45 protein-coding genes and 1 pseudogene (1 of these 46 cut by a window edge) are annotated in these 49729 nt (G+C 49.7%); 39 read left to right on the top strand and 7 right to left on the bottom strand.

Going from position 1 to position 49729, the window contains the following annotated elements; translation table 11 throughout:
* The 4 genes and pseudogenes from DWZ40_RS19825 to DWZ40_RS20070 form a co-directional block, all read left to right on the top strand.
* Positions 1 to 232: pseudogene (locus DWZ40_RS19825) on the top strand (citrate lyase subunit beta); the annotation flags it as partial.
* 1 nt (position 233) lies between these two features.
* Positions 234 to 1796: a citrate lyase subunit alpha gene (gene citF, locus DWZ40_RS10715; protein ID WP_118543038.1), complete on the top strand. Its 1563-nt coding sequence runs from the start codon at positions 234 to 236 to the stop codon at positions 1794 to 1796.
* On the top strand, positions 1793 to 2299 hold the full coding sequence (locus DWZ40_RS20075; RefSeq protein ID WP_243035311.1) for an SLC13 family permease: 507 nt from the start codon (positions 1793 to 1795) through the stop codon (positions 2297 to 2299). The genes citF and DWZ40_RS20075 overlap by 4 nt, the downstream gene beginning before the upstream one ends.
* Positions 2300 to 2358: 59 nt before the next feature.
* Positions 2359 to 2886 (top strand): SLC13 family permease, encoded by a 528-nt coding sequence (locus DWZ40_RS20070; RefSeq protein WP_243035310.1) that lies wholly within the window; start codon positions 2359 to 2361, stop codon positions 2884 to 2886.
* Between the two features lie 98 nt (positions 2887 to 2984).
* On the opposite strand, the gene DWZ40_RS10705 is transcribed toward DWZ40_RS20070, so the two are convergent.
* Positions 2985 to 3857 carry a LysR family transcriptional regulator gene (locus tag DWZ40_RS10705; RefSeq protein ID WP_118543037.1) on the bottom strand — a complete coding sequence of 291 codons (873 nt, stop codon included), beginning with the start codon at positions 3855 to 3857 and terminating at the stop codon, positions 2985 to 2987.
* Between the two features lie 104 nt (positions 3858 to 3961).
* On the opposite strand from DWZ40_RS10705, the gene DWZ40_RS10700 reads away from it, so the two are divergent.
* From DWZ40_RS10700 to DWZ40_RS10655, 10 genes are all read left to right on the top strand, one after another.
* Complete coding sequence (locus tag DWZ40_RS10700; protein WP_118543036.1) at positions 3962 to 4816, top strand: isocitrate/isopropylmalate family dehydrogenase; 855 nt, start codon at positions 3962 to 3964, stop codon at positions 4814 to 4816.
* A gap of 13 nt (positions 4817 to 4829) precedes the next feature.
* Positions 4830 to 6068, top strand: a complete 1239-nt coding sequence (gene otnK / locus DWZ40_RS10695) for a 3-oxo-tetronate kinase (RefSeq protein ID WP_118543035.1) — start codon at positions 4830 to 4832, stop codon at positions 6066 to 6068.
* Positions 6053 to 6631, top strand: a complete 579-nt coding sequence (locus DWZ40_RS10690) for a class II aldolase/adducin family protein (RefSeq protein ID WP_118543034.1) — start codon at positions 6053 to 6055, stop codon at positions 6629 to 6631. The genes otnK and DWZ40_RS10690 overlap by 16 nt, the downstream gene beginning before the upstream one ends.
* A 190-nt stretch (positions 6632 to 6821) precedes the next feature.
* Positions 6822 to 7466, top strand: a complete 645-nt coding sequence (locus DWZ40_RS10685) for an RraA family protein (RefSeq protein ID WP_118543033.1) — start codon at positions 6822 to 6824, stop codon at positions 7464 to 7466.
* A gap of 30 nt (positions 7467 to 7496) precedes the next feature.
* Complete coding sequence (locus DWZ40_RS10680) at positions 7497 to 9515, top strand: aconitate hydratase (RefSeq protein WP_118543032.1); 2019 nt, start codon at positions 7497 to 7499, stop codon at positions 9513 to 9515.
* A complete protein-coding gene (locus DWZ40_RS10675; RefSeq protein ID WP_118543031.1) occupies positions 9502 to 10641 on the top strand; it encodes a PrpF domain-containing protein in 1140 nt (379 codons plus the stop codon). Before DWZ40_RS10680 ends, DWZ40_RS10675 begins: the two co-directional genes overlap by 14 nt.
* 129 nt (positions 10642 to 10770) lie before the next feature.
* Positions 10771 to 13092: a hydratase gene (locus tag DWZ40_RS10670; RefSeq protein WP_118543030.1), complete on the top strand. Its 2322-nt coding sequence runs from the start codon at positions 10771 to 10773 to the stop codon at positions 13090 to 13092.
* Between the two features lie 79 nt (positions 13093 to 13171).
* Positions 13172 to 13681 carry a LysR family transcriptional regulator gene (locus DWZ40_RS10665; RefSeq protein ID WP_118543029.1) on the top strand — a complete coding sequence of 170 codons (510 nt, stop codon included), beginning with the start codon at positions 13172 to 13174 and terminating at the stop codon, positions 13679 to 13681.
* A complete protein-coding gene (locus tag DWZ40_RS10660; protein ID WP_118543028.1) occupies positions 13633 to 14568 on the top strand; it encodes a 2-hydroxycarboxylate transporter family protein in 936 nt (311 codons plus the stop codon). Before DWZ40_RS10665 ends, DWZ40_RS10660 begins: the two co-directional genes overlap by 49 nt.
* A 150-nt stretch (positions 14569 to 14718) precedes the next feature.
* A complete protein-coding gene (locus DWZ40_RS10655; protein ID WP_182430570.1) occupies positions 14719 to 15717 on the top strand; it encodes a LysR family transcriptional regulator in 999 nt (332 codons plus the stop codon).
* A gap of 3 nt (positions 15718 to 15720) precedes the next feature.
* On the opposite strand, the gene DWZ40_RS10650 is transcribed toward DWZ40_RS10655, so the two are convergent.
* Positions 15721 to 16221 carry a hypothetical protein gene (locus DWZ40_RS10650; RefSeq protein ID WP_118543026.1) on the bottom strand — a complete coding sequence of 167 codons (501 nt, stop codon included), beginning with the start codon at positions 16219 to 16221 and terminating at the stop codon, positions 15721 to 15723.
* A 165-nt stretch (positions 16222 to 16386) separates the two neighbouring features.
* Between DWZ40_RS10650 and DWZ40_RS10645 the strand changes: the two genes are divergently transcribed.
* Together DWZ40_RS10645 and DWZ40_RS10640 are read left to right on the top strand one after the other, a co-directional pair.
* Positions 16387 to 17220, top strand: coding sequence for an aminotransferase class IV (locus DWZ40_RS10645; protein WP_118543093.1), 834 nt, complete (start codon positions 16387 to 16389; stop codon positions 17218 to 17220).
* A gap of 25 nt (positions 17221 to 17245) precedes the next feature.
* Positions 17246 to 18313: a P1 family peptidase gene (locus tag DWZ40_RS10640; RefSeq protein WP_118543025.1), complete on the top strand. Its 1068-nt coding sequence runs from the start codon at positions 17246 to 17248 to the stop codon at positions 18311 to 18313.
* 58 nt (positions 18314 to 18371) lie between these two features.
* On the opposite strand, the gene DWZ40_RS10635 is transcribed toward DWZ40_RS10640, so the two are convergent.
* Together DWZ40_RS10635 and DWZ40_RS10630 are read right to left on the bottom strand one after the other, a co-directional pair.
* Positions 18372 to 19100 carry a gamma-glutamyl-gamma-aminobutyrate hydrolase family protein gene (locus DWZ40_RS10635; RefSeq protein WP_118543024.1) on the bottom strand — a complete coding sequence of 243 codons (729 nt, stop codon included), beginning with the start codon at positions 19098 to 19100 and terminating at the stop codon, positions 18372 to 18374.
* A gap of 44 nt (positions 19101 to 19144) precedes the next feature.
* Positions 19145 to 21103: a sigma 54-interacting transcriptional regulator gene (locus DWZ40_RS10630; RefSeq protein WP_243035309.1), complete on the bottom strand. Its 1959-nt coding sequence runs from the start codon at positions 21101 to 21103 to the stop codon at positions 19145 to 19147.
* 273 nt (positions 21104 to 21376) lie between these two features.
* On the opposite strand from DWZ40_RS10630, the gene DWZ40_RS10625 reads away from it, so the two are divergent.
* From DWZ40_RS10625 to DWZ40_RS10595, 7 genes are all read left to right on the top strand, one after another.
* Positions 21377 to 23056 carry a glutathione ABC transporter substrate-binding protein gene (locus DWZ40_RS10625; protein WP_118543023.1) on the top strand — a complete coding sequence of 560 codons (1680 nt, stop codon included), beginning with the start codon at positions 21377 to 21379 and terminating at the stop codon, positions 23054 to 23056.
* 150 nt (positions 23057 to 23206) lie between these two features.
* Positions 23207 to 24127, top strand: a complete 921-nt coding sequence (locus DWZ40_RS10620; RefSeq protein ID WP_118543091.1) for an ABC transporter permease subunit — start codon at positions 23207 to 23209, stop codon at positions 24125 to 24127.
* Between the two features lie 17 nt (positions 24128 to 24144).
* Positions 24145 to 25044, top strand: a complete 900-nt coding sequence (locus DWZ40_RS10615) for an ABC transporter permease subunit (RefSeq protein ID WP_118543022.1) — start codon at positions 24145 to 24147, stop codon at positions 25042 to 25044.
* 14 nt (positions 25045 to 25058) lie between these two features.
* A complete protein-coding gene (locus DWZ40_RS10610; protein WP_118543021.1) occupies positions 25059 to 26084 on the top strand; it encodes an ABC transporter ATP-binding protein in 1026 nt (341 codons plus the stop codon).
* On the top strand, positions 26084 to 27106 hold the full coding sequence (locus tag DWZ40_RS10605) for a dipeptide ABC transporter ATP-binding protein (RefSeq protein WP_118543020.1): 1023 nt from the start codon (positions 26084 to 26086) through the stop codon (positions 27104 to 27106). Before DWZ40_RS10610 ends, DWZ40_RS10605 begins: the two co-directional genes overlap by 1 nt.
* 127 nt (positions 27107 to 27233) lie before the next feature.
* A complete protein-coding gene (locus tag DWZ40_RS10600) occupies positions 27234 to 28046 on the top strand; it encodes a M55 family metallopeptidase (protein ID WP_118543019.1) in 813 nt (270 codons plus the stop codon).
* 23 nt (positions 28047 to 28069) lie between these two features.
* Positions 28070 to 29161: a M20/M25/M40 family metallo-hydrolase gene (locus DWZ40_RS10595; protein ID WP_118543018.1), complete on the top strand. Its 1092-nt coding sequence runs from the start codon at positions 28070 to 28072 to the stop codon at positions 29159 to 29161.
* Between the two features lie 24 nt (positions 29162 to 29185).
* On the opposite strand, the gene DWZ40_RS10590 is transcribed toward DWZ40_RS10595, so the two are convergent.
* Positions 29186 to 30112, bottom strand: a complete 927-nt coding sequence (locus DWZ40_RS10590) for a LysR family transcriptional regulator (protein ID WP_118543017.1) — start codon at positions 30110 to 30112, stop codon at positions 29186 to 29188.
* 156 nt (positions 30113 to 30268) lie between these two features.
* On the opposite strand from DWZ40_RS10590, the gene DWZ40_RS10585 reads away from it, so the two are divergent.
* The 4 genes from DWZ40_RS10585 (at position 30269) to DWZ40_RS10570 (ending at position 33389) form a co-directional block, all read left to right on the top strand.
* A complete protein-coding gene (locus tag DWZ40_RS10585; RefSeq protein ID WP_118543016.1) occupies positions 30269 to 30991 on the top strand; it encodes an AzlC family ABC transporter permease in 723 nt (240 codons plus the stop codon).
* Entirely contained in the window at positions 30981 to 31298 is a 318-nt protein-coding gene (locus tag DWZ40_RS10580) for an AzlD domain-containing protein (RefSeq protein WP_118543015.1), read from the top strand. The genes DWZ40_RS10585 and DWZ40_RS10580 overlap by 11 nt, the downstream gene beginning before the upstream one ends.
* A gap of 148 nt (positions 31299 to 31446) precedes the next feature.
* Complete coding sequence (locus tag DWZ40_RS10575) at positions 31447 to 31848, top strand: DUF6465 family protein (RefSeq protein WP_243035308.1); 402 nt, start codon at positions 31447 to 31449, stop codon at positions 31846 to 31848.
* Positions 31849 to 31955: 107 nt separating this feature from the next.
* Positions 31956 to 33389: an RsmB/NOP family class I SAM-dependent RNA methyltransferase gene (locus DWZ40_RS10570; protein ID WP_118543013.1), complete on the top strand. Its 1434-nt coding sequence runs from the start codon at positions 31956 to 31958 to the stop codon at positions 33387 to 33389.
* Positions 33390 to 33424: 35 nt separating this feature from the next.
* On the opposite strand, the gene DWZ40_RS10565 is transcribed toward DWZ40_RS10570, so the two are convergent.
* The gene (locus DWZ40_RS10565; RefSeq protein WP_118543012.1) at positions 33425 to 34861 is read right to left on the bottom strand and encodes a DUF1576 domain-containing protein; all 1437 of its coding nucleotides are present in this window, start codon (positions 34859 to 34861) and stop codon (positions 33425 to 33427) included.
* A gap of 133 nt (positions 34862 to 34994) precedes the next feature.
* Positions 34995 to 35918: an RluA family pseudouridine synthase gene (locus DWZ40_RS10560; RefSeq protein ID WP_118543011.1), complete on the bottom strand. Its 924-nt coding sequence runs from the start codon at positions 35916 to 35918 to the stop codon at positions 34995 to 34997.
* Positions 35919 to 36254: 336 nt separating this feature from the next.
* Between DWZ40_RS10560 and DWZ40_RS10555 the strand changes: the two genes are divergently transcribed.
* From DWZ40_RS10555 to DWZ40_RS10500, 12 genes are all read left to right on the top strand, one after another.
* Positions 36255 to 37574: a D-alanyl-D-alanine carboxypeptidase family protein gene (locus DWZ40_RS10555; RefSeq protein WP_118543010.1), complete on the top strand. Its 1320-nt coding sequence runs from the start codon at positions 36255 to 36257 to the stop codon at positions 37572 to 37574.
* A 155-nt stretch (positions 37575 to 37729) separates the two neighbouring features.
* Complete coding sequence (locus DWZ40_RS10550; RefSeq protein ID WP_118543009.1) at positions 37730 to 39178, top strand: carboxyl transferase domain-containing protein; 1449 nt, start codon at positions 37730 to 37732, stop codon at positions 39176 to 39178.
* Between the two features lie 17 nt (positions 39179 to 39195).
* A complete protein-coding gene (locus DWZ40_RS10545; protein ID WP_118543008.1) occupies positions 39196 to 39972 on the top strand; it encodes an OadG family protein in 777 nt (258 codons plus the stop codon).
* Positions 39973 to 39993: 21 nt separating this feature from the next.
* Positions 39994 to 40359: a biotin/lipoyl-containing protein gene (locus DWZ40_RS10540; RefSeq protein WP_118543007.1), complete on the top strand. Its 366-nt coding sequence runs from the start codon at positions 39994 to 39996 to the stop codon at positions 40357 to 40359.
* Positions 40360 to 40398: 39 nt separating this feature from the next.
* Positions 40399 to 41547 (top strand): sodium ion-translocating decarboxylase subunit beta, encoded by a 1149-nt coding sequence (locus tag DWZ40_RS10535; RefSeq protein ID WP_118543006.1) that lies wholly within the window; start codon positions 40399 to 40401, stop codon positions 41545 to 41547.
* Between the two features lie 67 nt (positions 41548 to 41614).
* Positions 41615 to 43027, top strand: coding sequence for an oxaloacetate decarboxylase subunit alpha (locus tag DWZ40_RS10530; RefSeq protein ID WP_118543005.1), 1413 nt, complete (start codon positions 41615 to 41617; stop codon positions 43025 to 43027).
* Positions 43028 to 43281: 254 nt separating this feature from the next.
* Positions 43282 to 45573, top strand: coding sequence for an SH3 domain-containing protein (locus DWZ40_RS10525; protein ID WP_118543004.1), 2292 nt, complete (start codon positions 43282 to 43284; stop codon positions 45571 to 45573).
* Positions 45574 to 45723: 150 nt separating this feature from the next.
* Complete coding sequence (locus DWZ40_RS10520; RefSeq protein ID WP_118543003.1) at positions 45724 to 47319, top strand: cadherin-like beta sandwich domain-containing protein; 1596 nt, start codon at positions 45724 to 45726, stop codon at positions 47317 to 47319.
* Between the two features lie 111 nt (positions 47320 to 47430).
* Positions 47431 to 47814 (top strand): GntR family transcriptional regulator, encoded by a 384-nt coding sequence (locus tag DWZ40_RS10515; protein ID WP_118543002.1) that lies wholly within the window; start codon positions 47431 to 47433, stop codon positions 47812 to 47814.
* Between the two features lie 36 nt (positions 47815 to 47850).
* Positions 47851 to 48480 carry a UvrB/UvrC motif-containing protein gene (locus DWZ40_RS10510; RefSeq protein WP_118543001.1) on the top strand — a complete coding sequence of 210 codons (630 nt, stop codon included), beginning with the start codon at positions 47851 to 47853 and terminating at the stop codon, positions 48478 to 48480.
* Entirely contained in the window at positions 48477 to 49514 is a 1038-nt protein-coding gene (locus tag DWZ40_RS10505; protein ID WP_118543000.1) for an ATP--guanido phosphotransferase, read from the top strand. The genes DWZ40_RS10510 and DWZ40_RS10505 overlap by 4 nt, the downstream gene beginning before the upstream one ends.
* Before the next feature lie 108 nt (positions 49515 to 49622).
* Positions 49623 to 49729, top strand: partial view of an ATP-dependent Clp protease ATP-binding subunit gene (locus DWZ40_RS10500; protein ID WP_118542999.1) — the beginning only. The gene runs 2362 nt beyond the window's last position; only the first 107 of its 2469 coding nucleotides appear in the window; it begins with the start codon at positions 49623 to 49625; the stop codon falls past the right edge of the window.

The following is a 49729-nucleotide window of genomic DNA, read 5'->3' as shown; positions in this document are numbered from 1 at the left end:
CAAATCCCTCGTAAACCCGCGTCAGATCGATGTTGTCCATAAGATCTTCACCCCGACCCAGAAGGAGATCATCTTCGCAGAGAAGGTCGTAAAAGAGATCGATGAGAAGAAGACACTGGGTATCGGCGTATTTACCGTAGACGGCAAGATGATCGATATCGCATTCTACGACGGCGCAAAGAGAACCATTGCATTAGCAAAAGCATCAGGCGTATATGAGGGGGATTTATAAGATGATCAATGCAGTAGGAAGAGAAATCCCGGAAGAGGTATTAAAGGCAACCGGTAAGGAAGCATTCAAGGGCGCTTACGCTTACGATAATCACGAGTATAAGAAAGCAGCTCCGAAGGCTCATGCCATGATGGACCCGAACAGAAGCAAGATCGTGGAGAACATTCATGAGGCACTGGTGAAGTGTGAGATCAAAGATGGCATGACCATTTCCTTCCACCATCATTTCCGCGAGGGCGACTACATCGTGAATATGGTCATGGAAGAGATTCATAAGATGGGAGTTAAGAATATTACGATCTGTGCAAGTTCTCTGGGAAAAGCACACGATCCGATTGTTCCGATGATTGAGGATGGTACGGTGACCGGAATTCGTTCCTCAGGAGTGCGTGGCAAGATTGGAGAGGCCATCTCCGCGGGCAAACTGAAAAATCTGGCAGTGATGTGCTCACACGGCGGACGTGTCAGAGCCATCGAGTCTGGCGAAGTCCACATCGATATCGCATTTATCGGCGCTCCGACTTGTGATGAATACGGCAACATGCGGGCAAACGGCGGGAAGAGCGACTGTGGCGTATTGTCCTATACCATGGCCGATGCCGAGTACGCAGACCGTGTGGTAGCAATCACCGATTGTCTGGTGCCGTTCCCAAACATCCCGGCAAGCATTTCCATGACTCAGGTAGACTTTGTCTGCGTGGTGAATGAGATCGGTAATCCGGCCAAGATTGCAACCGGCGCAGCAAAGCCGACCTCCGACATGAGAAAGCTGAGAATGGCAGATTACTGTACGCAGTTTGTCATCCGCACCCCGTATTTCAAAAATGGATTTTCTTATCAGACCGGAGTAGGAGGTGCCTCTATTGCATCGACGATCTCCCTTGCAGATGAGATGGAAAAGCGTGGTATCCGGATGAGCTTTGGTGTTGGTGGACTGACCAAACCTATGGCTGATCTGCTGGACCGTGACCTGACAGATCTTCTGGTAGACACGCAGGACTTTGATCTTGGGGCAGTAGAGTCTATTAAGAAGCACCCAGACCGTCACATTGAGATCAGTGCTTCCGAGTATGCAAACCCGTTTAACAAGGGCGCGTATGTGAATAAGCTTGATTTTGTTATTCTGGCCGCACTGGAAGTAGATGTAAATTTCAACTGCAATGTTGTAGTAGGGTCAGACGGAATCATTACCGGCGCCCAGGGTGGACATCCAGATACCGCCGCAGGCGCAAAGTGTACCATCGTTATTGCGCCGCTTCTGCAGGGAAGAATCCCGGCAATCTGCACGAATGTAACTACCGTGACGACTCCGGGTGAGACCGTAGATGTTGTCATCACCGATTATGGTATCGCAATCAACCCGCGCAGACAGGATCTCATCGACTGCATGAAAGACAGCGGTCTGCCCATCTGCACCATCGAGGAATTGCGAGATCAGGCTTATGCCATTACAGGTGCACCGGATCAGGTACAGTTTGGCGATAAGGTAGTTGGTATCATTGAAGCACGTGACGGCAGCATCATGGATGTAGTCCGCGAGGTAAAGGAGTATTCATTTTCTTGATTTCTTATTTCACCATGATGTCAGATGCGGGATTATTTGATCCGATCATCAATTTTCTGATTAAACGGGCAGGAAAGAATGTGGCAACCATTTTCATCGCAATTGTGCTTACCACTTTTGTGGCACATCTGGATGGCTCCGGGGCAACCACATTTCTGATCGTGGTTCCGGCATTTCTGCCAATCTGCAAGCGTATGGGAGTACGTCCGCAGGCACTTTTAGGAGCTATGTGCGGTGCATACGGCGTGATGAACCTGGTTCCGTGGGGCGGTCCGACCATGCGTGCGGCAAGTGTGGCAGGCGTAGAGGCCGGAGACCTGTATGGCTTTATGATTCCAGGTGTTGTATGCCTGGCAATCGCAGCGTTTGGCATTGCAATCGTAGTTTCCATGATTGAGAAAAAAACGGAGCGGAAGCTGGAATTCATGTACAGGAACTGGCGAATGCGAATGGGGAGAAGAAAGAAACAAAGAAGAGCATTTATTATTTCAACCTCGTGCTGACTCTGGTGATGTAAGTATTGCTGTTTAGAGACCTTCCGGTTCCGCTGTATTCCATTTTTATGGTAGCATTTGCAATCGGTCTGATCGTAAACTTCCCGAATGCAAAACAGCAGAACAAGAAGATCAAAGAGTATGGCACCAATGCCATGGTTATGACCATGACCCTGTTTTCCGTTGGTATCTTCATGGGTGTCATCAAAGATTCCGGCATGGTAGAAGCGATGGCAAACGCAATTGTTGCTGTGCTTCCGTCAGCAATCGCTCCGCACATGCACTGGTTCATGTGTCTGTTCTCCGTACCGCTTCTGATGATCCTTGGTACCGATGCATTTTACTATGCACTGCTTCCGATCATCATCGGTGTGGTTGAGCCGTTTGGCGTAGCACAGGAGACTGTGGCAGCAGCATTTCTGCTGACTGCAACCATGGGAACTCCGGTCAGCCCGTCTGTAGCAGCAACTTATGTAGGCCTTGGTCTTGCAGATGTATCAATTGGTGAGCACATCCAATATTCCTTGAGACTGGTGTGGCCGGCAAGCATTGCGGTGCTGATTATGGCTACCGTGATCGGTGTGATCAAATTCTAAAATTTTATCAAATCAAATCAATCATTTCTGCCAAAGCAGAGACTTGTGTGAAAGGATGCAGGTCTCTGCTTTTTTGTTGCCATGTATCCGGAGGAAGATTAAAACTTATTTTCGGAAACGGAACTGCCGAGCAGTGCATCCAGAAACAGTTTTACCTGCGGGAGTTCGGCATACTGATGCTTGTAAAGCACAAAGGTATTTCGGAGGAATGGAGAACCATCTTCCATATAAAGTTCTTCGATATAGCCATCAAAATCATCCAGACAGATGCGTGGCAAAATGCACCAGCCAAGGCCGTAGCGCGCCATTTCCTTGCAGGTATCAATGCTGTCAATCCACATATGCGGACGGATCTGGGCAAGATCGTGTGCAGTCAGCCATCGGTCAATCCGGGCGGATAAGTCTGAGTCTGTGTGGCGGCCAATGTAGGAATATTCGCTTAAAGACCGTCCCTGGTTTTCTTTGCTGCAGACGAAGCACATCGGTTCGGAAGAGATAAGCTGTATGGCTTCATCCCAGACATACCGTCCCCGCATGATCGCAATGGCAATTTCATCCCGGTTTAATAACTGGAAGAGATGCTTGCTCTGTCCGGTCGTGATCTGTACGTCCACGAGCGGATACTGGTCGGTGTAAGCCTTGATAATTCTGGGGAGCCGGTAGTGGGAGAAGTTTAAAGAAGAACCGAGGCGGAGTGTGCCGCAGACCTGATTCTGACAGGCAGAAACCTGTTCCTTTAACTTCCGGCTGTTTGCCAGGATTTCAGAAGCATAGGGAAGAATCTGTTCTCCGGCAGGTGTAAATAAAATCCCCTTTTTGGAGCGCAGAAACAGGGTACACTGAAGTTCTTCCTCCATTTTCTGAATCCGTTTGGTGATGGCAGGCTGTGTCATATACAGTTTTTGCGCTGCTTTTGTGATATTTTTTGACTCATTTAATTCTAATAACAGTTCATAATCTTTTTCATCCATGGTGAGCATGCCTTTCTGAAAACATTCCAATAGGTTATTGATATTGATAAAATTATACCATTGTACTTTATGATAAGCAACTGAAGGTAGCCATCAAGGGACCGATGAGTGTAGAAAAAATGAAAGGACGGTTTGTATATCAGCGAAAAGACGGAAGCAGCCATATTTATCCATCCAACAACAATGTGATACGGCAGGAACTGGATTGCTTTGCATGCCCGAGACCGGCAAAAGGAATTCCGGGAATTTCCGGTAAAAATGCAGACATGGATGTTGTAGTGATCCGGGAAATTTCGGAAGGAATTTATTCTGCGATCGAACATCGGATTGGCGGAGATACTGCCTCGGAAGCTGTAAAACTGATCACGAAAAAAGGGGCAGAACGGATTGCAAATTATGCGTTTGAATACGCATTAAAGTATGGAAGGAAAAAGGTAACCTGTGTCCACAAGGCAAATGCAATCATTCTGACAGATGGCCTCTTTTTGGAAACATTCCGCAGAGTAGCAAAGAATTATCCACAGATCGAATCGGATGATCTGATGGTTGATGCAACAGCCTTTTATCTTGCTACGGATCCGACGCGTTTTGACGTGATCGTTACCATGAATCAGTATGGAGACATTTTATCGGATCTGTGTGCAGGTCTTGTTGGCAGTCTGGGACTGGGGGCTGGCGCAAATATTGGTGATCAGTGTTCTGTTTTTGAAGCCTGTCATGGTTCTGCCCCGGATATTGCCGGGAAAAATATTGCAAATCCAACATCTCTGCTTCTGTCCGGCGCTATGATGCTTCGCTATATGGACCTTAAAAAGTGGGGAGATTTGGTAGAGGAAAGTGTAAGAGCCGTTCTGACAGAAGAAACATGCATTACCAGGGATGTAGGCGGAACTGCGTCAACGGATGAGTTTACGGATACAGTGATCACGAAGCTTCTGGAAAAGAAAAAGGAAATCTGAGTGGAGAAATTTTATGGCCATTTTGGGATGTGTCGCAGATGATTTTACGGGAGCAGCCGGTATGGCCTCTTTTTTGAAAAAAGGAGGCATGCGGACACTCTTGCTAGATGGTACACCAGAAGAAATGCAGGAAACCGATCAGGCAGACGCGATCGTGATCGCATTGAAAACCAGGACGCAGGAAACAGAGAAAGCGGTCAGCCTCTCTCTGGAGGCGTTACAGTGGCTTAAACATCAAGGATGCAGTCATTTTTATATCAAATACTGTTCTACGTTCGATTCGACTCCGAAGGGAAATATTGGTCCGGTGTGCGATGTTGCTATGGATTTTTTACAGGTAAAAAGCGCTTTGATCTGTCCTGCATTGCCGGTAAACGGAAGGACAGTAGAACAGGGCAACCTGTATGTGAATGGTACTTTGCTGCAGGACAGTTCCATGAAAGACCATCCGCTTACACCGATGAGGGATTCCAACCTGAAAAGACTGATGGAGGCGCAAAGCCGGTATTTCTGCCTGGAAATTGGAACTTCTTTTTCGGATTCTGATCGAAGCGGGAAAGAAATTCAGACGCCGCATTATCTGATACCAGATTGCCGGACAGAGGAAGACGCAAAGAAAATTGCGGAAACCTTTGGCAGCCTGAAGCTTCTGACAGGGGGAAGTGGAATTGCAGAACCGCTTGCGCGGTATTTGCTTCGGTATTATCAAAAAGAAAACCGAAGTATGTATCCGCTCCTGCTTGCCGGGAGCTGCAGTGTCGCGACAAGAGGACAAATTGCGCAATATCAGAAAAAGGGTGGAAAAAGTATTCAGATCACACCTGCGATGCTTTGCGGACACGACTGGAACATCGTGGAATTTTGGGAAAGTATCAAATCAGATTTATCATCCGGCCCTGTTTTGGTTTATTCCAGCGCCGCACCGGAACAGGTAAAACAGGACCGGGCACTATATGGCGATGTATCCGGACAAATTGAAAAAACGATGGCAGCACTGGCCCGACTGGCTGTAGAGTCAGGAGTTACCGGAATCATATCTGCGGGCGGAGAAACCAGTGGGGCAGTGACGAAAACATTGAATCAGAAAGCATTTTGGATCAACGAAAGCGTAGCACCGGGTGTTCCGGTTATGACTCCAGTGGGAAACAGGTGTTTGCGCCTGATTCTGAAATCAGGAAATTTTGGAAATCAGGACTTTTTTGAACAGGCGCTTGGCATGATTGAAGAAAGGAATTTATGGACGAACTATTAAAACAGAAGTTAGAACAGGCAGTCTGGGCAGCACATGTGCTATTCGAGCGTGGAACCGTGAAAGGAAATACCGGAAATATCAGTGTCCGGCACGAAGATAAGATTTATATCAGTGCATCCGGCACCTGTTTTGGAACGTTGCGCCCATCTGATTTTGCAGTGATGGATATCGAAGGCAACCTGCTTGAGAAAAAAGCAAGCAAGGAATGGCCCCTGCACCTTGCTGTATATCGGCATAAGCCAGAGGTACGGGGAGTGATTCATACGCACAGCACCTATGCGGTTTTATGGGGAATGCAATGCGTGCCGGGTACTTTAGATGTAATGCCGGATATTACACCTTACCTTCGCATGAAACTGGGAACTGTGGGGTGTGTGGAGTATGCCATGCCCGGCTCAAAAGAATTATTTGATGCGTTTGAAAAAGAAGCCGACCACAGTGACGGATGGCTTCTTATGCGCCATGGAACCGTCGTTCCGGGGAAGACGATATTAGATGCGTTTTACGCGCAGGAGGAGTTGGAGGAGACGGCGAAGATCCTGTTGGAGATGCAGGGGAAGTAACGTTAGCAGAAAGAATGTGTTGATAGGATAACAGAAAACTGGAAAATAACGGAGCAATCGGAAACGGGTTGCTTCGTTATTTTTTACCTGTATTATAGAAAAAAGTGTATAAGGAACATGTAAAATCATGTATTTTACTTATGATAATCCATGCGTTACAATCAAATCATAAAACGGAAGGGGAATACATATGGATACTTTGATAAAAAAAGCACAATTCACCCGTCCGCCGAAAGACCTGATCGAACGGCTGCGGGCATTTACCACTCCGGAACTTTGCGACGGGGCGGGATTATATCATTCCATGGATTACCGGATCAAACCCTGGATCGGCAGAAAGAAGATCGTGGGTCCGGCGGTAACGGTCGATGTGCCAAGTGGAGAAGGAAGTATCGTCGCAGATGCAATCCTTGCGCTGGAAGAAGGAGACGTGCTGGTTATTGCAGGGAAAGGCAACTGCGACTGTTCCTACTGGGGAGATCACCGGAGTATTTGCGCGAACCTTATGAAAGCAGAGGGCGTGGTGATCGATGGTGCTTTCCGGGATCTGGAAGGATGTGAGGAAGCAGGCTTTCCGGTCTATGCGAAAGGTCTAACCTGTGGTACAGCGGCAAAAAGCGGGGCAGGAGCCATCAACGTTCCGGTCAGCTGTGGAGGCGTCTGCGTAAGACCGGGTGATATTGTGATCGGGGATGTCAATGGTGTCTGTGTGCTTACCCGGGAAGAGGCGGAGGGTGTTATAGAACGCGCATTGAAAAAGATAGAAAACCAGCGCTATACCATCGCTGAGATGGAGCGTACCGGTGAGGTTTATACAAAATTGTTGAAAAAATAAAAGCAAACAGAGAAAAAGGAGCGTATTCACATGGGAATGAACATTACAAAAAAGATTCTTTCTGCACATCTTGCGGCACCTTCTGAGATGAAGCCGGGAGAGGAAATCCTTCTGAAGGTGGATCAGACTCTGACCCACGATATCAACGCGGTTATGACTTATCTGGCATTTGAGCAGGTTGGTCTGGACCGCATCCGTACAGAATGCAGTGTCAGCTATCTGGACCACAACCTGTTATATCTGGATAACAAGACTCCAGACGACCATATTTACCTGCAGTCTGTCGCAAAACGCTATGGTGTTCATGTTTCCAGACAGGGAAACGGAATCTGCCACGCAGTACAGGTCGCACGGTTTGGTGTTCCCGGAAAGCTGTTAATGGGCGGCGACAGTCATACTCCGCATGGCGGCTCGATCGGCATGCTTTGCATTGGCGTGGGCGGCATGGACGTGGCAACTGCGATGACTGGTGTTCCGATGCATCTGAAAATGCCGCAGATCATCAGGGTGAATCTGACTGGCCATCTGCAGCCGGGCTGTAATGCAAAAGAGGTAATCCTGGAAATGCTGCGCCGCGTTGGTATTAAGGGTGGTCTTGGCAAGGTATTTGAGTATGTCGGACCGGGCGCTGCAACCTTAAGCGTTTCGGAACGTGCCAGCATCACCAACATGGGGGCAGAGATGGGGGCAACTACTTCGATCTTCCCGGCAGATGAGCGTGTACGTGAGTTTTTGAGAGCGGAGCAAAGAGAAAAAGACTTTACAGAAATCCTTCCGGATGAGGATGCGGAGTATGACGGTGAGATGGAGCTGAACTTAAGCGAGCTCGTTCCGCTTTGCGCATGCCCGCATCAGCCGGACAATGTGATCCCGTTAAAGGATGTGGAAAAGAAAAAAGTACAGCAGGTATTTATTGGAAGCTGTACCAACTCCAGCTATTCGGATATCGCGAAAGCAGCACTGGTATTCAAAGGCAGACATGTGCATGAGGATGTGAGCTGTACCTGCGCAATTTCTTCCAAGCAGATTTACAAACTTCTGATGCGGGATGGCTATATCGATATCCTTCTGGATGCAGGGGTAAGACTTCTGGAGCTTGCCTGCGGACCGTGCTGCGCCATCGGTCAGTCACCGGCTACCAAAGGTGTGGCCGTTCGTACCTCAAACCGGAACTTTAAAGGCCGTGCAGGCAATCCGACGGCAGAAATTTATCTGGTGAGCCCGGAGAGTGCGGCTGCAACCGCGATTACCGGTACCTTTGCAAGTGCAGAGGATATTCTTGGAAGTGATCTGTCCGTATTGGCAGAAGTGAAAGAGCCGGCAGAGTTTCCGGTAGACGATTCCATGATTATCGAACCGCTTCCGGAAGAAGAAGCAAAGAAGGTCGAGATTGTGCGCGGCCCGAACATTCAGCCGCTCCCGGTCCCGGACGCTCCGGAACAGTATTTAAAGGCACAGATCAGCTTAAAGACGGTAGATAACATTACGACCGACGATATCACCCCGGCCAGCGCGGAGTTTTCGAGTATGCGTTCCAATATTCCGCTCATGAGCCAGTATTGCTACCACCGCTACGATCCGGAGTTTGCAGCACGCGCGAAAGCCATGGGCAGGAGCATTATCATCGGCGGTGAAAACTATGGTCAGGGATCTTCCCGCGAGCATGCTGCCATTAACCCGATGTATCTGGGGGTCAAAATGGTGATTGCAAAGAGTATTGCCCGCATCCACAAAGGAAATCTGATCAACCACGGCATCATCCCAATGGTATTTGCGGATCCTGCAGATTACGACAAACTGGATCTGCTGGATGAGCTGGAGGTTGAAGGTCTCCTTGATCAGATGAAAACGAGAGAAGTAACCATCAAAGACCTGACAAAGGGGATTTCTTTCAAGGCAAAGCTGGAGCTTTCGGATAATGAGCTGGAGGTAATCCTTTCCGGAGGCCAGCTGCGTCACCTTCAAAAGCAGTTAAAAGAAATGGAAACTGCAAAAAATAGGGAAATGTCAGAACAAAAAGAAAGGAATGGTCAGTATGAGAACTTTTAAAACGGTATTTATGCGTGGCGGCACCAGTAAGGGTTGTATGTTTCATAAAGAGGATCTTCCGGAAAACCGGGATGAGTGGGACAGCATTTTTCTTCAGGCCATGGGTGACCCGGATCCAAAACAGATTGACGGGCTTGGCGGAACGGTTTCTTCTAATAATAAGATTGTAATCGTCTGGAAGAGTGAGGAGCCGGGGATTGATGTAGAGTATCTGGTGGGACAGGTCATTGTTGGAAAGAGTCAGGTGGATTATAAGTCTAACTGCGGAAATATGACCGCGGCAGTTGGTCCGTATGCGGTAGAAGAGGGGATGGTTGCCATTACCGAGCCGGTGACCACGGTCCACATGTTAAACCGGAATACAGATAAATACATTGATGTGACGGTTCCGATCGATCCAGAGACAAAAACATTCGCCCAGGAAGGAGACTGTGCCATTGCAGGTGTGGATGGAACAGCAGCGGAATTGAATGTAAAATTTCTGAATCCGGCAGGAGCGAAGACTGGAAAGCTCCTTCCGACCGGGACCTGCGTAGAGACTTTGGAGATTCCTGATTTTGGTCCGGTCGAGGCCACCATTCTGGATGTGTCCAACCCCATGGTGCTGGTAAAGGCTGAGGATATCGGCATGACCGGTACGGAACTTCCGGAGGAAATAAACAGCAATCAGGAAGTTTGTGCGCTCCTGGAGAAGATCCGCGGTGTTGCCTGCTGCAAGATGGGCTTTGCAAAAGATCTGCAGGATGCCACAAAGAACAGTCCGGCGGTGCCGAAGGTCGGCTTTGTGACGGTGCCGAAATCCTATACCGATATTGCCGGACAGCAGGTGAAGGCAGAGGATATGGATGTTTGTGCCCGTGTCATTTCGGTATTCAAATGCCATAAGGCATGTCCGCTGACTTCTGCAAGTGCCATCAGCGTGGCAGCAGCCATGAAGGGATCTGTAGTAGAGAAGGTGCTTCGCAGTTCTGGCAATGCGGGAAGTGTCCGTATCGGTCATCCGAGTGGTATCATGACGATGGTGCCGGAACTGATAAAAGAACATGGAGAGCTGAAGTTTCCGAGTGTAGGGGTCCAGAGAACGGCACGCCGCATTATGGATGGAACATTGTATATCCGCAGGTAAATGAAAATGCGATGAATATTTGACAGACTGCCGCAAGGTGTCCATGGTGGCATTTTGCGGCAGTTTCCTATTTTTTATAAAAGACATTTTGTGACAGACGCAAGATGTTCTGAATTGGAGGAGATTGAAATGGTAAGATTAACCGGTCATGGAGTTGTGCTTACAGCTGACGGCAATTTTATAAAAGCAGGAAATGCAGCAGAACAGGCGGAAGGAAAAACAAAGACAATGGCATATGGAATCCTGAAAGCCCACAATCACAGCGGCAATATGGATCAGCTTCAGCTGAAATTTGATGCTCTGGTATCTCCAGATAATAACTATGTGAATATTTTACAGACAGCCCGGGCGAGCGGGATCCAAAAATTCCCGGTCCCGTATGTGCTTTCCAACTGTCACCATACACTCTGTGCGGTGGGCGGTACGATCAATGAGGATGACCATGTATTTGGCCTTGGAAATGTGAAGAAATACGGCGGCATTTTCGTTCCGCCGTACCGGGCAGTCCTTCATCAGTATATGCGGGAAATGATGGCTGGGTGCGGAAAGATGATCCTCGGGTCAGACAGTCATTCCCGTTATGGTGCCCTGGGTACGATGGGTATCGGAGAGGGCGGCGGTGAGGTGGCAAAACAGCTGCTTGGGCGCACTTATGATATTGCCTACCCGCCGGTGTTGGCTGTGAACCTGACCGGGACTCCAAGACCGGGCGTTGGTCCGCAGGATGTGGCGCTGGCCCTGATCGCGGCAACATTCCAGAATCATTTCAACAAAAATAAGGTGTTGGAGTTTGTGGGAGAGGGCATACAAAATTTAAGCATGGAATACCGTATGGGAATCGATGTTATGACAACGGAGAGTGCAGCGCTTTCCAGTGTCTGGTGTACCGATGAAAAAACGGAAGAATTTCTGACCGGACACGGACGTGGCGATGCCTACCGGAAAATGCAGCCAGAGAGCGGAGCGTACTACGACGGTCTTATTGAGATTGACCTTTCCAGCGTGGAGTGCATGATCGCACTGCCGTTTCACCCAAGCAATGCCATGTCAATCCGCGAGTTCAAGGAACGGATGCCGGAAGTGATCAAAGAGGTGGAAGAAGCAGGAAACAGGATCAAGGGAGACCATGGTGAGCCGTTTTCTATCCAGTCTCACTTGAAAAATGGGGAATTCTATGTAGACCAGGCACTTGTCAGTGGCTGTAGCGGCGGTCTGTTTGAAAATATTGTCGCTATGGCGGATATCCTAAAGGGGTATGGAATCCCGGGAAGCGGTCTGAATCTTGGCATGAATCCGGCCAGTCTCCCGGTCATGGCAGATCTGATGGAACAGGGGATTGCCGGGGAACTGGCAGTCAGTGGTGTAACTCTTCGTCCGTGCATCTGCGGTCCCTGCTTTGGCGTGACGGATGTACCGGCAAACAACCAGGTCAGCATCCGCCACATGACCAGAAATTATCCGAACCGGGAAGGCTCAAAACCGGGACAGGGGCAGATGGCCTGTGCCTGCCTGATGGATGCCCGCTCGATTGCAGCAACTGTCCGGAATGGCGGAAGACTGACTGCAGCAACGGAACTGGATGTGGAGTACCGCAATTTAAAGCATCATTTTGACCCGAAGATCTATGAAAACCAGGTGTTTGATAATTTTGGAAAAGGCGATGATTCCGTGGAACTGACGATGGGACCGAACATTGCAGATTGGCCGCAGATGCGGCCGTTAACGAAACATCTGTTATTAAAAACAGCAGGTTCTTACCATGGATCGGTAACTACGGATGAACTGGTTCCATCCGGCGAGGCATCATCTTTCCGGTCCAATCCTGAAAAGATTTCTGAATATACCATGATCAGCCGCGATCCAGAGTACGTTGGCAGGGCCAAAGAAGTACGGAAACTGGAGCAAAGCCGGAGAGAGCAGATCTGCAAAGCGGAAACTTTGGCGGGAACAGGATCCGCTACAGAACAGAGAGATGCAGTACATACAGACGCAGTACATACAGGCGATGCAGCGTTTGACCATCTTCTGAAAAAGCTTACCGGTGAACTCCATTGCAGCGTTTCTGATATTACCCTTGGAAGCCTGATGGTCAGCGATCAGATTGGTGATGGCTCGTCCAGGGAACAGGCAGCCAGCTGCCAGAAGGTTTTAGGTGGCTTTGCAAACCTTGCGAATGAGTATGCTACGAAACGATATCGTTCCAATCTGATCAACTGGGGCATTCTGCCGCTCCGGACAGAGGAAGCGCTGGAAATTCCGGTGGGAAGCTATCTGCTGATCCGGAATGTGCGGGATGTGGTGGCTGCGTGCAAAAATCCAGTTACCGTACAGGTTCTGGATTCGGAAGCAGGAACGGTGCAGTCAGAAATCACATGCACACTGGATGCATTGACGGAGGAGGAACGAAAGATTCTGTTATCAGGTTGCCTGATCAATTATTACAGAGGCTAAAGAGGGAATGTAAGCCAGCTGTTACTGTCTGTAGAAGGAATAAACGGTAACGTGCAGGCAGAAGAAAAGGAGAAGCCGCATGGATTTCAAGCAATACCAGTATGTGTTAAAAGTTGCGGAACTACAGAACATGACAAAAGCAGCAAATGAGCTTTATGTCTCGCAGCCTGCACTCAGTCATTACATCGCAAAGGTAGAGGATGAGATTGGGGCGGTTTTGTTTAACCGGAACACGACACCAATTTCCCTGACGACGGCGGGGGAACGGTATGTGGAGACGGCCCGGATGATCCTGTCGCTCAATGACCGGCTGCGGCATGACATTTCCGATATCAATGATCAGAAGAAGGGGCGCGTGATCGTGGGGATTTCCCATGCACGCGCATCTTTCTTTCTGCCATATGTGCTGCCGCAGTTTCAGTGTCAGTATCCAGGAATTGAGGTGCAGACCGTAGAGGTGCGTTCGGATAAGATCGAGGAATATGTGTCGAAGGGCAAGTGTGATATTGGTGTGCTGCCGCTGCCGTTGACCGGAAACTTTTGGTCAAATCCAGCGCATTATACTTACCGGCTATTATTGCCGGAGTAATTGGTTCCATTCTTTTTGGTGCGCTTGGTGGAATTCTGTTTGGAAAAGATCCGGTGCAGGTTGTTATGGCTTATGTATTGCCGATCATGGGCGGCGGAGCTGGAGCCGGCGCAATTCCAATGGCCCAGGTTTACGCAGACGTAACCGGTGAAGATCCGGCCGGATATCTTTCTTTTGCACTTGCGATTCTGGCAGTCGGCAACATTGTATCCGTAGCGTTTGCGGCCATTTTGCAGACCGTTGGAATTCTGGTTCCGAAATTATCCGGCAACGGCGAATTGGTTTGTGATTCAGCGAAAAAAGTGGAAACGGAAAAGAAAGAATCTGTTAATGTGAGTATGGACGATCTTGGCGCAGGCATCTTTTTGACCGGTGGTTTCTTTATTCTGGCACAGCTTTTTGCCAAAAAGATTCTTCCGTCTGTTGCAGGCGTATCCATTCCAAACTTTGCCTATCTGATTATTTTTGCAGCACTGGCAAACGTCTTTAACCTGATTCCTGAGCATTTGAAAGCAGGAGCACAGAAATGCCAGCAGTTCTGCGCAAACAAACTTGTCTGGATTCAGATGGTTGGTGTCGGTATTGTTATGATTAACTTCAGCGAGATGCTGGAGGTGCTTTCCCTGGCAAATCTCGTGATTGTCATTCTGATCGTTCTGGGTGCTGTACTCGGTTCTGCAATCTTTGGATGGGCTGTAGGATTCTTCCCGATTGAGAGTGCCATTACTGCAGGTCTTTGTATGGCAAATATGGGAGGAGCAGGAGACCTTGCCGTGCTCGGCGCAGCGAAGCGCATGAACCTTATCAGTTATGCACAGATATCTTCCAGAATCGGAGGTGCCATGATCCTTCTATTGTCCAGTATTGTATTTTCTGTTTTCGCATAAATATTGAGATGACACCGGTAGTATATCCGTTGATTTCATTGGAATTGTCAAAGCACATACGTTCTTATGATTGCGAATGGTTGGGGAAAAGGATATAATGAGATTGAAGATGGAAAAAAGAAAGAATTTCCCCATATCAGGAGGAGACGTATGGATTTTCGCGAAATGCTTTATATCACAACGGTTGCTGACTGCCGCAGCATCACGGCTGCGGCACGCAAGCTTTATATATCCCAGCCATCACTCAGCCACATTGTATCCAAAGTAGAGCAGGATGTCGGCGTGAAACTGTTTGACCGTGGAACTTCTCCACTGACAGTTACCTATGCGGGCGAAAAATATGTGGAGACAGCCAGGAAAATTCTGCTGATGAGCGATAACCTGCGGAAAGAGCTGATTGATGCGGGACTTGGCGAGAAGGGACGCATTACCTTTGGCATGCCGACGGAGCGCACCGGATATATGCTTCCGGCAGTGATCCCGGATTTTAAGCAGCAGTATCCGGGAATTGAACTGCAGGTGCGGGAAGCGAAGTCCGATGAACTGCTTCAGGCCATCATGCGAGATGATATCAGCTTTTACGTGATTCCCCGCGACCAGGGAGAACTTCCGGTGGGGCTGAAGGCGGAACTCATTTACCGGGAACATTTGGTTCTGGTGGCAGATTCGTCCATGATTCGGGCAGACATGCTGATGGAGACGGAACGTGCAGATGCTGTGCAGATGCAGATCCCGGCTGACCCGGGCAAAGAGACCGCGAAAACAATGCAGAAGGCGGGGGCCGCAGCTGTCCTTCCCCGCGTCAATCTGTCTGCCATGAAGGACGTTCCCTTCATTATGTTAAAAAAGGGCCATGCCATTCGTCAAAAAACCGACACGGTACTCCGACAGTATGACATAGACCCTAAGATTATGATTGAACTATCCAGCTGTATTTCCGCCGTCCAGCTTGCGGCTTCCGGCCTTGGTGTTGCCATTGTGCCCCAGCGGGCCGTGGAGGTGCTTGGCGGAATGGAGCGGTTCCATTGTTATGACTTTTCGGCAATGCCGGAATACTGGAATGTCAACGCGGTTTACAAAGAAACCATGTATCTTGGCCGGGCAGAGCGGTTCCTGATCGACCTGATGAAGAAGAAGTTCAGCTGCTAAACACTATCCGCGAAGCTTCATCAGCCGTTCCTGAACCGTGGCAATGAACACCAGTCCGGTGACAACATGCGGATTCTTTATTGTAGTTACCTTTTTCAGATCAGCAGTCATGATGCCGCCCTCCACGGTTTTCACGGCTGCTTCTTTTAACTGGCGGCCAAAAGTTTCCAGCTCTTTGTTCTGATCCAGCTCACCGCGTTTCTCAAGGGCGCTGGCCAGCATATCACTCATGAAAATGTCTTTGAAAATCTCACAGAAATTCCGGTCGTAGACCTTGGAAATCGTATCTTTTGCGGAAAAGATCAGATCCTGTTTTGCGTCCAGGGCGTAGGCCATGCAGCAGCGGGCGAAGCTTCGGATGGAGGAATCCAGGTTGTGAATGCCTTGGGCAATACCCGGGGAGGTAAAGTTGTGGATCAGTTCCCGGGTTTCTTTCCACAGGATTGCAGCCATCTCATCGCCGTCCATCTCGACGAGCGGCGTCGTCATTTTGATTTTTTCCATAATCTTTTCTCCTCTGAGTGCCAGACACTATGTTTTCCTTTGCCACAACTATTTACTTTTGAAAATCCGCATTGTATACTTAACGTTAGTTTCATTTAATACACGGGACAACATGGCAAAGCGTTGTGCTTCGAAACGACTAAGGAGAAAAATAACATGGAGAAAATGAAAGATCTGGCATATTACAATGGCAAAATCACCCGGATTGACGACATGATGATCCCGGCCAACGACCGTGGATTTTATTTTGGAGATGGAATTTATGAGGCAGCGATGGTGTTTGATTATAAGATTTACGCGCTGCAGGATCATCTGGACCGCATGTTCAACAGCGCGGCTATGCTCCGCATTGAGCTTCCATACACAAAGGAAGAAGTCGGCGCGTTGCTTAATAGTATGGTGCAGAAGCTGGAGAGCGGCTGCCAGTTTCTGTACTGGCAGGTGACCCGAGGAACCTCTCCGAGAAATCACCTGTTCCCGGGGGAGGGTGTTTCCAGTAACCTGTATGTATACAGCAAGCCGTGGAAGGGTGTGCAGATGTCCGATGAGTACCGCCTCATCAGCATTCCGGATACCCGTTTCTACCACTGCAATATCAAGACCCTGAATCTGATTCCAAATGTGATGGCCGCCCAGCAGGCATCCGAGTCAGGCTGTAACGAGACGGTCTTTGTCCGGGACGGATATGTGACCGAGTGCTCCCATTCCAATATTTCCATGGTGAAGGACGGCGTATTTATCACCCATCCGTTAGATAACCTGATCCTTCCGGGAACCGAGCGGAAACACGTCATCCGCTGGTGCGGCGAGCTTGGCATTCCGGTGGAGGAGCGTGCGTTTACCCTGGAGGAGCTTTATACGGCAGATGAGATCCTGGTGACCAGCACCAGCCACCCGAGCATGCGTGCCATGGAACTGAACCAGAAGGCCGTTGGCATGAAGAATCCGGAACTGATCCAGAAGCTGCGTGACAAATATTTCAGCGAGATCGGAAAATAAAACGAAAAACAAGAGGAATTCAGACATGGAGAGAAAACGAATCCGGGACTTCGGTATCGTGCCGGGGCGCCTGGAGACTGGAAAACGAAATAAGATTACGGATGTGCCTGGCGTAAAAGTCGGGCATTGCACCGTGAAAACCGAAGAAAACCATACCGGTGTGACGGTGATTCTGCCGGGAGAGGATAATGCCTTTGCAAAGAAATATACGGCAGCAGCCTATGTCCACAACGGCTTTGGGAAAAGTGCCGGCCTGGTGCAGGTGGAAGAGCTTGGAACCCTGGAAACGCCGATTGCCCTGACCAATACCTTAAATGTAGGAAAGGTATGGGACGCCATGGTAGATATTGTGGTGGAACAGTGTGAACAGGATGGACTGGAACCTATGAGCATCAATCCAGTGGTGGGAGAGTGCAATGACAGCCGCATCAACCAGATTCAGAAGCGGGCGGTGGGAGCGGACGAGGTGCGTCAGGCTTTTGTGTCAGCTTCTGAGGAGTTTGAGGAAGGAGATGTGGGGGCCGGAACCGGAACCATTTGCTATGGCATGAAGGGTGGCATTGGTTCTGCCTCCCGCGTGATCCAGATCGGAGAGAAGACATATACCATCGGCGTGCTGGTGCAGTCCAATTTTGGCGCAACAGAGGATTTTGTATTAAATGGTGAACCGGTTGGGGAAACGATTCTGGACTGGAAACAGGAGAAAGATGATATGGCGGCTTCAGAAGAAGACAAAGGATCGATCATGAGTATCCTTGCCACGGATCTTCCGCTGACCAGCCGCCAGTTAAGACGTGTTCTTCGGAGAACCGGTGTTGGCATTGCCCGCACCGGCGGCTACACCGGACATGGAAGCGGTGAGGTCATGATCGGATTTACCACAGCCAACCGGATCCCGTCCGGTGCGGATGAAGAATTGCTGCTGCTTCAGGCCATCCCGGAGCATGTCATCAACCGGGCTTTTCTTGCGGCTGCGGAGGCAGAGCAGGAAGCCATCTTAAATTCCATGACGGCAGCAGAGCAGACCCGCGGACGGGCGGGAGAACGATATTACAGTTTGTCGGAATATCTGGAAGATGGACAGAGCTCATGACGCAGAAAAAAAGTGGATTGCAGGATGAGAGCAAATGCTCTGTCTGCAATCCACTTTTTTATTTGTTAGCGGCTTTTCTGGCTGCCTCGATCAGCCCGGTAAAGACCGGAAGCATGTCATCGGATGCCACCAGCATGGCTTCTGGGTGCCACTGGATGCCAAGACCGTAGGGATAATCGATCAGCTCAATGGCCTCCACGATGCCGTCATCGGCGGTACCGGCGATCATTAAGCCATCACCCAGCTTTTTCACGCTCTGGTGATGGTAGCTGTTGGTCCAGACCCGCTCGCCGAACATGTTATAGAGGGTAGTGCCCGGTTTCAGTGTGACCTGATGGCTTACATCGCCCCGGTCATCCTTGATCATGTGTCTTGCGGTGCCTTGTCCGTGCAGGCTGTTGTCCTGGTACAGGGTTCCGCCGCAGGCTACGTTTAAGACCTGGTGTCCGCGGCAGATGGCCAGGAACGGTTTTCTTGCCTTGATGACGCGGCGGATCAGCCCGATCTGGCTGCGGTCCAGCTTCAGGCTGGTGTCGCCTACCAGCGGATGGGCCATCTCTCCGTAGCAGCATGGGGTAATATCGGCTCCACCGCTGAAGATAAAGCCATCGCAGGCATCCACCATGGCATCTAGCTGATCTTCATTGGTAATGGAGGGCAGCAGGAACGGAACCCCGCCGCCCTTTGTGACTGCATCGTTGTAGGTCCAGCCATTGGTGGAAAGCGGTGCGCCGGATACCGGATTTTTTGTATTTATTGTGGTAATTCCAATCTTTGGTAACAGCATAAAGTACCTCTCTTTATCAGATTCAAACGGCTGTTAGTATACCATCAATGCCGGATGGATGCAAGACCCAGCTCGGTGATCTCGCAGCCGCTGCGGGTGCGTCCGACCCGGATCAGCCCTTCCTCAGCAAGCTCTTTTAAGAGACCGCGCAGCTTTCCATCGCTGACTGTGATCTCTTTTTTTGTCAGGGCGGCCATGATGGTGCCGCGCCCAATCCGAGGGGTTTGTGCGATCAGGGAAAGCACCTCGTTTTTCAATACGCTGCTTTCGCTGACCGGCTGGTTCACCCGGCTCCGGATATAGGAGGGAAGCTGGGAAAGCACCAGGGGATGGGCGGAGTACAGAGAGAAGAAATACCGGCTTAAGTTGAATAGTTCCTGAATATTTCCGGGGTAATCGTAGTTTGTCAGGAAATTCATCAGGCTGGAGGAGATCAGATCTTTCAGCCGGATATTTGGGTCATGGAACAGTTCCCGGAAAAAATGTTCCATCAGAACCGGGATGTCTTCCCGCCGCTCTCGCAGGGGGATGGTATCGATGGAGGCCGCGTTTAAAAAGAAGAAAAGCTCTTCCCGGAAACGCCCGTCCAGGACATCCTGATACAGATCTTGGCTGGTGGTGGCGATAATACGGATATCCAGATCGTCTATGGTGTTCTGCAGAATGCTGATGAGGGTATCCTGGGTGGAGAGTGGAAGACGCTCTACGCCATCAATCAGCAGCGTACCGGTATCGGCCAGCTTTAACTGGTCTGCAGCTTCCAGGCCGGTATACAGGGAGTTGAAAATGATCAGCGGGTTCTGCCTGCGGCTGGAGGTCTTGTGTATGGCCGTGGCAATTTTCTTTTTCTGGGTGCCGTTTTCACCCTGGATCAGTACCGGAAAATCGTAGAGTGCCAGGCGGCGGGCATACTCCAGCATGTTCAGCACGCGGCCGGAAACCGACAGGATACTGTCAAAACCGCTGTTGAGCCGGTAGAAATCTGAGGAAGGATCCCGTATATCGACTGGGGTAATGTCAGGGGCCGGGGAGGAGGATACAGGCTGGCTGCTCAGCAGGTAAAGCGGTTTGTGGCCGGGCAGGGAAAGCTGCAGGACACTGAGCTGCCTGCGCAGGCCGCTGCGGCTGACCAGCTGGTAGTCCGCGCTCTGGCAGAAATTGTGGGAAGCATACTGGGAAGGCAGCCAGGAGGAAAACAGACTGTTCATGCATTCATTTTCCAGAATGTCCCAGTCCTGGCAGAAGGAGCGATTCACCATGCTGATGCGGCCTTCGTCTGTCATGAGGCAGAGACTGACGTTTAAATTGCTCATAACGGCCTGCAGGAGTTGTTTGGAAAATACATAGTTGGTGTAATGGGTTCCGGTTAACTGGATGATCTGCAGAATCCGGTTCACATAGGTCCGCGTGATCTGGTTGGTTAAGCTGGACGGAAGCTGAAAGCAGGTGCATAGATCGTGAATCGTGGAAATATCAATGATCCGGTTCCCGATATTGATAATATTGGGGACATGGTGCGGAACCAGCTGAGGCTCGCCCAGGGTGATGGCATACTGGATGGACTCATCGGTCTGGGTACAGCCCTGATAAAAAGGAACAAAGTGGTATTGGGTGATACCGGCATCTTTGAGTTGTCCGAGAATATCCAGAACGGAATCCTGCGTGTCATTGACCAGATAGACAGAGGAACCTTGTGGAATCCGGATGATCTGGTCCAGGAAAGCAGGGTTAAAGGTGCGGGTACAGATCAACTGGGTGATGTGTTCCGGAATGGAAACCGGAAATGCATCCCTGGTGCGGCTGCTGGCGAACAAAACACAGGAATAGGGATCAAGCTGTGCCGGATCATGGATCTGGTAGGGATCCATGATATCGAAGCGGATATATTCTCCGAGAAGAGTCGAGAGATATTCCTGAAATTCACGGCGGATCGGCGGGTGAAGGCAGATGATCAGTACTCCCGGTTTTTGAAATTCCATAACGGGCAGTTCGGAATAGGACATGTTTTTACTCCTCCTGATTTATGAAAAAAATATTGGGTTAATTATAAAATAAATATGCATATAAAACAACCTAAACTATTAAAAAAATAAAGAACTGTAAATATTTATCAAAAAATAGCATTTTCTATTTGACATTGTAATGTGGTAAAGTGTAGAATGGAAAACATGCAAGGGTGCATACACGGGAAGGGAAACGTATGCTCCATGCTTTTTTTATATACATGGAGCGTAAAGAACGTGTAAAGATTCCTGAAAGAAGAGGAGGATCAATTTATGAAGAAGACAAAAACAAAGCTTCTGGCTGTGCTCCTTACTGCAGCCATGGGCGCACTGACCGCATGCGGCGGTTCTGGTTCTTCTGAGACCACTGCAGCAGCTTCCGGCGAGTCACAGGCAGCAGAAACTACCGCAGCTGTAGAGCTGGCAGAGGGCGAGTCCGTATCCCAGGATACCGACATCACCGCAGCTATGCTGGTAGATTTCACCACCATGGATCCGATGGATACCAGCGATACCTTATCCGGCGGTATTCAGAGACTGATGATGGACGGTCTGTTCGGCTTCGATGATGATATGAAGATCATCCCGATGCTGGCTACCGACTACGAAGCAAACGACGACGCTACCGAGTTCACCATTCACTTAAGAGAGGGCATCCAGTTCTCCGATGGTACTCCGTGGAACGCAGAGGCAGCAAAGGCAAACTTTGACCGCTGGGGTGATAAGAACCTTGGCTTAAAGAGAACGACCTTACTGTGCAATGTATTAAAAGAGACAGAGATTGTTGATGATTACACTGTAAAAGTAACCCTTCAGAGCCCATTTGGCGCATTCATCCCAACCCTGGCCCATCCGGCCTGTGTTGTTATGAGCCCGGCTGTGATCGCAAAGGGCAATGAAGAGTGTGCAAAGAACCCGGTGGGTACCGGCCAGTACACCTTCGTAGAGTGGGTAGCAGGTGAGCACGCTACCATCGCTTTAAACAAAGACTGGTGGGGCTATAACGCAGATATCTGCGGCGGCACCGCTTTAGTAGACCCGGATGCCGGTTTCAAAACCATTACCTTCAAGCCGGTATCTGAGAACGCAACCCGTGTCGCAATGCTGCAGTCCGGCGACGCTCAGTTCATCTGGCCGGTTCCGACTGAGAGCATTGAGACTCTGCGTGGCGACAGCAATGTAGCAGTTGGCCAGGAAGAGGGTATCGTAGTACGTTACCTGATGATGAACAACCAGAAAGCACCGTTTAACGATGTGAGAGTCCGTCAGGCCATCAACTACGCGATCAACAAGGATGCTTACTGCGCAGTTGTTAAGAACGGTGTGGCAACTCCGGCAACCTCCATCATCGGACCGAACGTCCAGTTCTACAAGGGCAACGATGTATATGCATATGACATCGAGAAGGCGAAATCCTTACTGGCTGAGGCCGGTTATCCGGATGGCTTCAAGACCAGCATCATGTGTGCTTCTACTACTGCAAACTTAAAGCAGTGTGAGTTTTTACAGCAGCAGCTGGCTCAGGTCGGCATCGACGTTGAGATCAACGCTCTTGAGAGCGCGGTGGTAAACCAGAAGATCCAGGATGTGAATGTTCCTGGCTCTGAGGCAGAGGTTGATATGTATGTGATCGGCTGGTCCCCGTCTACCGGTGATGCGGACTGGGGTATCCGTCCGCTGATGGCGATTGAATCTGAGCCGCCGGCAAGCTACAATATCTGCTACTATGAGAACGAAGAGGTTGACCAGCTCTTAAAAGACGCATTATCTACCGCGGATGATGCCAAGAGAGCTGAGGCTTACGCAAAAGCCCAGGATATCATCTGGGAGGAGAGCCCGCTTGTATGTCTGGCAAACGACAACAACACCTGGGCCAGCTCCGCAAAGATGGTGGACGCAAAGGTCTTCCCGGATAACTGCCTGAACTTAAGAAACGCTAAGCTGGCAAAGTAATCCATATTTAGCTAAGAAACAGATCTGACAGAATGATATACTGTAAAACAGGTGGTCTGGCGGAAATCTGATCCGCCGGACCATTTTTGCAGGAAAAAGAATCCGATTAACAGGGGGTACTCCCCAAAAAGAATGAAAGGTGTTGAGTGTATGTTAAGGTACATAGGTAAAAGAATCATTGGAGTGATACCTACCCTGATTATTGTGGTAACCTTCGTATTTTTCTTCGTACGGCTGATCCCGGGTGATCCGGCACGTCTGGTAGCCGGTCCGCAGGCAACGCTGGAAGATGTACAGGTAGTTAGAGAAGAACTGGGTCTGGATAAACCAATCCATGAACAGTATATTACATATGTAACAGGTCTGCTGAAAGGTGACCTTGGTACATCTCTCCGGACCAAGCGTCCGGTTGCGGTGGAGGTTTCCAACCGCTATGCCAATACGGCAAAACTGACCCTGCTGGCCCTCGCATGGAGCACCATCGTGGGTGTGCTTCTCGGCGTATGGTCCGGAAGACACAGAAGCCGCTGGCAGGATTACACAGGAATGACACTGGCTGTGTCCGGCATATCGCTTCCTTCTTTCTGGGTTGGCTTTATGCTGATCATGGTATTTTCCGTGAATCTGAAATGGTTCCCGACCACGGGTGCGGATTCACTGAAGAGTCTCGTATTACCTTCGATCGCACTGGGATCCAGTATCGCGGCAATCATTGCCCGCTTTACCAGATCCTCTATTATAGAAGTATTAAAAGATGATTATATCCGTACTGCGCGCGCAAAGGGCTTAAGAGAGCGCGTTGTTGTATGGAAGCATGCGTTCCGCAACGCGATGATCTCCGTGGTTACCGTAGTCGGCCTGCAGTTTGGTTTCCTGCTTGGCGGTTCCGTAGTAACCGAGTCTGTATTCGCGTTCCCGGGCCTTGGTTCTCTGCTGGTTGAGTCTGTAAACTATCGTGACTATCCGGCGATCCAGTCCCTGATCCTGATCTTTTCATTGCATTTCGTTGTGATCAACCTGATTGTAGATGTGCTTTATGCTGTACTCAATCCGGAAATCCAGCTTGACTAAGAAAGGAGGAGTTTAAGATGGCAAAAGAGAAAAAAGTAAATCAGGACGAAGAGACCCTGAACGAAAAAACGGACATCAGCACTCCGCTTTCTGAGTTTGTCCGTAAATTTAAAAAACAGAAGACCGCCATTGTGGCCCTGGTTTTCATCCTATTTTTAGTAGTGCTTTCCTTTACTGCAAAATTCATTGCTCCGTATGGGATTAACGATTTCGATTACAACGCGATCATGCAGGCACCGACCGCGGCACACTGGTTCGGAACCGATGAGTTTGGACGGGATCTGTTCTCCCGTATCATCTGCGGTACCGGAATTTCCTTAAGTGTCGGCCTGTTCTCTGTCAGCATCGCGGCTGTGATCGGCTCTTTCCTGGGTCTGATCGGCGGTTACTACGGCGGCATCATTGATTCCATTATCATGCGTATCTGTGACGCGCTGTTCGCGTTCCCTGGCATCATTCTGGCCATCGCGATCGTAGCGATCCTTGGCAGCGGCATGACCAATGTTATCATTGCGGTAGCGGTGTTCAACATTCCGAAATTTGCGCGTCTGGTACGAGGCAACACCCTGGCAACCAAGAACAGCGTGTTCGTACAGGCAGCAAAGAACATCGGCGCGGATGATAAGCGTATCCTGTTCTACCACATCCTGCCGAGCGCGATCCCGGACATCATCGTGCAGTACAGTATGTCCATCGGATCTTCCATTCTGACTGCGTCTTCCTTAAGTTTCTTAGGCATGGGTGCCCAGCCGCCGACACCGGAGTGGGGCCTGCTTTTAAGCAACGGACGTACTTACATGATGAACAGCTGGCATATCACCCTGTTCCCGGGTCTTGCGATCTTCTTAACCGTACTCAGCTTCAACCTGCTGGGCGATGGACTCAGAGACGCACTCGATCCGAAGCTGACTGATTAAGGAGGTGCAGGAATATGAGCGAAACAATCAAAGTGGAGACAACGAAAGATGCCTCCGGCAAAAATATTCTGGAAATCAAAAACATGCACACCTGGTTCCACATGGACAGCGGTATTGTCAAGTCCGTGGATGGTGTTGACATTGAGTTAAAAGAGGGTTCCACCCTTGGTATCGTAGGTGAGTCCGGAAGCGGAAAGAGCGTAACCGCCCTGTCCGTTATGGGCCTGCTAATGGGAACCACCGGTAAGATTGAGGAGGGCGAGATCCTCTTAGACGGCAAGGACATTGTTCACATCAGCAATGAGGAGCGCAGGAAGCTGCGTGGAAGCAAGATCTCCATGATCTTCCAGGAGCCTATGACCAGCTTGAATCCGGTCATGAAGATCGGTGACCAGATCATGGAAGCCATTCTCATGCATCAGAAGGTGAGCAAGAAGGAAGCAGAGGAGAAAGCCATTGAGATGCTTCGCATGACAGGGCTTCCCCGTGTGGAAAAGATGATGAAGGAGTATCCGTTCCAGCTTTCTGGCGGCCAGCGCCAGCGTGTCATGATCGCGATGGCTCTGGTATGCAACCCGGAAATCCTGATTGCGGATGAGCCGACCACGGCCCTGGATGTAACCATTCAGGCACAGATCCTGGACCTGATGAACAAGTTAAAGAAAGAGATCGGAACTTCCATTCTCTTCATCACCCATGACCTTGGCGTGGTGGCAGAGGTCTGTGACCAGGTGGTTGTCATGTACTGCGGCCGCGTGGTTGAGAAAGGTTCCGTCTATGACATTTTCGATAACCCGTCCCATCCGTACACGGAGGGCCTGTTAAATTCCATCCCGAAGCTGGGTGAGCACGTGGAAGAGTTGGAATCCATTCCGGGCAACGTGCCGAACCCGAAATACATGCCGAAGGGCTGTAAATTTGCTCCGCGCTGCAAATATGCGTTTGACCGCTGTCGCGAGGAAGAACCGGGATTTACCGATCTCGGAAACGGACACCAGAGCCGCTGCTGGCGCTGCGTGAAAGAAGGGGGTAAGGACTGATGGCAGACAATTTATTAGTTGTCCGGGGACTGAAGCAGTATTACCCGGTAAAGGGCGGACTTGGAAAAGAGCCGTCCTATGTGAAAGCAGTCGATAATGTGGATTTTGAGGTAAGACGCGGGGAGGTATTCGGAATCGTAGGAGAGTCCGGATGCGGAAAGTCTACCCTTGGAAAAAGTATCTGTAAGCTGATCGAACCGACGGAAGGCTCCATCGTATTAGACGGAGAGGAAATCTCCAAATACACACCGAAGCAGATGCGCCCGATCCGCAAGAAAGTCCAGATGGTATTCCAGGATCCGTATGCATCCTTAAACCCGCGTATGTCTGTCCGTGATATCGTGGCAGAGCCGCTCATCATTCACGGCCTGACAAAAACCCGTGAGGAGACGGATAAAAAGGTCGTAGAGCTTCTGCGCCGTGTTGGTCTGGACGATTACCATGCAAACCGTTATCCTCATGAGTTCTCCGGCGGCCAGCGTCAGCGTGTCGGCATTGCGAGGGCATTGGCGGTACAGCCGCAGCTGATCATTGCCGATGAGCCGGTTTCTGCACTGGATGTTTCTATTCAGTCCCAGGTATTAAACCTGATGAATCAGTTAAAGCGCGACATGAACCTGACCTACATCTTCGTAGCCCACGACTTGAGCGTTGTGGAGCACATCAGCGACCGTGTCGGTGTTATGTATCTGGGCAACTTTGTGGAGGAGGGCGACAAGTACAGCCTGTACCAGAACCCGCTCCACCCGTACACCCAGGCCCTTCTTTCCGCGGTTCCGATCCCGGATCCGAAGGCAAAGAAGGAGCGGATCATTCTGGAAGGCAACATTCCTTCCGCGCTGAATCCGCCGACTGGATGCAAATTCCACACCCGCTGTCCGAAGTGCATGGAGCGCTGCAAAACCGAGGCTCCGCAGAAGTACCAGGTAGGTGACGATCATTTCGTATACTGTCACCTGTACGATACCGAGGAAGCGAAGAAGAATGCAAAGGCTGCAGAGAACGCAGTTACGCATCAGTAATGGAATCTAAATAGCAATTGCATGGCATAGGAGCCGGTTTCATGACGAAATGCCATGAACCGGCTTCTTTTCCGCTTTTTGAGAAAAAGATGCAATAAAAATTTTCATAAAAAGAGAGGCACGAACAATGAAACTGTTTATCAGTGCAGATATTGAAGGCTGTGCCGGAACAACCCTCAATTATGAAACCCACAAAGACGAACCGGCTTACCAGAAATACGCGAAGCAGATGACCGATGAAGTTGTTGCTGTCTGTGAGGCAGCCCTGGCTGCAGGCGTGGATGAGATCGTAGTGAAGGACGGACACGGGGATGCCACCAATATTGATGTGATGGCCATGCCGGAGCATGTTACTCTGATCCGCGGGAAGAGCGGTCATCCAATCAACATGATGTATGGTCTGGATGAGACGTATGATGCGGTGTTTTACGTTGGATACCATGCGCCGGCCGGCGATCCGGGAAGTCCCCTCAGTCACACATCTACAGGCGCCAGCAACTTCATTGAGCTGAATGGAAAACGCATGAGTGAGTTTATGCTGAACACCTACACGGCAGCCATGTACGGTGTGCCGGTCCTGTTCTTATCCGGCGATGAGCGGATCTGTGAACTTTCAAAGGAGCTGGTTCCGCAGATTACGACCGTGGCATCCAAGAAGGGTGTGGGCGGAAGTGCCTGGAACGTATCTCCGAAGACTGTGATCGCGGATCTGAAAGCCGCTGTCACCGAGGCGCTTTCCGGCGATGTAAAGGCAAAGCTTGCAGCATGTAAGATCGCGCTTCCGGAGCAGTTTACCTATGAGGTGAACTATAAGGATTTAAAGAAGTCTTACCAGATGTCCTTCTATCCGGGTATGGAGTCTGTAGACGCGCGCACCAACCGTCTGACCAGCAAAAACTGGATGGACATCGTGACTGCGCATTCATTTGTAGTATATTAAAGCATATAGGGAGGAAATGAGAGATGGCAGATTTAAAGACAATTGCGGATTTGACCAATGCCTTTGGCCCGAGCGGTTTTGAGGAAGAGGTTGTAAAGGCAGTGCAGAAGCACTGTGAGGGACTGAACTTAAGAAACGATGCAATGTATAACGTGTATGCCACCATGCCGGATGCAAAGGGAAACCGCCCGGTATTCATGCTGGATGCGCATACCGATGAGTGCGGATTCATGGTACAGAACGTAGAGGATAACGGTTTGTTGAGCATCATCACCCTGGGTGGATTTCACATGACAAGTCTTCCTGCCCACACTGTGATCGTGCGTAACAGCAAAGGCGAGAAGATCAAGGGCATCATCACCTCCAAGCCGGTACATTTCTTAACTGCAGCGCAGAAAGCAGATAATTCCCTTACCATCGAGGAGCTAAAGGTGGATGTGGGAGCAAGCAGCAAACAGGAAGTAGAAGAAGATTACGGCATTCACATTGGTGATCCGATCATGCCGGATGTAACCTTCTCCTACGACGAGAAGCATGGCATCTGTTCCGGTAAGGCTTTTGATAACCGTCTTGGTTGTGTCTGCATCATCGAGACCATGAAAGCCCTGATGAAGGAGACCGACAGTCTGGCCGTTGATGTAGTCGGAGCCTTTGCTTCCCAGGAGGAAGTCGGCATGCGCGGCGCTACTGTAACAGCCCAACAGGTAAAGCCGGACCTGGCCATTGTATTTGAGGGATCCCCGGCAGACGATTTCTACTACCGTACCGGTGTAGCACAGGGCTGTTTAAGAAAGGGCGTTCAGATCCGCCATATGGATAACAGCTATGTGGCCAATGACGCGTTTATGGCTTATGCTCATGAGATTGCGGACAAGTATGGAATTAAATGCCAGGATGCAGTGAGACGCGGCGGCAGCACCAATGCCGGTAAGATCCATCTGACTCATCAGGCGGTTCCGGTACTGGTACTGGGCATTCCGTCCCGTTACGTGCATACTCACTACAACTTCTGTGCGAAGGAAGACATTGAGTCTACCATTAACATGGCAGTTGAGGTCATTCGCGGCTTAAATGAGGAACGCATCCGCCATATCATGCGCCAGGATGTGCTGTAATTACAAAATTGAAGAAAAACCTGTTCAGGCCAGCTCTTCCTTTGCGATGCGGATGAAGAGCTGGTCTGCTTTTGAGAGAAAGCCGTCTTTTAAGGTGGTAATGCAGGTCTCCCAGTACGCGTGATATTTTTCATCAATGCTCAGAAGAACCGGCGGGAAGCCGGATGGGGTGATACTGGAATATTCCATTGGAACGAGAGCCAGCCCCATGCCTTTTGCGGCCAGAAGCTGGGTCGTTTCAAAGTTCCGCAGAGTCATGGCAATGCGTGGTCGTGTAATTCCGGCACGGCGCAGTACATCATCGGTGATCTGGCGGATGCGCTGGGAGGAATGCAGCATCAAAAAGGGTTCTTTTGCTGCAAGGCGGATGTCCAGAACCGGGTGAGGGTATCCTTCCCGGGTTTCTGCCAGGGCGGTTAACGGATGATCTGGTGCGATGGCCAGAACAAAGGGGTCCCGCTTCATGATGTCGTAATGGAACTGCGGATGCTGGGTCGGATCAGATGGCGCATGCATCAGGGCGAAGTCCAGCTCGCCGGACAGAAGAAGCTGTTCTAGCACAGTTGTGTTTTCTTCCCTGATGTTCAGTTCGATATTGGCGCAGAGGCCGTGGAAACGGGGAAGAACCTTGGGAAGTACCAGGGTTCCCAGATGGTTGGTAGTGCCCAGATGGATGCGGCCGGTTTTTAAGTTATTGATGTCGCTGATCTCCATCTCGAAATCCTGGTACAGCTTTAAAACCTGGATTGCCATGTGGTAGTAGCGTTCCCCGGCAAAGGTCAGGGTCAGGCCGCCGGATGTCCGGTTGAAAAGCTCGGTTCCAACGGATTCCTCAATACGCTGGATGGACTGGCTTAAGGAAGGCTGTGCGATAAAAAGCTTTTTTGCAGCCCGGGAAATGTTTTTTTCATCTGCCACGGTTTTAACATAGAGAAGTTCTTTGGTAGTCATGGGATCCTCTTTTCTGCTTGGTTTCTGCATTGCGTGATAAATGGATTATAATACAAAAACGGAAAAAATACAAAGACCGGGCCGTGCGCGGTTGACTTGCTTCCCGGACTGAGATAGAATGGAGCCGGTTTTTACAAATTGAGAAGGGGTTTTACAATGGAACAGCAAAACGATAAAATAAGTTTTCTTGCGGGACTGCGTGATGGCGTACCCATTGGACTGGGCTATTTTGCCGTGGCGTTCACCCTTGGCATTACAGCGGGAAAAGCGGGCATGAACGCACTGCAGTCATCCCTGATGTCTGCGCTGATGCTAGCGTCGGCAGGAGAGTTCGCAGCCATCAGCATGATCGGATCAGGAGCCGGTTTCATGGAGATGATCATTACCACGGTGGTTATTAACATGCGGTATCTCCTGATGTCCAGCGCATTGTCCCAGAAGGTACAGCAGAATCGGCCGTTTCTTCACCGCATTTTCATGTCTTATGCGGTCACCGATGAGATTTTTGGAATTTCCATGGCGGTTCCGGGAAAGCTGAATCCATTTTACCAGTATGGCGCGACCTGTGTGGCAGCTCCGGGCTGGGTGCTTGGTACATTCCTCGGCGCCGTGGTTGGCATGATCCTTCCGGCACCGGTTATGAGTGCCATGAGCGTGGCCATTTACGGCATGTTTCTTGCGGTGGTGATTCCGCCGGCAAGAAAGGACAAAATCATTGCCGCAGTGGTTGCGATTTCCATGACCGTGAGCTTTTTATTCCAGAGCATTCCGGGACTTAAGAACATTTCATCGGGTTTTCAGATCATTCTGCTGACGGTGCTGATCTCAGCCGTGGCAGCGGTATTATTCCCGGTAAAGGAGGAGCAGCATGAATCATAATATTTACGCATCCATTCTGGTCATGTTTCTGACGATCTATGCCGTGCGGGCCCTGCCGCTGACACTGATCCGGAAGGAAATCAAAAATCCGTTTATTCAGTCTTTTCTATATTATGTACCCTATGTGAGTCTGTCCGTCATGACATTTCCGTCCATTCTCTCCGCAACTGGAAACCAAATCACGGGAATAGTCGGATTTGCGGCAGGCGTGATCCTGGCCTGGATCGATGGCAATCTATTCCGGGTTTCCATCGGTGCCTGTGTGGCTGTGTATATAGCGGAGATGATCGTGAACGCTCTGCACTAAAATGGAAACAAGCGAGCTTTGCCCCCTGGAAACAAGCGGAAAACATTGACAAAAACAGGAAAGAGATTTATAATTCCCTCATCGTCTGTCTAAAAACGGGCGGTGGGGAGCAATCCATAATTGGAATCGAATGAGGAGGATAAGAACTATGGCAACAAGAAGAAACGCAGCTAAGGCAGCAGCAAAAGCGGCACCGAAGACTGAGTCCGTAAAGGCAGAAGTTAAGACCACTGCAGCAGAGGTTAAAGCAGAGGCTCCGGTAAAGGCAGTTGTTGAAGCACCGGCAGCAAAGCCAGTCGAGACCACCAAAAAAGCACCAGCAAAGAAAGCTCCTGCAAAGAAGGCAGACCCGAAGGCTTGCGTAGTTATTGAGTTCGCTGGCAAGCAGACCGTAGTAAAAGACGTTCTGGATAAGGCAGTGAAGGCATATGAAGAGGCTCATAAGGGCGCAGAGATCAAAACCATTGAAGTTTATGTAAAACCGGAAGAAAATGTTGCTTACTATGTAGTAAACGGAGAAGGTTCTGACGATTATAAGGTAACCTTATAATTCAGGAATCTCAGTTGTATCTGTACACTTTGTGAAGAGTGGAGTGAGGCTTTGGTTCAAAGCCTCACTCATTTGTTTTATAGATTTACAGGAAAAGGAGAGACACGATGGAACAGCAGGAAACCTGGAAACTTCCGGAAGCCTTTGTGACAAGAATGAGAATTATGCTGGGAGAGGAATGTGATGCCTTTCTTGCAAGCTATGAGAAAGAACGGGCTCTTGGCCTCCGGGTCAACACCATGAAGGTTCCGGCAGCAGAATTTGCCGGAAAAAACCAGGCCGAGTTTTCCCTGCGCCCGGTTTCCTGGTGCCCGGAAGGCTTCTATTATGCTCGGGAAAGCCGTCCGGGACGCCATCCTTACCATGAGGCAGGTGTTTATTATATCCAGGAACCTAGCGCCATGGCGGTAGTGTCCCTGCTGGATCCGAAACCTGAAGATAAAGTTCTGGATTTGTGTGCGGCTCCGGGCGGAAAGACCACTCATATTGCGTCCCACCTGAAGGGAAAAGGGTTTCTGGTCAGCAACGAGATCCACCCGGCCCGGGCAAAAATCCTCTCCCAGAACGTGGAGCGCATGGGCATTGGCAATGTCATTGTGACCAATGAGGATTCCGGTACTCTGGCAAACTTTTTCCCGGAGTTCTTTGACTGCATGGTGGTGGACGCGCCATGCTCCGGCGAAGGTATGTTCCGGAAAGATGAGCAGGCCAGAAATGAGTGGAGCGAGGCCAATGTAAAGCTGTGTGCAGAGCGTCAGCAGGAAATTCTGGACAATGCGGCGGAGATGTTAAAACCGGGCGGCAGAATGGTCTATTCCACCTGCACCTTTGCGCCAGAGGAAGATGAGGACGGCATCGCTGTTTTCCTGGAGCGCCATCCGGAATTTTCCGTGGTATGTGTGGGCGCTGATGAAATGCCGGTGGGGTTATCCTGTGGGCATCCAGAGTGGAGTCACAACAAAAATCAGGAGCTTCAGGACACCTTTCGCATCTGGCCCCATAAGTCAGAGGGAGAAGGGCATTATCTGGCACTTCTTCGCAAGGCGGGAACGTGGGCCGTGGAAGATGGAAGAAAGCGGAAACAGCCGAAATACTGGAATGAAAAGGCAGGACGTTCCTATGTGGAAGAATTTCTGAAAAAGTCACTGACTGCGACCGGCCATGATGTACTGGAGACCGGTATGGACCGACTGATTCTTTTTGGAGACCAGTTATACCAGCTGCCGGAGGGAACACCGGCGTTAGACCGGCTGCGGGTTCTGCGTCCGGGACTGCACCTTGGTGCCTTCAAGACCAAACGGTTTGAGCCGTCCCACGCACTTTCCCATTACCTGAAGCCGGAGCAGGCTGTATCGGTCTTAAGGCTTGAGCGGGATGACACACAGGTACTGGCTTATTTGAAAGGAAATACAGTAAACGGCCCGGCTGATCTGTCCGGCTGGACCTTAGTCTGCATGGAGGATTATCCTCTGGGCTGGGGAAAGGCAGTTTCCGGAACTGTGAAGAATCATTATCCAAAAGGGCTCCGCATACAGGGTTAAACCTGTGTGCGAAGCCCTTTCGTGCCGTTATAATTTTAATCGTGGGTCTTAAAGGTCTCAACGATTGCGATCATATCTTCTTTGTGCAGCTTTTTGTTGTTCATAAAGTCTCTTGTCTTCGGAATGTAATGTTCCAGGATCGGCAGAAGGATCAGGGCGGTAATGCCACTGGTGAAACCTCCGTTGTAAAGCACCAGTCCGCCGTGAAGGGCACTGGTTGCCGTGCACATAGACGCGCACATAAAACCGGCCGCGATGCCTGCGCGTCTGCCATACCGTCCGGAAATCGGGCAGAGGCCGGTGGCGAATGCCACACCGTTTATGTATCCCTGGGTGGTGATGGTCCAGCTGATCTCCCGGCCATTGATGTAACAGATGGTCAGAGTGAACAGGTAAAGCAGCTGGTATCCGGCAAGAATTGGCCAGATGTTTTTCGGATGCTGTCCCATGCAGGTAAAAGTCAGGGCAGCAAGGATCACACCGATGGTGGCACCGGTAAAGCCGGCTCCCTCTGTGTAGACCATGATAATGTCTAAATAGAACAAAAAGAACATACCGACGGTACCGATGTTGATGAGGCAGACCGGCATGCTGTATTTGGTGGCAAAGTCAGTCTGGTATCCGGTGTCCCGGGTCAGCTCTTCGTAGCCGGAAAAGCTCTTTCCGTTTAAGAGGAAGCCGGCCAGGATGCAGATGCCAAAAACAATCAGAAAAAAGCAGTTGGCATAGAGCTGGAAGGAATGACCGAAATGCTCATATACCGGATTGAAACGTGTCAGCTTGGCAGATGCGTCTACTCCCATGGTGTTGTAGAAAAAGTTAAACAGGAAGAAGCCGAAAAGGCCAAAGGCCAGGCCGCCGTTGTACAGGTTGTAGCCTTTGTGCCATGCATGGGCACCGGGCAGGATGGCCGGTACGATGAAGCCAAGCATAATTGAAAATGCGATGGTTAAAAATACGCCGCTTACGGTAAGGGTTGGATGTTCGAAAACAAAATTGTCCTGGGTGTAGCGGAATAGCAGTTCTCCGATAAATGGCCCGAATGAAGTGGTAAACATGCAGACATGGAGGTTGCTCTTAAAGTCGAGCTTTTTTAACTGCAGATAAAGAAATGGGGCCAGAAAACAAGGCCACATGGTTAAAAAGTTCAGGCCGTAAAAGCAGTGGGCTACAACAAGAAAGTAGCCAGCCAGCGTGCTGGGGCGGGAGTCGCCTTTCAATCCCACCATAAAAATCCAGCAGGCCAGACCGCAGGCTCCGGCGTTTAACATGGCGCTGGGCAGTCCACCGATTTCCAGATAATCGGTAACCAGAGGGCTGGGCGAGGTCATGATAAGATACCAGCCATGAAGAATATTGCCAGTTTCGTGTGTGTATACAGCTGCAATCAGCGAAGAAATCAGAAACGCAACAGAAAAACCAAGAGCAACCCCATTGATGAGGGTGCTGTTGGTTATTTTTTTAGTCTCCATACTTAAATCCCCTGTATCAGTATTTAATTTTTGCTTTTATTGTAATGATTTTGAGTAGTAGTGTTCTAATTCTCAATTATAGAGCAGGAAACTGTCTATTTCAACATGATTTCTTAATAGAATTTGTATGGAATTAAATGCAAAATGGTGCTGTGTGCGGCAGGGAAGGAAGAAACTGTTTCATGTCCGCCGGGAGTGGAGCTGTAAAGTGCAGGGGGATACCGGTGATCGGGTGTGGAAAGGACAGTTTCCAGGAATGAAGGCTCTGGCGGTTTAAGTACCGGTAGTCCGGATTGTAAAGAAAATCTCCGTACAGTGGATGACCGATGTATTTCATATGGACACGGATCTGGTGTGTGCGTCCGGTTTCAAGACGGATTTCAAGAAGGGAAGAATCCGTTTCATGGGAGTAGGAGATGAGCCGGTAATGTGTTATGGCAGATTCCCCATGCAGCGGATCCGCCATACGTTCGATGGTCGATCCGGGAACTCGGGCAATCGGAACAGTAATAGTACCCTCCGGTGCGCCGGAAAGATCGCCGGTTACGGCAGCGAGATAGGTACGGTGGATTTTATGCTGTTTTACCATATCGGACAGAATGCAGCCGCTCAGGGCATGTCTGGCGATAATGAGCAGGCCGGTAGTATCGCGGTCGAGACGGTTGATGGCGCGGAAAACAAATGGCTCCTGCCTGTTTTCAAAATACCATGCCAGTCCGTTGGCGAGGGAATTGTCAAAATGTCCCTGGGAAGGGTGGATAGGGACATTAGCTGCTTTGTTAATAACCATAAGATCGTCATCCTCGTAAAGGATGGAAAGGGGCATTGGCACTGGAATAATGTGTTCAGAGGATACGTCTTCGGAAAATGTGACAGAAAGAATATCCCCGGCCATAAGTTTTCTGGTGGTGTAGACTTTTTCCCCGCAAAGCAGGAGCCCATCACTGGTCAGTTTGATACGGTTGATGAGACTTTTGGAATAACCGTGTTCTTTTAAAAGAGATTCTACAGTCTGGCCGTCTGTGTGAGCCGTGTAGGTGTAATGCAGTGTCTTCATGAAGGGGCCTCCTTTTTGTTCTGGCGGGATGAGGCGTGCAGGTGTTTCTGGCGGCTTACTGCATGTTCGGTGGGTGCGTCTTCTCTCAGAAAGCTGGCACGCTGTACGCTGTCAACTCCGAATCGTCCGCGTATGGCATCTACCGCTTTTTTCCATGGCCCGCATTTTCTTTGCGTGTTCGTCTTCAAACAGGCTCATCTGTTCAAAGGCATCTTCCTGGATCTGTGTAGTGCGCAGACCTGGTGAGTAGTTATCTGGCTTCTATCATAGCAGAATATCCGAAAATTTACCAGAATAGGATAGAGAGACAGTGTGATAACAAGCGGGGTGTATGGATTGAAGAGAAAAGAAAAGAGAAACCGGATCATCGGTCTGATGACCGGAATCAGCATTGGCTTTGCGGTGTGGGGGAGTGAGCACCCGCAGCCGGATCCATGGAGGGCAGCTGGAAATGTACAGGTGGTGCAAAGCGGAATGCCTGCGGCACAGGAAACAGGGCAAGCAGTGCAGAACGGTGCCGGGGAGAATATACATGCGTTTTCCCTGCATGCCCAGAGTGCAGTGCTGATGGATGCGGACAGCGGCCGCATTTTATATGGAAAGGACGAGCATCAGATCCGGCCTATGGCCAGCACCACCAAGATCATGACCTGCATTCTTGCGCTAGAACTTGGGAATCCGGAGGATTTCTGCGAGGTTTCAAAACGGGCGGCCGGACAGCCGAAAGTCAGGCTGGGAGCACCGGCCGGAAGTATGCTGAAGCTTCAGGATCTTTTGTATTCCCTGATGCTGGAGTCTCACAATGATTCTGCGGTGGTGATTGCGGAGCACATCAGCGGAAACGTGGAAGCATTTGCGGAAGAGATGAACCGCAAGGCCCGGGAAATCGGCTGCAGGAATACCGTGTTTCTGACACCAAACGGGCTGGATGAAGAGAAAAAGGCAGCGGACGGAGAAGTGATCCGGCACAGCACGACGGCGGAAGAACTGGCAAAGATCATGCGGTACTGTACCGAATTATCGCCAAAGCATGATGAATTCTTAACGATAACGCGCTGCAAAACCCATGTTTTTTCGGATCGGGCAAAACGGAACTCCTATCATTGTATAAACCATAACGCACTGCTGGATATGACGGCAGAGGCTGTGAGCGGAAAGACTGGTTTTACAGGCGGAGCCGGATACTGTTATGTGACAGAGCTGTCGGACGGGGAGCGAAAATTTATTATCTCGCTTCTGGGCTGCGGCTGGCCTCCGCATAAAACCTGGAAGTGGGAGGATGTAAGACGGCTGTATCGCTATGGAAAGGAGCAGTATTTCTACCGGGAATTTGCGTTTGAGGAAAAGCAGATCCGAGTCCCTTTGGAAAATGGTGCCGGAAAAGACTGGATTTATGCGGTTTCTGACAGCCCCAGGCAGAAGAAAACGTTTCGGCTTCTGGTAGCGGAGAATGAACAGCCTGAAGCAGAATATGTCTTAAAACAGGCACTGGAAGCTCCGGTGAAGGCAGGGGATGGAATTGGAAATGTGTATTACAGCCTGAATGGAATCCGAATTGGACAGAGCAGCTACCGGGCAAAGGACGGAGCAGACGCCTGGAATTTGTATTACTGCCTGAGCCAGGTTATAAAATTCTGGTCCATGCATGCTTTGTAAAAAAAAATTCAAAAATACTTGAATTTTATTCGATGACATTATATTATTATAATCGGCAGAAATTGGATTTACTAAACGATAGTTTGTCTTTCTCTTAACAATACAAAAGAGGAGGAAAAGCGATCGTCAAATATTTCAAAATGGAGGATTGCAAAATGAGTAATCAAACATCAGCAAGTAACAGAATCAACGCATTACTTGATGAGAACAGTTTTGTTGAAGTTGGCGCTTACATTACAGCAAGAAGCACTGATTTTAACATGGCTGCTAAGGAGACTCCGGCAGATGGCGTAATCACCGGTTACGGTACCATCGAAGGAAACCTTGTGTATGTGTACAGCCAGGACGCTTCCGTACTGGGCGGTTCCTTAGGCGAGATGCACGCAAAGAAAATTTCCAACATCTATTCCATGGCAGTAAAGATGGGCGCACCGGTCATCGGACTGGTTGACTGTGCAGGTCTTCGCCTGCAGGAAGCAACCGACGCTTTAAACGGCTTTGGCGAGATGTATTTAAGCCAGACCCTGGCATCCGGCGTAGTTCCGCAGATCTCCGCTATCTTTGGTACCTGCGGCGGCGGTATGGCAGTTGCATCTGCTATGTCTGACTTTATTTTTATGGAAGAGAAGAACGCAAAATTATTTGTAAATTCTCCGAACGCAATCGATGGAAACCGTGTTGAGAAGTGCGACACTTCCAGCGCAGCATTCCAGAGCGAGGAAACCGGCCTTGTGGACTTTACCGGAAGCGAGGAGGATATCTTATCCCAGATCCGTGCCCTGGTAACCATTCTTCCGGCAAACAACGAGGACGACATGTCCTACAGCGAGTGCACCGACGATTTAAACCGTGTATGCTCCGATCTTGAGAACTGTGCAGGCGCTACCGACCTGGCACTGGCACAGATCTCTGACGATAACTTCTTCTTAGAGGTTAAGAAAAACTATGATAAGTCTATGGTAACCGGCTTCATCCGTCTGAACGGAACCACCGTAGGCTGCGTTGCAAACCGCACTGCTGTTTACGCAGCAGACGGCGTGAAGGAAGACGAGTTTGACGCAGTTCTTTCCGCTAATGGCGCTGAGAAAGCTGCAAAGTTTGTTTCCTTCTGTGACGCATTCAACATCCCGCTCTTAACCCTGGTGAACGTAAAGGGCTACAAGGCATGCAAGTGCACCGAGCGCCGCATCGCAAAGAGCGCAGGCCGCTTAACCTATGCTTTCGCAAATGCAAGCGTTCCGAAGGTAACCGTTGTTGTCGGCGAGGCATATGGTACTGCTTACCTGACCATGAACTCCAAGTCCATCGGTGCAGATGTGGTTTATGCATGGCCGAACGCTTCCATCGGCATGATGGACGCTTCTGCAGCAGCAAAGATCATGTATGCAGACGAGATCGCAAAAGCAGAGGATTCCGTTGCACTCATCAATGAGAAGGCGGCTGAATACCGCGAGATGCAGTCCAGCGCACTGGCAGCGGCAAAGAGAGGATATGTAGACGATATCATCGAGGCATGTGACACCAGAAAACGTGTGATCGCAGCATTCGAGATGCTGTTTACCAAAAGAGAGGATCGTCCGGACAGAAAACATGGAACGGTTTAGAATGAGGTGACAAATATATGAAACAGTATATGAAACGAGTTTTGTTAGTGTTAAGCATGGTAGTCAGCCTCTTTGCTCTGTCCGCATGCTCCAACAAGAATGCTGCTGAGGCAGAAACTATGGATCCGCAGACAGCTTCCTACATTTCTCAGATCTCGGAAAACCTGCTCCAGACCATTGCCGAGATGGACGAGGCCACAGCAGAGGAGTCTGAGACCGGCCTGATCAAACAGGGTGAGGATGGCCTTGCGAGCGGCCTGACTTCCTGGATCGGTGTTATGAAAGACACCGGCGCATTCGTAAGCATCCTTTCCTCTGACACCGAGCTTGGTGAGGATGACCAGTATGTATGTGTGGTTCAGGCACAGTTTGAGAACCGCAATGTAGAGTTCAAAGCATTCTACACCATGGATCCGCAGAGCCAGAACTTAAACCCGGTCAGCCTGACCTTCAGCCCGGAATACACCGTAGGCGAGAACATGGCAAAAGCAGGCATGAATACTTTACTTGGTATGGGTACTGTATTCCTGGTACTGATCTTCATCAGCATCCTGATCAGCTGCTTCAAGTTCATCAGCGTTTTTGAAAACAAGGTGAAAGCAAAGAACACAGCTCCGGCACCGGCAGCAGCTCCTGTGGCAGCACCGGCAGCAGAAGAGGAAGAGCTTGTGGATGATCTGGAACTGGTGGCTGTCATCACTGCGGCTATCGCAGCATCAACCAACTCATCAACCGACTCCCTGGTAGTACGCTCCATCAAACGTGCACCGGGCGCAAAATGGAAAAGAGCATAAGCGAATAGGAGGATTCTTATCATGAAAAATTACACAATTACTGTGAATGGCAATGTATACAATGTAACTGTTGAAGAAGGAACCACTGCAGGCGTAGTTCAGGCACCGGTTGCAGCAGCACCGAAGGCAGCTTCTGCAGCACCGAAGGCAGCAGCTCCGGCTGGCGCTCAGGGTTCTGTAGTTGTAACCGCTCCGATGCCGGGTAAGATTCTGGCAGTAAAGGCTAACGCCGGACAGGCTGTAAAGAAAGGCGACGTGATCATGGTTCTCGAGGCTATGAAGATGGAGAACGATATCGTAGCTCCTCAGGATGGAACCGTTGCAAGCATTAATGCAGCAGCAGGCGACGCAGTAGAAGCTGGCGCAACTCTTGCTACATTAAACTAATAGCTTGCCAAAAAGCAAGTTCCACATGGAGGGATTAAAATGGATTATATTGGATCTACTTTGGCCAATCTTCTTCAGCAGACCGCATTCTTCAATCTGACCTTTGGAAACTTTATCATGATCCTGGTGGCATTCGTGTTCCTGTATCTGGCAATCAGAAAAGGATTCGAGCCGCTCTTACTGGTTCCGATTGCGTTTGGTATGCTGTTAGTTAATATCTACCCGGATATTATGGCTAACCCGGAAGATATGTCCAATGGCGTAGGCGGACTTCTTCACTACTTCTTCATTCTGGATGAGTGGAGTATCCTTCCGTCTCTGATTTTCATGGGTGTCGGCGCAATGACCGATTTCGGCCCGCTGATCGCAAACCCGAAGAGCTTCCTGCTTGGCGCAGCAGCTCAGTTTGGTATCTACAGTGCATATTTCCTTGCAATTTTCATGGGCTTCAATGATAAGGCAGCAGCAGCTATCTCCATCATTGGTGGAGCAGACGGCCCGACTTCCATCTTCCTTGCAGGTAAGCTTGGACAGTCTGAGTTCATGGGACCGATCGCAGTAGCAGCTTACTCCTACATGGCGCTGGTTCCGATCATCCAGCCGCCGATCATGAAGGCTCTGACCACAGAAGAAGAGCGTAAGATCAAGATGGATCAGCTTCGTCCGGTTTCCAAGCTGGAGAAGATCCTGTTCCCGGTTATCGTAACCGTAGTAGTCTGCCTGATTCTGCCGACTACCGCACCGCTTGTTGGTATGTTAATGCTTGGTAACCTGTTCCGTGAGTCTGGCGTTGTAAAACAGCTGTCCGAGACCGCAAGCAATGCCCTGATGTACATCGTAGTTATCCTGCTTGGTACTTCCGTAGGCGCATCCACCAGTGCAGAGGCTTTCTTAAAGGTAACCACCTTAAAGATCGTTGCCCTGGGTCTGGTAGCATTTGCAGTAGGTACCGCAGCCGGCGTTATCTTCGGTAAGATCATGTGCAAGCTTACAGGCGGTAAGGTAAACCCGTTAATCGGTTCCGCAGGTGTATCTGCAGTGCCGATGGCAGCCCGTGTATCCCAGAAGGTTGGTTCTGAGGCAGACCCGACGAACTTCCTGCTGATGCATGCAATGGGCCCGAACGTAGCAGGTGTTATCGGTACTGCAGTTGCAGCCGGTACATTCATGGCAATTTTCGGCGTTTAAAATTCAATCATTTCTTGCTGCAGCAATATAAAGTTGCCGCAACATATAAATTTGGAGGTAAAGAATCATGGCTGAGATTCAGAAAAAACCGGTTAAGATCGTTGAGACTGTCCTGCGTGACGCTCATCAGTCCCTGATCGCAACCAGAATGAGCACCGAGCAGATGCTTCCGATCATCGATAAAATGGATAAGATTGGCTATTATGCAGTAGAGTGCTGGGGCGGCGCTACCTTCGATGCTTCCCTTCGTTTCCTGAAAGAGGATCCGTGGGAGAGACTGAGAAAGTTAAGAGCCGGATTTAAAAACACAAAATTACAGATGCTGTTCCGTGGCCAGAACATTCTGGGTTACAACCACTATGCAGATGACGTAGTAGAGTACTTTGTGCAGAAATCCGTTGCAAACGGTATCGATATCATCCGTATTTTCGACTGCTTAAACGACCTGCGCAACCTGCAGACCGCTGTAAAGGCAGCAAACAAAGAGAAGGCACACGCTCAGATCGCACTGTGCTACACCCTGGGTGATGCTTACACCCTGGATTACTGGAAAGACATCGCAAAGAGAATCGAAGATATGGGTGCAGATTCCATCTGTATCAAGGATATGGCTGGTCTGTTAACCCCGTATGCAGCACAGGAGCTGGTTGGCGCATTAAAAGAGTCTACCGAGCTGCCGATCGACCTGCATACCCACTACACCTCCGGTGTAGCTTCCATGACTTACTTAAAGGCTGTAGAGGCAGGCTGCGACATCATCGATACCGCAATGTCTCCGCTGGCACTTGGTACCAGCCAGCCGGCAACCGAGGTTATGGTAGAGACCTTCAAGGGAACTCCGTACGATACCGGCTTATCCCAGGACAAGCTTGCTGAGATCACCGATTACTTCGCACCGATTCGGGAAGAGGCTCTGAAAACCGGTCTGTTAAACCCGAAGGTACTGGGCGTTAATATCAAGACCCTTCGTTATCAGGTTCCGGGCGGTATGCTGTCCAACCTGGTTAGTCAGTTAAAAGAGGCTGGTAAGGAAGATAAATACCAGGAGGTTCTGGAGGAGATCCCGCGCGTTCGTAAGGACTTCGGTGAGCCGCCGCTTGTTACCCCGTCTTCCCAGATCGTTGGTACCCAGGCTGTTATGAACGTTATCTCCGGCGAGCGCTACAAACTGGTTCCGAAGGAGTCCAAGAAGATCATGCTTGGCGAGTTCGGTCAGACTGTAAAACCGTTCAATCCGGAAGTACAGAAGAAGATCATCGGTGACGAGACCCCAATCACCTGCAGACCTGCAGACCTGATTGCTCCGCAGCTGCCGCAGTTTGAGAAAGAGTGTGCTCAGTGGAAGCAGCAGGATGAGGATGTCCTTTCCTACGCTCTGTTCCCGAAGGTAGCAGAAGAGTTCTTCAAATACAGAGAGGCTCAGCAGACCAAGGTTGACGCTACCGTAGCAGATACCGAGAGCAAAGCATACCCGGTTTAATATAATATTTATTTACTGGACATGGATACATGAACAGTAATGATTGATTTCAGACAGGCCCGGAAACTGCGAAAACGGTTTTTGGGTCTGTCTTTGTCTTTAATTCTTACAATTTTTTGCGATTCTTTGAAGTTTCTGTGCTTTCCGTTGACTAGGGCGGATTTTGTCATTATAATGTAATGTAGCGTAAATTTGCCGGTTATGATTTGTGATTTTTGAAAACAGGCAAAAAGCGATACTAAGGAGATTATCAAATGAAAAAACAAACCTTGAAAAAAGGTCTGGCTGCGGTATTGGGCCTTGCGCTTTGCGTGCAGATGCCTTCTGTGAACCAGCTGCTGCAGTTTTCCTCATATGCACAGGAACGTTCTGCTACGATCAATGCTTCCAGCTTAAATGTCCGCAGCGGAGCGGGAACTTCCTATTCTTCTATTGGAAAATTAGGAAAAGGTTCTGCGGTCACGGTAGTGGGGGAGCAGGCGGCTTCTGACGGAAAAACCTGGTACCAGATCCGCTTTACAAACGGAGGTACCACACAGATCGGATATGTTTTGAGCACTTATGTGAAATTTCCGGTGTCATACAGCCACGATTCCGGCTTTGAATCACAGCTTTCGGCACAGGGGTTTCCGGAGTCTTATAAAACTGGATTGCGGCAGATTCATGCCCAGTATCCAAACTGGACGTTTACTGCAGTAAAAACCGGACTTGACTGGAACACCGTCATTCAGAATGAAGGAGTTCTCGGACGAAATCTGGTACATACCAACAGCATTTCTTCCTATAAATCACTGGCGGATGGAGCCTATAACTGGGATTCCGGAACCTGGACCGGCTTTGACGGAAGCACCTGGGTAGCTGCTTCTACGGAGATTATCAGTTATTACATGGATCCCCGGAACTTTTTGGATGAAGTGAATGTATTCCAGTTTCTGGATCAAAGCTATAATTCGTCCCTTCACACAAAAGACGGCCTTCAGTCTATGCTGACCGGAACTTTTATGGAAGGAAATATCCGCACTGGAGCGTCGGCGTCAGGAAGTAGTTCTTCCGGAAATAACACGTCGGGAAGCAGTTCTTCTTCGGGTTCTTCCAATGTGATTACGGTTGGGCCGGGAGTGTCCGGCGGAAAAACTTCCGGAACAACCTCATCTTCTCCGGGTACAGGAAGTTCTGGCGCCAGTGCAGCTGCTGGAACTGGAAATTCCGGAATCACTTCTGCGTCACCGGGAAGCAGCAGTTCTGGAAATAGCAGTCAGTCATCCGGAACGAGCAGTGCTCCGCAGGTCCGTCTGGAAGGTCCGAGCGCATCCATCACGAAAAATAAGGCAGAACTTGTGGCATCCAGTGTTGTAATTGGCGTGGCACCGGGAAGCGCAGCTTCTGGTAATGCAGGAAGTTCTTCTGCTGCAAATGTTTCGGGATCTGCACAGCCATCCCAAACAGCAGGAAGTCCGCAGACATCTGGGACATCCCAGGCAGCACAGACACCTTCCTCTTCGGGAAGCCAGGCTTCCTCTGGCGTCAGCTATACAGATGCGATCATGAGCGCGGCGCAGAGTTCCGGTGTCAGCCCTTATGTGATCGCGGCCATGATCATTCAGGAGCAGGGCAGAAATGGAACCGGAAATTCTATTTCCGGAAATTACGCCGGATACACCGGTTATTACAATTACTTCAATGTAGGTGCTTATGCTTCGGATGGTATGGGCGCCGTGCAGAGAGGTTTATGGTATGCATCCCAGAGCGGAACTTACGGCAGACCGTGGACGACACCGGAAAGCTCGATTGCCGGTGGTGCCCAGTTCTATGGGACGAACTACGTGAAAGCCGGACAGGATACGCTTTATCTGAAAAAGTATAATGTTCAGGGATCCAACATCTACAAACACCAGTATATGACCAATGTAGATGGCGCAGCTTCCGAAGGATCTATTTTTGCAGAAGGTTTTACAGCCAAACAGAAGAGTACGGCTTTGAACTTTAAAATTCCGGTCTACAACAATATGCCGGATACTCCGTGTCCGCAGCCTACCTTAAGCGGCAGCCCGAATAACAAGCTGAATGGTCTGGGTGTGGAAGGCTTCACTTTAACTCCGACCTTTAACCGTGATACGTACTCCTACGATCTGATCGTGGATCATTCCGTATCCAATGTTACGGTAAGTGCGTCGGCAATCGATTCCAAGGCATCGGTACGCGGCAATGGTAATGTTTCCCTTTCCAGTGGTATCAATGAGATATCTGTTGTGGTAAGGGCAGAAAATGGTGCAGAACGCACCTACACGATCCATGTTGTCCGTCAGGCCGGTGGTCCGACCTACAACAGCGGACTAGGAAGCGGCATTTCCAGCGGTTCCTCCAGTGTAACGGTTGGAGGACCTGGAAGCAGTTCAGCAGGCACTTCCGGTGGAAGTACTTCTTCCGGTGTGATCACTGCAGGACCAAGCGGAACCTCGAGCGGTCAGGCAGCCGGTGCTTCCCCGAATTCCGGTTCTTCTTCCGGTACAGGAGTTGTAACATTTTCAAGTCCGGGAGGCAATTAGTGTCACTGTACACGGGTAGGATTTTTCAGGTGACCGGAAGGGCTGTTTGCCGTAAAGCGGGAACCGTAACATATGAAAACATGGGAATGAGCGACCAGGATGGTTTGGGACGCTCATTCCTGAAATGAAAACAGGAGATAGCAGACAATTATGAATAAAAATTGGAAACAGATCTGGATCCGGTTTGCCATGGTACTTATGCTTGCTGTAGCGATACCATTCCAGAGTTTTGCGGGAAATGCGAGAATTGCGTTTTCCGATCCTACCGCCGAGGTGGGAAGTGAATTTACTGTAAATGTAAAATTTACCTGTACAACAGGGGAAAAGATTGGCAAGACGGTTGTAATGCTTTCTTATGATTCCAGTGCGATGGAATTTGTGGGCGGTGAGCCGGATGTAAGCGGTGGAAACGGTGCCATTCGTGTGCTTGGAAGTGTCAGTGGGACCAGTGAATCTGCCTCAACATTACATTTTAAGGCATTGAAAGCAGGAAGCAGTAAGATCCAGGTAACGGATTACGAGGGATACGATGCGGATGAACAGCTTTTGGATATTACCCAGCTCGGAAGTTCTTCCGTAACCATCAATGCCGGAAGCACGGCAGCATCCGCTTCCACCGATGCTTCCCTGTCTTCTTTGCAGATTTCCCCGGGAACCTTAAGTCCGGCATTCAGTGCAGATGTGGACAGCTACAGTGCATCTGTAAGTCTGGATACGGAAAAACTTACTGTAAGTGCAGTTCCGGCAAGTGATAAGGCAACGGTAGCATTAAGCGGAACAGAACTTCAGGATGGCGAAAATACCGTAACCTGCACGGTTACCGCAGAAGACGGTTCCACGACCCGTACCTATACGATCTTAGTAAACCGTATAGAGGGCGGAGAGAGCCTTGCAGAGGGCGGACAGACAGAAGAAACAACAGCGGCAGAAAACCTGGAGGTCCTTGCAGAACTTGAAGCATCCAGAACCCCGCTCAAGATCGGCATCGCAGCACTTCCGGCCGATGTAGCGGTTCCGTATGGCATGAAGGAGACTTCGATCACGATCGGCGAGACGAAAGTACAGGGATGGGTTCCGGATACACAGGGAAGCCAGCCGGAGTATTGCATTTTCTACGGTGTAAGTGAGAATGGAACTGTCAGCTTCTACCGCTATGACCTGACTGACAAGACCATTCAGCGCTACTTCGAGCAGAGTTCTGAGGGCAATGCACAGAGTCTGGAACTGCAGGATGTAACAACCCGTTATAATGCGCTGGTAGACGATTACAACATGGCAAGAATGGCTCTGATCGCAGTTGCCGTAGTGGCTGTGATTCTTCTGATTCTGCTTCTGGTCAGCCGGAGAGGAAAAGGAAACAGATCCATGCAGAAGAACGGATATGATTCTTCTGATTATGATGATCAGGAAGAAGAGCCGGAAAAGAAGAGTCGAAAATCTGGTAAAGAAATCCACAAAGGCGGACACAAACCAAGCAAAGAAGAGCGTTACATGATGGGCGAAGAGGATGAATACGAGGAAGATTACGGTCCGGAAGACGACGAACTGGAAATTTCCGATGCAGAAGAGTATCTCCCGGATCCCCAAAAAGACGCAGACGTACAGCTGGATCAGGTAAAGAAACAGCTTGCAGCAAGTGTAGCTGAGACAGACGAATCGGCTCAGAGTGAAAAACAGGAACCGGCAAAGGATCAGGCTGCAGAAGATGACGACTTTGAAGTGTTTGACCTGGATGATGAACTTTAAAAATCCTGAGATTTCGGATGCAAAAAAAGCGGTGTATTGACTTCGCCGCTTTTTTTGCTATAATACTGTTATATAATTTCTATAACAGAGAATGCGAAAGATGGTGAATACATGATCATTAAGATTGATTTTGAAAGTGACGAGGCAATTTACATCCAGCTCAGGAATCAGATTATTATGGGCATTGCCACAGACCGGATTCATGAGGGGGATTCCCTGCCGTCCGTCCGCCAGCTTGCGGATAATATTGGAATTAATATGCATACAGTAAATAAAGCCTACACGGTATTAAAACAGGAGGGCTTTATCAAGCTGGACCGTCGGCGGGGAGCGGTGATCGCGCTGGATATCGATAAGATCCGGTCGATTGAACGTCTGCGGGAGGAACTTTCTGTGCTCCTGGCACGGAGTGTCTGTAAAAATATTTCCAGGGAAGAAGTTCATGATCTGGTAGATGAAATCTATGACTGCTATACACAGGGCAGTGAAACGTAAGGAATCTGTTTATGAAACAAATATGGAGGAAGTGCCATGTTATGTGAGCGTTGTAAAATAAGAGAAGCAAATATTCAGTATACAGAAATTGCAAACGGAGTGCGCACGGAGCATAACTATTGCGCCCAGTGCGCAAAGGAAATGGACTTTGGACCGTATTCCGCTATTTTTGAGGGGGAGTTTCCATTAGGAAAACTGTTGTCCGGACTTTTGGGCGTTCCCGGCGGAGCGGATGAGGAAGAGAAAACCAGTCAGATTGTCTGTCCGACGTGCGGCACCAGTTACGATGATTTTGTGAAAAACAGCCGCTTTGGCTGCGCGGATTGTTACAGTGTTTTTGATCTTCTGATCAACGATAAAATAAAACAACTGCAGGGAAATGTCCGCCATACCGGAAAACATCCCAAATTCCAGAAGATCAAGGCAGATCCATTTCATCTGACTTCATCCGACCAGTCTGAAGAGGGTAAGGAACGGGTGGAAGAAAAAACAGGGCTCTTTGCTGGTGAAACGGAAATGAAAGCAGAAACAGGTGCGGAATCTGCAGCAGAAATGCAGCTCCGGCAGCTGGAATCCAAACTACGTGAAGCAGTGCGAAGGGAAGAGTATGAAGAAGCAGCGAAATACCGCGATCAGATCCGGGCATTGAAGGAGGCGCAGGCATGATGAAATGGTTTGAGAAAGTAAACCTTGCGAGACCAGCCGTGATCTGCAGCCGCGTGCGTCTGGTCCGGAACCTGGAAGATTACGCGTTCCCATCCAGATTGACGGAAAAACAGGCAGATGAAATGATCGGACGGCTTGAGGACGGCTTAAAGGATCTGGGAAGTGCCGATGGACGTCATTATGAACAGGCAAGACTTCAGGAGTTAAGTGATCTGGACCGCAGGGCACTTCGGGAAAGACGTGTGTTTAATGCAACGATCGCTTCCGGAAAAGCACCGGCAGGCGTTATGGTATCGGACGATGAGAAAGTGGGAATTGTACTGAATGGTACCGACCATGTCCGTATCCAGCTGTTTGCATCGGGACTTCATCTGGATGAACTCTGGAAACAGGCAGATCAGATCGATGATTATTTAAATGAGCGTTTTCCCTACGCGTACGACGAAAAGTATGGCTATCTGACGTCATTTCCAACCAGTGTCGGAACCGGTCTTCGCGCGTCGGTGGTGCTGCACCTGCCGCTATTGTCCCAGAGCAAGCGGTTTAATGGCATGGTGACAGAGATGACCCGGTTCGGTGCATCGGTAAAAGGAATGTATGGGGAAGGCGAAGAAAACTGTGGAGCGCTTTTTGAAGTCAGCAACCAGAAAACGCTTGGCATGACAGAAAAAGAAATTCTGGATATGGTCGCGAAGGTGGCACTGCAGCTGACAACGCAGGAGGAGCAGATGCGAAAACTTGCGCTGGATAAAAACCGCACATCCCGGGAGGACGATGCCTGCCGTGCCTATGGTATTTTAAAGTATGCCAGAAAGCTGACCATGAAAGAAGCCATGATTCTTCTGTCACGCCTTATGGCAGGATGCGCAGACGGGGTAATCCGCATGGAAGAACCCTGTGCCGTGTATCGTCTGATGTTAGGAATCCAGCCGGCAAACCTTCAGAAACTTTCTACCAGGCCACTGGGAAGAGAAGAACTGGAAATGGCAAGAGCGTCTTACCTGAGGTCGGAACTGCCAAAACTGCTTCCATAAAAACAGTTACAGGATATGGGTTTCTATACTGCAAGAAATTCTGTTGCTGCCTGCGCAATACGTAAACAGTAACAAAGCGATAGATCTAGATACAAGGAGGACCTGAATTTGATAGACAGAAATCGTTTTACGGAACAGGCCTGGAATGCCATTGCGCTGTCTACCCAGGCAGCGAATGAGCTTGGGCATAATTATGTGGGAACAGAGCATCTTCT

This window comes from Clostridium sp. AF32-12BH, from assembly GCF_003477935.1.
GTDB lineage: Bacteria > Bacillota > Clostridia > Lachnospirales > Lachnospiraceae > Brotaphodocola.
Note: the sequence above shows the minus strand (reverse complement) of the source record. Positions and strands in the feature narration are given on the sequence as shown.

Excerpts from the sequence above, each read along its gene's own strand:
- DWZ40_RS10670 (WP_118543030.1), top strand. The coding sequence starts at position 10,771 with ATGGTAAGATTAACCGGTCATGGAGTTGTGCTTACAGCTGACGGCAAT.
- DWZ40_RS10705 (WP_118543037.1), bottom strand. The coding sequence starts at position 3,857 with ATGGATGAAAAAGATTATGAACTGTTATTAGAATTAAATGAGTCAAAA.
- DWZ40_RS10575 (WP_243035308.1), top strand. The coding sequence starts at position 31,447 with ATGGCAACAAGAAGAAACGCAGCTAAGGCAGCAGCAAAAGCGGCACCG.
- DWZ40_RS10620 (WP_118543091.1), top strand. The coding sequence starts at position 23,207 with ATGTTAAGGTACATAGGTAAAAGAATCATTGGAGTGATACCTACCCTG.
- DWZ40_RS20070 (WP_243035310.1), top strand. The coding sequence starts at position 2,359 with ATGGTAGCATTTGCAATCGGTCTGATCGTAAACTTCCCGAATGCAAAA.
- DWZ40_RS10630 (WP_243035309.1), bottom strand. The coding sequence starts at position 21,103 with ATGTCCTATTCCGAACTGCCCGTTATGGAATTTCAAAAACCGGGAGTA.
- DWZ40_RS10645 (WP_118543093.1), top strand. The coding sequence starts at position 16,387 with ATGAAAGATCTGGCATATTACAATGGCAAAATCACCCGGATTGACGAC.
- DWZ40_RS10655 (WP_182430570.1), top strand. The coding sequence starts at position 14,719 with ATGGATTTTCGCGAAATGCTTTATATCACAACGGTTGCTGACTGCCGC.
- DWZ40_RS10505 (WP_118543000.1), top strand. The coding sequence starts at position 48,477 with ATGATGAAATGGTTTGAGAAAGTAAACCTTGCGAGACCAGCCGTGATC.
- DWZ40_RS10700 (WP_118543036.1), top strand. The coding sequence starts at position 3,962 with ATGAGTGTAGAAAAAATGAAAGGACGGTTTGTATATCAGCGAAAAGAC.
- DWZ40_RS10570 (WP_118543013.1), top strand. The coding sequence starts at position 31,956 with ATGGAACAGCAGGAAACCTGGAAACTTCCGGAAGCCTTTGTGACAAGA.
- DWZ40_RS10540 (WP_118543007.1), top strand. The coding sequence starts at position 39,994 with ATGAAAAATTACACAATTACTGTGAATGGCAATGTATACAATGTAACT.
- DWZ40_RS10585 (WP_118543016.1), top strand. The coding sequence starts at position 30,269 with ATGGAACAGCAAAACGATAAAATAAGTTTTCTTGCGGGACTGCGTGAT.
- DWZ40_RS10635 (WP_118543024.1), bottom strand. The coding sequence starts at position 19,100 with ATGCTGTTACCAAAGATTGGAATTACCACAATAAATACAAAAAATCCG.
- DWZ40_RS10520 (WP_118543003.1), top strand. The coding sequence starts at position 45,724 with ATGAATAAAAATTGGAAACAGATCTGGATCCGGTTTGCCATGGTACTT.
- DWZ40_RS10680 (WP_118543032.1), top strand. The coding sequence starts at position 7,497 with ATGGGAATGAACATTACAAAAAAGATTCTTTCTGCACATCTTGCGGCA.
- DWZ40_RS10595 (WP_118543018.1), top strand. The coding sequence starts at position 28,070 with ATGGCAGATTTAAAGACAATTGCGGATTTGACCAATGCCTTTGGCCCG.
- DWZ40_RS10550 (WP_118543009.1), top strand. The coding sequence starts at position 37,730 with ATGAGTAATCAAACATCAGCAAGTAACAGAATCAACGCATTACTTGAT.
- DWZ40_RS10600 (WP_118543019.1), top strand. The coding sequence starts at position 27,234 with ATGAAACTGTTTATCAGTGCAGATATTGAAGGCTGTGCCGGAACAACC.
- DWZ40_RS10510 (WP_118543001.1), top strand. The coding sequence starts at position 47,851 with ATGTTATGTGAGCGTTGTAAAATAAGAGAAGCAAATATTCAGTATACA.
- otnK (WP_118543035.1), top strand. The coding sequence starts at position 4,830 with ATGGCCATTTTGGGATGTGTCGCAGATGATTTTACGGGAGCAGCCGGT.
- citF (WP_118543038.1), top strand. The coding sequence starts at position 234 with ATGATCAATGCAGTAGGAAGAGAAATCCCGGAAGAGGTATTAAAGGCA.
- DWZ40_RS10675 (WP_118543031.1), top strand. The coding sequence starts at position 9,502 with ATGAGAACTTTTAAAACGGTATTTATGCGTGGCGGCACCAGTAAGGGT.
- DWZ40_RS10690 (WP_118543034.1), top strand. The coding sequence starts at position 6,053 with ATGGACGAACTATTAAAACAGAAGTTAGAACAGGCAGTCTGGGCAGCA.
- DWZ40_RS10560 (WP_118543011.1), bottom strand. The coding sequence starts at position 35,918 with ATGAAGACACTGCATTACACCTACACGGCTCACACAGACGGCCAGACT.
- DWZ40_RS10665 (WP_118543029.1), top strand. The coding sequence starts at position 13,172 with ATGGATTTCAAGCAATACCAGTATGTGTTAAAAGTTGCGGAACTACAG.
- DWZ40_RS10625 (WP_118543023.1), top strand. The coding sequence starts at position 21,377 with ATGAAGAAGACAAAAACAAAGCTTCTGGCTGTGCTCCTTACTGCAGCC.
- DWZ40_RS10525 (WP_118543004.1), top strand. The coding sequence starts at position 43,282 with ATGAAAAAACAAACCTTGAAAAAAGGTCTGGCTGCGGTATTGGGCCTT.
- DWZ40_RS10590 (WP_118543017.1), bottom strand. The coding sequence starts at position 30,112 with ATGACTACCAAAGAACTTCTCTATGTTAAAACCGTGGCAGATGAAAAA.
- DWZ40_RS10650 (WP_118543026.1), bottom strand. The coding sequence starts at position 16,221 with ATGGAAAAAATCAAAATGACGACGCCGCTCGTCGAGATGGACGGCGAT.
- DWZ40_RS10685 (WP_118543033.1), top strand. The coding sequence starts at position 6,822 with ATGGATACTTTGATAAAAAAAGCACAATTCACCCGTCCGCCGAAAGAC.
- DWZ40_RS10580 (WP_118543015.1), top strand. The coding sequence starts at position 30,981 with ATGAATCATAATATTTACGCATCCATTCTGGTCATGTTTCTGACGATC.
- DWZ40_RS10515 (WP_118543002.1), top strand. The coding sequence starts at position 47,431 with ATGATCATTAAGATTGATTTTGAAAGTGACGAGGCAATTTACATCCAG.
- DWZ40_RS10605 (WP_118543020.1), top strand. The coding sequence starts at position 26,084 with ATGGCAGACAATTTATTAGTTGTCCGGGGACTGAAGCAGTATTACCCG.
- DWZ40_RS10640 (WP_118543025.1), top strand. The coding sequence starts at position 17,246 with ATGGAGAGAAAACGAATCCGGGACTTCGGTATCGTGCCGGGGCGCCTG.
- DWZ40_RS10530 (WP_118543005.1), top strand. The coding sequence starts at position 41,615 with ATGGCTGAGATTCAGAAAAAACCGGTTAAGATCGTTGAGACTGTCCTG.
- DWZ40_RS10545 (WP_118543008.1), top strand. The coding sequence starts at position 39,196 with ATGAAACAGTATATGAAACGAGTTTTGTTAGTGTTAAGCATGGTAGTC.
- DWZ40_RS10565 (WP_118543012.1), bottom strand. The coding sequence starts at position 34,861 with ATGGAGACTAAAAAAATAACCAACAGCACCCTCATCAATGGGGTTGCT.
- DWZ40_RS10535 (WP_118543006.1), top strand. The coding sequence starts at position 40,399 with ATGGATTATATTGGATCTACTTTGGCCAATCTTCTTCAGCAGACCGCA.
- DWZ40_RS10615 (WP_118543022.1), top strand. The coding sequence starts at position 24,145 with ATGGCAAAAGAGAAAAAAGTAAATCAGGACGAAGAGACCCTGAACGAA.
- DWZ40_RS10610 (WP_118543021.1), top strand. The coding sequence starts at position 25,059 with ATGAGCGAAACAATCAAAGTGGAGACAACGAAAGATGCCTCCGGCAAA.